The sequence below is a fragment of the Herbidospora sp. RD11066 genome (genome assembly GCF_054661255.1).
Map to the genome: position 1 here is coordinate 1 of NZ_BAAGDO010000002.1, position 54,744 is coordinate 54,744.

At 70.7% G+C, this 54,744-nt stretch carries 55 protein-coding genes (1 of these 55 only partly in view); 32 read left to right on the forward strand and 23 right to left on the reverse strand.

Going from position 1 to position 54,744, the window contains the following annotated elements; translation table 11 throughout:
- Positions 1 to 78 precede the first annotated feature (78 nt).
- Positions 79 to 654: a DUF421 domain-containing protein gene (locus ACYQ78_RS06350; RefSeq protein ID WP_459799763.1), complete on the reverse strand. Its 576-nt coding sequence runs from the start codon at positions 652 to 654 to the stop codon at positions 79 to 81.
- Positions 651 to 1,271, reverse strand: coding sequence for a RibD family protein (locus tag ACYQ78_RS06355; protein WP_459799764.1), 621 nt, complete (start codon positions 1,269 to 1,271; stop codon positions 651 to 653). Before ACYQ78_RS06355 ends, ACYQ78_RS06350 begins: the two co-directional genes overlap by 4 nt.
- Before the next feature lie 64 nt (positions 1,272 to 1,335).
- Between ACYQ78_RS06355 and ACYQ78_RS06360 the strand changes: the two genes are divergently transcribed.
- A complete protein-coding gene (locus ACYQ78_RS06360; protein ID WP_459799765.1) occupies positions 1,336 to 1,830 on the forward strand; it encodes a GNAT family N-acetyltransferase in 495 nt (164 codons plus the stop codon).
- Here ACYQ78_RS06360 and ACYQ78_RS06365 read toward each other — a convergent pair.
- Together ACYQ78_RS06365 and ACYQ78_RS06370 are read right to left on the reverse strand one after the other, a co-directional pair.
- Positions 1,803 to 2,402, reverse strand: a complete 600-nt coding sequence (locus ACYQ78_RS06365) for an FMN reductase (protein WP_459799766.1) — start codon at positions 2,400 to 2,402, stop codon at positions 1,803 to 1,805. The two genes, ACYQ78_RS06360 and ACYQ78_RS06365, sit on opposite strands and share 28 nt — an antisense overlap.
- 9 nt (positions 2,403 to 2,411) lie before the next feature.
- Complete coding sequence (locus ACYQ78_RS06370) at positions 2,412 to 3,494, reverse strand: LLM class flavin-dependent oxidoreductase (protein ID WP_459799767.1); 1,083 nt, start codon at positions 3,492 to 3,494, stop codon at positions 2,412 to 2,414.
- 95 nt (positions 3,495 to 3,589) lie between these two features.
- On the opposite strand from ACYQ78_RS06370, the gene ACYQ78_RS06375 reads away from it, so the two are divergent.
- The 6 genes from ACYQ78_RS06375 (at position 3,590) to ACYQ78_RS06400 (ending at position 11,803) form a co-directional block, all read left to right on the forward strand.
- The gene (locus ACYQ78_RS06375; protein ID WP_459799768.1) at positions 3,590 to 4,282 is read left to right on the forward strand and encodes an HAD family hydrolase; all 693 of its coding nucleotides are present in this window, start codon (positions 3,590 to 3,592) and stop codon (positions 4,280 to 4,282) included.
- 47 nt (positions 4,283 to 4,329) lie between these two features.
- Positions 4,330 to 5,970 carry a phosphoglucomutase (alpha-D-glucose-1,6-bisphosphate-dependent) gene (gene pgm, locus ACYQ78_RS06380; protein WP_459799769.1) on the forward strand — a complete coding sequence of 547 codons (1,641 nt, stop codon included), beginning with the start codon at positions 4,330 to 4,332 and terminating at the stop codon, positions 5,968 to 5,970.
- A 169-nt stretch (positions 5,971 to 6,139) separates the two neighbouring features.
- Positions 6,140 to 8,182, forward strand: coding sequence for a hypothetical protein (locus ACYQ78_RS06385; protein WP_459799770.1), 2,043 nt, complete (start codon positions 6,140 to 6,142; stop codon positions 8,180 to 8,182).
- Positions 8,183 to 8,244: 62 nt separating this feature from the next.
- Positions 8,245 to 10,431, forward strand: coding sequence for a xanthine dehydrogenase family protein molybdopterin-binding subunit (locus ACYQ78_RS06390; RefSeq protein WP_459799771.1), 2,187 nt, complete (start codon positions 8,245 to 8,247; stop codon positions 10,429 to 10,431).
- Complete coding sequence (locus ACYQ78_RS06395; protein WP_459799772.1) at positions 10,428 to 11,309, forward strand: FAD binding domain-containing protein; 882 nt, start codon at positions 10,428 to 10,430, stop codon at positions 11,307 to 11,309. Before ACYQ78_RS06390 ends, ACYQ78_RS06395 begins: the two co-directional genes overlap by 4 nt.
- A complete protein-coding gene (locus tag ACYQ78_RS06400) occupies positions 11,306 to 11,803 on the forward strand; it encodes a (2Fe-2S)-binding protein (protein WP_459799773.1) in 498 nt (165 codons plus the stop codon). Before ACYQ78_RS06395 ends, ACYQ78_RS06400 begins: the two co-directional genes overlap by 4 nt.
- Here ACYQ78_RS06400 and ACYQ78_RS06405 read toward each other — a convergent pair.
- Positions 11,767 to 12,795, reverse strand: coding sequence for a hypothetical protein (locus ACYQ78_RS06405; protein ID WP_459799774.1), 1,029 nt, complete (start codon positions 12,793 to 12,795; stop codon positions 11,767 to 11,769). The genes ACYQ78_RS06400 and ACYQ78_RS06405 overlap by 37 nt on opposite strands.
- Before the next feature lie 139 nt (positions 12,796 to 12,934).
- On the reverse strand, positions 12,935 to 13,660 hold the full coding sequence (locus ACYQ78_RS06410; protein ID WP_459799775.1) for a hypothetical protein: 726 nt from the start codon (positions 13,658 to 13,660) through the stop codon (positions 12,935 to 12,937).
- 320 nt (positions 13,661 to 13,980) lie between these two features.
- On the opposite strand from ACYQ78_RS06410, the gene ACYQ78_RS06415 reads away from it, so the two are divergent.
- The gene (locus tag ACYQ78_RS06415; RefSeq protein ID WP_459799776.1) at positions 13,981 to 14,175 is read left to right on the forward strand and encodes a hypothetical protein; all 195 of its coding nucleotides are present in this window, start codon (positions 13,981 to 13,983) and stop codon (positions 14,173 to 14,175) included.
- A gap of 65 nt (positions 14,176 to 14,240) precedes the next feature.
- On the forward strand, positions 14,241 to 15,206 hold the full coding sequence (locus ACYQ78_RS06420) for an acetylxylan esterase (protein WP_459799777.1): 966 nt from the start codon (positions 14,241 to 14,243) through the stop codon (positions 15,204 to 15,206).
- Here the strand turns inward: ACYQ78_RS06420 and ACYQ78_RS06425 are convergent, their stop codons facing one another.
- Positions 15,207 to 15,827 (reverse strand): TetR/AcrR family transcriptional regulator, encoded by a 621-nt coding sequence (locus tag ACYQ78_RS06425; RefSeq protein WP_459799778.1) that lies wholly within the window; start codon positions 15,825 to 15,827, stop codon positions 15,207 to 15,209. It abuts the gene before it with no gap.
- Positions 15,828 to 15,868: 41 nt separating this feature from the next.
- Between ACYQ78_RS06425 and ACYQ78_RS06430 the strand changes: the two genes are divergently transcribed.
- From ACYQ78_RS06430 to ACYQ78_RS06440, 3 genes are all read left to right on the forward strand, one after another.
- Positions 15,869 to 17,086 (forward strand): acyl-CoA dehydrogenase family protein, encoded by a 1,218-nt coding sequence (locus tag ACYQ78_RS06430; protein WP_459799779.1) that lies wholly within the window; start codon positions 15,869 to 15,871, stop codon positions 17,084 to 17,086.
- Positions 17,083 to 17,784, forward strand: coding sequence for an SDR family NAD(P)-dependent oxidoreductase (locus tag ACYQ78_RS06435; protein ID WP_459799780.1), 702 nt, complete (start codon positions 17,083 to 17,085; stop codon positions 17,782 to 17,784). Before ACYQ78_RS06430 ends, ACYQ78_RS06435 begins: the two co-directional genes overlap by 4 nt.
- A gap of 268 nt (positions 17,785 to 18,052) precedes the next feature.
- Entirely contained in the window at positions 18,053 to 19,153 is a 1,101-nt protein-coding gene (locus ACYQ78_RS06440; protein WP_459799781.1) for an MFS transporter, read from the forward strand.
- Here ACYQ78_RS06440 and ACYQ78_RS06445 read toward each other — a convergent pair.
- Complete coding sequence (locus tag ACYQ78_RS06445) at positions 19,132 to 19,638, reverse strand: GNAT family N-acetyltransferase (protein ID WP_459799782.1); 507 nt, start codon at positions 19,636 to 19,638, stop codon at positions 19,132 to 19,134. The two genes, ACYQ78_RS06440 and ACYQ78_RS06445, sit on opposite strands and share 22 nt — an antisense overlap.
- Before the next feature lie 94 nt (positions 19,639 to 19,732).
- Between ACYQ78_RS06445 and ACYQ78_RS06450 the strand changes: the two genes are divergently transcribed.
- Together ACYQ78_RS06450 and ACYQ78_RS06455 are read left to right on the forward strand one after the other, a co-directional pair.
- Complete coding sequence (locus ACYQ78_RS06450) at positions 19,733 to 20,098, forward strand: VOC family protein (protein WP_459799783.1); 366 nt, start codon at positions 19,733 to 19,735, stop codon at positions 20,096 to 20,098.
- Positions 20,099 to 20,158: 60 nt separating this feature from the next.
- Positions 20,159 to 20,887, forward strand: a complete 729-nt coding sequence (locus ACYQ78_RS06455) for a hypothetical protein (RefSeq protein ID WP_459799784.1) — start codon at positions 20,159 to 20,161, stop codon at positions 20,885 to 20,887.
- A gap of 73 nt (positions 20,888 to 20,960) precedes the next feature.
- On the opposite strand, the gene ACYQ78_RS06460 is transcribed toward ACYQ78_RS06455, so the two are convergent.
- Positions 20,961 to 21,527 (reverse strand): hemerythrin domain-containing protein, encoded by a 567-nt coding sequence (locus ACYQ78_RS06460; protein WP_459799785.1) that lies wholly within the window; start codon positions 21,525 to 21,527, stop codon positions 20,961 to 20,963.
- Between the two features lie 115 nt (positions 21,528 to 21,642).
- Here ACYQ78_RS06460 and ACYQ78_RS06465 point away from each other — a divergent pair, with 115 nt between their 5' ends.
- Entirely contained in the window at positions 21,643 to 21,942 is a 300-nt protein-coding gene (locus ACYQ78_RS06465; protein WP_459799786.1) for an MTH1187 family thiamine-binding protein, read from the forward strand.
- 6 nt (positions 21,943 to 21,948) lie between these two features.
- On the opposite strand, the gene ACYQ78_RS06470 is transcribed toward ACYQ78_RS06465, so the two are convergent.
- On the reverse strand, positions 21,949 to 22,890 hold the full coding sequence (locus tag ACYQ78_RS06470; RefSeq protein ID WP_459799787.1) for an FAD-dependent oxidoreductase: 942 nt from the start codon (positions 22,888 to 22,890) through the stop codon (positions 21,949 to 21,951).
- 303 nt (positions 22,891 to 23,193) lie between these two features.
- Here ACYQ78_RS06470 and ACYQ78_RS06475 point away from each other — a divergent pair, with 303 nt between their 5' ends.
- Entirely contained in the window at positions 23,194 to 23,664 is a 471-nt protein-coding gene (locus ACYQ78_RS06475) for a hypothetical protein (protein ID WP_459799788.1), read from the forward strand.
- Positions 23,665 to 23,690: 26 nt separating this feature from the next.
- On the forward strand, positions 23,691 to 24,413 hold the full coding sequence (locus ACYQ78_RS06480) for a sulfite exporter TauE/SafE family protein (RefSeq protein ID WP_459799789.1): 723 nt from the start codon (positions 23,691 to 23,693) through the stop codon (positions 24,411 to 24,413).
- 31 nt (positions 24,414 to 24,444) lie between these two features.
- On the opposite strand, the gene ACYQ78_RS06485 is transcribed toward ACYQ78_RS06480, so the two are convergent.
- The 3 genes from ACYQ78_RS06485 to ACYQ78_RS06495 all read right to left on the reverse strand — a co-directional run bounded on the left by ACYQ78_RS06485 (position 24,445) and on the right by ACYQ78_RS06495 (position 28,297).
- The gene (locus tag ACYQ78_RS06485; RefSeq protein WP_459799790.1) at positions 24,445 to 25,479 is read right to left on the reverse strand and encodes a family 2 encapsulin nanocompartment cargo protein polyprenyl transferase; all 1,035 of its coding nucleotides are present in this window, start codon (positions 25,477 to 25,479) and stop codon (positions 24,445 to 24,447) included.
- Positions 25,476 to 26,843 carry a family 2B encapsulin nanocompartment shell protein gene (locus ACYQ78_RS06490; protein ID WP_459799791.1) on the reverse strand — a complete coding sequence of 456 codons (1,368 nt, stop codon included), beginning with the start codon at positions 26,841 to 26,843 and terminating at the stop codon, positions 25,476 to 25,478. Before ACYQ78_RS06490 ends, ACYQ78_RS06485 begins: the two co-directional genes overlap by 4 nt.
- A gap of 77 nt (positions 26,844 to 26,920) precedes the next feature.
- Entirely contained in the window at positions 26,921 to 28,297 is a 1,377-nt protein-coding gene (locus ACYQ78_RS06495; protein WP_459799792.1) for a family 2B encapsulin nanocompartment shell protein, read from the reverse strand.
- A 266-nt stretch (positions 28,298 to 28,563) separates the two neighbouring features.
- On the opposite strand from ACYQ78_RS06495, the gene ACYQ78_RS06500 reads away from it, so the two are divergent.
- The 3 genes from ACYQ78_RS06500 (at position 28,564) to ACYQ78_RS06510 (ending at position 31,280) form a co-directional block, all read left to right on the forward strand.
- Complete coding sequence (locus ACYQ78_RS06500) at positions 28,564 to 29,163, forward strand: ScbR family autoregulator-binding transcription factor (RefSeq protein ID WP_459799793.1); 600 nt, start codon at positions 28,564 to 28,566, stop codon at positions 29,161 to 29,163.
- A 104-nt stretch (positions 29,164 to 29,267) separates the two neighbouring features.
- Complete coding sequence (locus tag ACYQ78_RS06505; RefSeq protein ID WP_459799794.1) at positions 29,268 to 30,014, forward strand: IclR family transcriptional regulator; 747 nt, start codon at positions 29,268 to 29,270, stop codon at positions 30,012 to 30,014.
- Positions 30,015 to 30,128: 114 nt separating this feature from the next.
- Entirely contained in the window at positions 30,129 to 31,280 is a 1,152-nt protein-coding gene (locus tag ACYQ78_RS06510) for an acyl-CoA synthetase family protein (RefSeq protein WP_459799795.1), read from the forward strand.
- 73 nt (positions 31,281 to 31,353) lie between these two features.
- Here ACYQ78_RS06510 and ACYQ78_RS06515 read toward each other — a convergent pair whose 3' ends face one another.
- Positions 31,354 to 34,095, reverse strand: coding sequence for a helix-turn-helix transcriptional regulator (locus tag ACYQ78_RS06515; protein ID WP_459799796.1), 2,742 nt, complete (start codon positions 34,093 to 34,095; stop codon positions 31,354 to 31,356).
- 205 nt (positions 34,096 to 34,300) lie between these two features.
- Here ACYQ78_RS06515 and ACYQ78_RS06520 point away from each other — a divergent pair, with 205 nt between their 5' ends.
- The 7 genes from ACYQ78_RS06520 (at position 34,301) to ACYQ78_RS06550 (ending at position 42,123) form a co-directional block, all read left to right on the forward strand.
- Complete coding sequence (locus ACYQ78_RS06520; protein ID WP_459799797.1) at positions 34,301 to 35,044, forward strand: ABC transporter ATP-binding protein; 744 nt, start codon at positions 34,301 to 34,303, stop codon at positions 35,042 to 35,044.
- Between the two features lie 127 nt (positions 35,045 to 35,171).
- Positions 35,172 to 35,810: an ABC transporter ATP-binding protein gene (locus ACYQ78_RS06525; RefSeq protein ID WP_459799798.1), complete on the forward strand. Its 639-nt coding sequence runs from the start codon at positions 35,172 to 35,174 to the stop codon at positions 35,808 to 35,810.
- Positions 35,807 to 36,619 carry a branched-chain amino acid ABC transporter permease gene (locus ACYQ78_RS06530; RefSeq protein ID WP_459799799.1) on the forward strand — a complete coding sequence of 271 codons (813 nt, stop codon included), beginning with the start codon at positions 35,807 to 35,809 and terminating at the stop codon, positions 36,617 to 36,619. Before ACYQ78_RS06525 ends, ACYQ78_RS06530 begins: the two co-directional genes overlap by 4 nt.
- Entirely contained in the window at positions 36,616 to 37,590 is a 975-nt protein-coding gene (locus ACYQ78_RS06535) for a branched-chain amino acid ABC transporter permease (RefSeq protein WP_459799800.1), read from the forward strand. Before ACYQ78_RS06530 ends, ACYQ78_RS06535 begins: the two co-directional genes overlap by 4 nt.
- Entirely contained in the window at positions 37,587 to 38,780 is a 1,194-nt protein-coding gene (locus tag ACYQ78_RS06540) for an ABC transporter substrate-binding protein (RefSeq protein WP_459799801.1), read from the forward strand. The genes ACYQ78_RS06535 and ACYQ78_RS06540 overlap by 4 nt, the downstream gene beginning before the upstream one ends.
- 10 nt (positions 38,781 to 38,790) lie before the next feature.
- Positions 38,791 to 39,114, forward strand: coding sequence for a hypothetical protein (locus ACYQ78_RS06545; RefSeq protein WP_459799802.1), 324 nt, complete (start codon positions 38,791 to 38,793; stop codon positions 39,112 to 39,114).
- A gap of 96 nt (positions 39,115 to 39,210) precedes the next feature.
- The gene (locus tag ACYQ78_RS06550) at positions 39,211 to 42,123 is read left to right on the forward strand and encodes a tetratricopeptide repeat protein (RefSeq protein WP_459799803.1); all 2,913 of its coding nucleotides are present in this window, start codon (positions 39,211 to 39,213) and stop codon (positions 42,121 to 42,123) included.
- A 22-nt stretch (positions 42,124 to 42,145) separates the two neighbouring features.
- Here the strand turns inward: ACYQ78_RS06550 and ACYQ78_RS06555 are convergent, their stop codons facing one another.
- Genes ACYQ78_RS06555 through ACYQ78_RS06575 form a run of 5 tightly spaced genes read right to left on the reverse strand, consistent with a single transcriptional unit; the run spans position 42,146 to position 46,953 of the window.
- Entirely contained in the window at positions 42,146 to 43,417 is a 1,272-nt protein-coding gene (locus ACYQ78_RS06555; protein ID WP_459799804.1) for an ABC transporter substrate-binding protein, read from the reverse strand.
- A complete protein-coding gene (locus tag ACYQ78_RS06560) occupies positions 43,407 to 44,507 on the reverse strand; it encodes a branched-chain amino acid ABC transporter permease (RefSeq protein WP_459799805.1) in 1,101 nt (366 codons plus the stop codon). Before ACYQ78_RS06560 ends, ACYQ78_RS06555 begins: the two co-directional genes overlap by 11 nt.
- The gene (locus ACYQ78_RS06565) at positions 44,500 to 45,390 is read right to left on the reverse strand and encodes a branched-chain amino acid ABC transporter permease (RefSeq protein ID WP_459799806.1); all 891 of its coding nucleotides are present in this window, start codon (positions 45,388 to 45,390) and stop codon (positions 44,500 to 44,502) included. The genes ACYQ78_RS06560 and ACYQ78_RS06565 overlap by 8 nt, the downstream gene beginning before the upstream one ends.
- On the reverse strand, positions 45,387 to 46,154 hold the full coding sequence (locus ACYQ78_RS06570; protein WP_459799807.1) for an ABC transporter ATP-binding protein: 768 nt from the start codon (positions 46,152 to 46,154) through the stop codon (positions 45,387 to 45,389). The genes ACYQ78_RS06565 and ACYQ78_RS06570 overlap by 4 nt, the downstream gene beginning before the upstream one ends.
- A 28-nt stretch (positions 46,155 to 46,182) precedes the next feature.
- Entirely contained in the window at positions 46,183 to 46,953 is a 771-nt protein-coding gene (locus tag ACYQ78_RS06575) for an ABC transporter ATP-binding protein (protein WP_459799808.1), read from the reverse strand.
- A 187-nt stretch (positions 46,954 to 47,140) separates the two neighbouring features.
- Between ACYQ78_RS06575 and ACYQ78_RS06580 the strand changes: the two genes are divergently transcribed.
- Complete coding sequence (locus ACYQ78_RS06580) at positions 47,141 to 48,340, forward strand: PucR family transcriptional regulator (RefSeq protein ID WP_459799809.1); 1,200 nt, start codon at positions 47,141 to 47,143, stop codon at positions 48,338 to 48,340.
- Positions 48,341 to 48,370: 30 nt separating this feature from the next.
- On the forward strand, positions 48,371 to 49,396 hold the full coding sequence (locus ACYQ78_RS06585) for a LacI family DNA-binding transcriptional regulator (protein ID WP_459799810.1): 1,026 nt from the start codon (positions 48,371 to 48,373) through the stop codon (positions 49,394 to 49,396).
- Here ACYQ78_RS06585 and ACYQ78_RS06590 read toward each other — a convergent pair.
- The gene (locus tag ACYQ78_RS06590; RefSeq protein ID WP_459799811.1) at positions 49,393 to 50,628 is read right to left on the reverse strand and encodes an SGNH/GDSL hydrolase family protein; all 1,236 of its coding nucleotides are present in this window, start codon (positions 50,626 to 50,628) and stop codon (positions 49,393 to 49,395) included. The two genes, ACYQ78_RS06585 and ACYQ78_RS06590, sit on opposite strands and share 4 nt — an antisense overlap.
- A 137-nt stretch (positions 50,629 to 50,765) precedes the next feature.
- Positions 50,766 to 51,476: a DUF3152 domain-containing protein gene (locus ACYQ78_RS06595; RefSeq protein WP_459799812.1), complete on the reverse strand. Its 711-nt coding sequence runs from the start codon at positions 51,474 to 51,476 to the stop codon at positions 50,766 to 50,768.
- A gap of 158 nt (positions 51,477 to 51,634) precedes the next feature.
- Between ACYQ78_RS06595 and ACYQ78_RS06600 the strand changes: the two genes are divergently transcribed.
- Positions 51,635 to 52,408 carry a CHAP domain-containing protein gene (locus ACYQ78_RS06600; protein ID WP_459799813.1) on the forward strand — a complete coding sequence of 258 codons (774 nt, stop codon included), beginning with the start codon at positions 51,635 to 51,637 and terminating at the stop codon, positions 52,406 to 52,408.
- Between the two features lie 94 nt (positions 52,409 to 52,502).
- On the opposite strand, the gene ACYQ78_RS06605 is transcribed toward ACYQ78_RS06600, so the two are convergent.
- Together ACYQ78_RS06605 and ACYQ78_RS06610 are read right to left on the reverse strand one after the other, a co-directional pair.
- Positions 52,503 to 52,943: a type II toxin-antitoxin system PemK/MazF family toxin gene (locus tag ACYQ78_RS06605; protein WP_459799814.1), complete on the reverse strand. Its 441-nt coding sequence runs from the start codon at positions 52,941 to 52,943 to the stop codon at positions 52,503 to 52,505.
- Between the two features lie 10 nt (positions 52,944 to 52,953).
- Positions 52,954 to 53,451 (reverse strand): hypothetical protein, encoded by a 498-nt coding sequence (locus ACYQ78_RS06610; protein ID WP_459799815.1) that lies wholly within the window; start codon positions 53,449 to 53,451, stop codon positions 52,954 to 52,956.
- Between the two features lie 80 nt (positions 53,452 to 53,531).
- Between ACYQ78_RS06610 and ACYQ78_RS06615 the strand changes: the two genes are divergently transcribed.
- Both ACYQ78_RS06615 and ACYQ78_RS06620 read left to right on the forward strand, forming a co-directional pair.
- Positions 53,532 to 54,623 (forward strand): MBL fold metallo-hydrolase, encoded by a 1,092-nt coding sequence (locus tag ACYQ78_RS06615; RefSeq protein ID WP_459799816.1) that lies wholly within the window; start codon positions 53,532 to 53,534, stop codon positions 54,621 to 54,623.
- 43 nt (positions 54,624 to 54,666) lie between these two features.
- Positions 54,667 to 54,744: the start of an Lsr2 dimerization domain-containing protein gene (locus tag ACYQ78_RS06620; protein WP_459799817.1), read on the forward strand. The gene runs 279 nt beyond the window's last position; 78 of the gene's 357 nt are visible here — the first part of the coding sequence; it begins with the start codon at positions 54,667 to 54,669; its stop codon lies off the right edge, out of view.

Genomic DNA, 54,744 nt, shown 5'->3' on the forward strand with positions numbered 1-54,744 from the left:
ATCTCCACCACATCCGGAGGTCTTCCATTTGATCAAGCATCAGCTACGGCGAGTCACCAACCTGATGGCCGAGTACATCTAGGGGCCGAAGGCGCCCTTGCGGCGCTCCATCAGCAGCGCCTCGATCCGCACGAGCCGTTCCTCCAGCCGGGCGATGTCGGCCAGGGTCGCGTTCTCCTCCTCGGGCCGGAGCCGGACCACCACCGTCCCGCCCGGTTCGAGGGTCGCCTCCGACACGTCCTCCACACGGCTGCCGCCCTGCCGTTTGATCGCCACGTCGAGGTCGGCGTGCCGCAGGCCCAGGCGCTTCAGGTTGTGGTCGTCGTAGGCGCCGTCACGGGCGAGGACGGTCGGTTTGCTCTCGAACAGCTTGGCGAGCCAGCTCCACTCGGCCGCCGCCCTTGTCAGCATCGCGTTCCCGGCGACCAGTACGACCGCCCCGATGATCCCGCCGAGCACCGAGTTGTCCGGGCCGATGATGGCGTTCTGCACGACGTTCGACAGCAGCAGCATGACGACCAGGTCGAACGTGTTGAGCTGGGCCATGTCCCGCTTGCCGACGAGCCGGAGCAGGATCACCACGCAGAGGTAGACGGCGACGGTCCGGATGACCTTGTCCAGAACCGGCACCCCGAGGGTCAGTAGGTCGCTCATGCGACACGGTAACGCAGCCAGACCAGGCCCCCGCCGAACGTGTCGGTGTCGATGAGCTGAAGGGTGTGCGACGGCGGCGGGCCCTCGCCCCACCACTGCCGGCTTCCGACGCCCATCACGGGATGGACCAGCAGGCTGATCTCGTCGACCAGGCCCTCGGCGAGCAGCCGTCCGACCAGCCTGCCGCCGCTCGCGACCCGCACCACCTCGACGCCGGGACGCCGCCCGATCGAGCGCAGCGCGGCCCGCAGGTCGACCTGGTCGGTGCCGACGACGAGCTCCGGCACGTAGCGGCCGATGGGGCGGGGCGGGGTGGTGCGGCAGTGCAGGGCGAGCACCTCGGACCAGTGCCCGGCGTCGCGGAGCTCCTGCCAGTGGGTCACCCGGGCGCGGCCGTCGACCACGGCCAGCAGCGGGCCGGGGTCCTTCGGCCCGGGACCGGCGACCAGCGTCGGTTCGAGGGACAGGACGGTCTCCGACCCGGCCAGCGTGACGTCCTCATGCCAGGTGGTGCTGACCAGCTGGTGGAAGCGGCTGGTGTCGAGAGGGAACCCGTCGGTGTTGCCGTCGAGCGAAACGGCCAGGTGGGCGACCACATAGGGCGTGTCCGGCGGCATGTCACCGAGCGTAGTCGAGCGAAAACCGCTTGCCGGGGTCGGCGCGCGTGATGAGACTGGCGCGATGCTGATCCGACGCGAGCTCCCGGGCGACGTGGCCGCCATTCGTGACGTGGTCCTGCGGGCCTTCCCCACGCCGATGGAGGCCGACCTGGTCGACGAGCTGCGGGTCGATCCCGGCTGGATCCCGGCCCTGTCGATGGTCGCCGAGATCGACGGCGAGGTGGTCGGCCACGTCGTCTGCACCCGCGCCCACATCGACGACACCCCGGCGCTCGGCCTCGGCCCGCTGAGCGTGCGGCCCGACCGGCAGCGCCAGGGGGTGGGCCTGGCGCTGGTGCACGCGATGCTCGGGGCCGCCGACGCGCTGGGGGAGCCGGTCGTGGTCCTGCTCGGCAACCCCGCCTACTACTGCCGCTACGGCTTCCGCACCGCCTCCGACCTGGGGATCATCTCTCCCGATCCCCAGTGGGGCGAGCACTTCCAGGTGCGCGTGCTGACCTCGTACACAGGGCAGAAGGGGCAGTTCGCCTACGCCGAGCCCTTCAACCGGCTGTAGAGCTGCTCGAACGGGACGACCGCCTCGTCGGCGTGGACCTTCGCCGGGGCTCGGGAGACCAGCGCGGCCAGTTCGCCCGCCGCCCGGTCGACCCGGGAGGCCAGGCCGTCGCCCGACGTGGCGCCCCAGTCCTCCGACGCCGCGTAGACGGCGGTCGGCACGACGATCGCGCGCAGGTAGGTGAACATCGGCCGCAGCGCGTGCTCCAGGGCGAGCGAGTGGCGCGCGGTCCCGCCGGTCGCGGCGATCAGCACCGGCGTCCCCTGCAGCGCCGTGTTGTCGAGCACGTCGAAGAACGACTTGAACAGGCCGCTGTACGACGCGGTGAAGATCGGGGTGACCGCGATCACGCCGTCGGCGCCCTCGACGGTGTCGAGGGCCTTCTTCAGCGTGGGGGAGGGGAAGCCGGTCACCAGGTTGTTGGCGATGTCCACGGCCAGGCCGCGCAGCTCGACGACGCGGATCTCCGCATCGTCGAGGTGACGGCCGACGGCCTCGGCCAGGCGGTCGGCCAGCAGCCTCGTGGAGGAGGGCTGGCTGAGCCCGGCCGAGACGACGGCGATGACGGTCATGTCGGGTCCTTAGACGAGAGCGGCGTTCCTGGCGACCAGGGCGGCGTGGGTGGGGGCCTCGGCGACGCCCTGCTTGCGGCGGGCGGCGAACTCCTTGCGCAGCACCGGGACCACCTCTTCGCCGAGGAGGTCGAGCTGCTCCAGCACGGTCTTCAGCGGCAGGCCGGCGTGGTCCATCAGGAACAGCTGGCGCTGGTAGTCGCCGAACGACTCACGGAAGGTCAGCGTCTTGTCGATGACCTCCTGCGGGCTGCCCACGGTCAGCGGCGTCTGCTCGGTGAAGTCCTCCAGCGAGGGGCCGTTGCCGTAGACGGGGGCCTTGTCGAAGTAGGGGCGGAACTCGCGCACGGCGTCCTGGGAGTTCTTCCTGATGAACGCCTGGCCGCCGAGGCCGACGATCGCCTGGTCGGGGGTGCCGTGGCCGTAGTAGGTGAAGCGGGTGCGGTAGAGCTCGATCAGGCGGGCGAAGTGCTCCTTCGGCCAGAAGATGTTGTTGGCGAAGAAGCCGTCACCGTAGTAGGCGGCCTGCTCGGCGATCTCCGGGCTGCGGATCGACCCGTGCCAGACGAACGGGGGAACCCCGTCGAGCGGGCGGGGCGTCGAGGTGAACCCCTGGAGCGGGGTGCGGAAGTTGCCCTCCCAGTCGACGACGTCCTCGCGCCACAGGCGGTGCAGCAGCGCGTAGTTCTCGATCGCCAGGTTGATGCCGTTGCGGATGTCCTGCCCGAACCAGGGGTAGACCGGGCCGGTGTTGCCGCGGCCCATCATCAGGTCGACCCGGCCGTCGGCCAGGTGCTGGAGCATCGCGTAGTCCTCGGCGATCTTCACCGGGTCGTTGGTGGTGATCAGCGTGGTGGACGTCGACAGGATGAGCCTGTCCGTCTTGGCGGCGATGTAGCCGAGCATCGTGGTGGGCGACGAGGGGACGAAGGGCGGGTTGTGGTGCTCGCCCATCGCGAAGACGTCGAGCCCGACCTCCTCGGCCTTGCGGGCGATGGTCACCATGGCCTTGATCCGCTCGGCCTCGGTGGGGGTGGTGCCGTTCGTCGGGTCCATGGTCACGTCACCGACGGTGAAGATCCCGAACTGCATCTCAGCTCCTTTTCCGGTGTGTACGGGCCCTCTAGCGCACCGAGGTTCGTAGTTATTCCGCGCCGCAAGTATCTCTGTCATGGGAGGCTGTGCCAATGCGACGTACAGGACAAACTCTGATTTTTGACGCTGACGACACCCTGTGGGAGAACAACGTCTTCTTCGAGCGGGTGATCGACGACTTCCTCGACTGGGCGGCCCACCCCACCCTCGACCGCGTCGAGATCAGGGGCATCCTGAACGACATCGAGCGCGCCAACGCCGTGACCCACGGCTACGGCAGCGCGGTCTTCCTGCGCAACCTGCACGAGACCTTCGAGAAGCTCCAGGAACGCCCGGCCACCGCCGCCGAACGGGCTTTCGTAGACGATCTCGCGGGCCGGTTGATCCGGGGCGAGGTCGATCTGATCCCCGGCGTCGCCGACACGCTGGCCGACCTGAGCGCGCGCCATGAGCTGTTCCTTTTGACCAAGGGGAACGTCGAGGAGCAGCAGCGCAAGATCGACGCGTCGGGGCTGTCGTCGTGGTTCCGCAAGACGCACATCGTGCGGGAGAAGGACGCCGAGGTCTACCGGCGCCTGGCCACCGACTCGGGCTTCGCCGTCGAGAGCACGTGGATGATCGGCAACTCGCCCAAGTCGGATATCTCGCCCGCCCGTGCCGCCGGGATGAACGCCGTCTTCATCCCCCACGAGCACACGTGGGTCCTGGAGCACGCCGAACTCGACCCCTCGGACACGGGAGTGCTGACCCTGGGGCGTTTCACCGAACTCGTGGACCATTTCTGAGCCCCCGGTGATCCGTTAGTGGGGCATAGTGCGGCAAACTTAGGCCTATGGTGCATCAGCGAGCTGGGCAGCCCGCCCTGCCGACCGATCTGGTCGACGTCCCCCGCCTCCTGACCAGCTACTACGCGTTGCGCCCCGACGTGGAGCAGCCGTCGCAGCGGGTCGCCTTCGGCACCTCGGGACACCGGGGTTCGTCGCTGAACACGGCCTTCAACGAAGACCACATCCTGGCCACCACCCAGGCCATCTGCGAATACCGCCATGCCCAGCGCATCGACGGCCCGCTGTTCCTCGGCATCGACACCCACGCGCTCTCGGAGCCCGCGCGGGTGTCGGCGCTGGAGGTGCTGGCCGCCAACGAGGTGCGGGTGCTGATCGACGTCCACGACGGCTTCACCCCGACCCCGTCGGTCTCGCACGCGATCCTCACCTACAACCGGGGCCGCGACTCCGGCCTGGCCGACGGCATCGTCGTCACCCCGTCGCACAACCCCCCGCAGGACGGCGGCTTCAAGTACAACCCGCCCAACGGCGGTCCCGCCGACACCGACGCGACCGGCTGGATCCAGAACCGCGCCAACGAGCTCATCGCCGGCGGCATGAAAGAGGTCCGCCGCATCCCGTTCGAGCGCGCCCTGAAGGCCGAGACCACCGGCCGCTACGACTTCATGGGCTCCTACGTGGCCGACCTCCCGTCGGTCGTCGACCTCGACGCGATCCGGGCCGCGGGTGTACGCATCGGCGCCGACCCCCTCGGCGGCGCGAGCGTGGCCTACTGGGGCGAGATCGCCGAGCGCCACCACCTCGACCTGACGGTCGTCAACCCGCTGACCGACCCGACGTGGCGCTTCATGACGCTCGACTGGGACGGCAAGATCCGCATGGACTGCTCGTCGCCGTACGCGATGGCCTCGCTGATCGCCTCCAAGGACAAGTACGACATCTCCACCGGAAACGACGCCGACAGCGACCGCCACGGCATCGTCACCCCGGACGGCGGCCTCCTGAACCCCAACCACTACCTGGCCGTCGCCATCTCCTACCTGTACGCCCACCGCGACGGCTGGCGCCCCGACGCCGGAGTCGGCAAGACCCTGGTCAGCAGCAGCATGATCGACCGCGTCGTGGCCGGTCTCGGCCGCCGCCTGGTCGAGGTCCCGGTCGGCTTCAAGTGGTTCGTCCCCGGCCTGCTCGACGGCTCGCTCGGCTTCGGCGGCGAGGAGAGCGCCGGAGCGTCGTTCCTCCGCCGCGACGGCCACGTCTGGACCACCGACAAGGACGGCCTGATCCTGGCCCTGCTCGCCTCCGAGATCACGGCGGTCACCGGCAGGTCGCCCAGCGCCCACTACGACGAACTGACCGAACGGTACGGCGCCCCCGCCTACGCCCGCGTCGACGCCCCCGCCTCCCGCGAGGAGAAGGCGATCCTGTCGAAGCTCTCGGCGGGCCAGGTCACGGCCGACAGCCTGGCCGGCGAGCCGATCACCAACGTGCTGACCCACGCCCCGGGCAACGGCGCGGTGTTGGGCGGCCTGAAGGTGGAGACGGCCAACGCCTGGTTCGCCGCGAGGCCGTCGGGCACCGAGGACGTCTACAAGATCTACGCCGAGTCGTTCCTGGGCGCCGACCACCTGGCCGAGGTCCAGCAGGAGGCCCGCTCGGTGGTTTCCACTGCCTTGACGTCATAGCAGACGTAGAGCCTCAGGCTTTGCCGGGCTCAGGGCAGGGCATTGGCGTCGTATGCGCGTCAGGGCCGTCGTCGCCGTCGTAGCGGAAGTCGTTCGCATCGTTAAGGCCAACGGGACCACGAAAGGGCTCCCGCCTGCTGACTTCGTCTCCGAACGGGAGATTCGCAGGATGGTGCGTAAAGTCCTGCGTGAATCCGAGACGGAGAAGCTGAACTCAGACGTTGGGGGTGATTTCGCGCTACTTCGGGCCGTTGCGATGGACGACCTCAAACCGATTTTCGGCAATTGTCCAGAAGAGAGTGAGGCGTATTCAAAAAGTCGCCAACGAATAGATGCGGTAGCTGCAGGCCTCGCTGGCCTCGCACCTCTAAGTCCTTTGGCGGCTGCTGTTGGTGTGGCGCTCTTGGCTGCCACGTTTGCGCTGCCTTTCTGGCTCAAGATCTTCCCGGTTATCGTGCTGGTCTGTGTTCCGGCAATATTCGTATTAGCGATCTGGTATCGATCTTCCGTGGGCCTCGGAGTAGGATTTCGGTGGCTACCGGAGATGCGTCACGTGATCCTGGACGAATTCCAGGAGTTCGCTGTCGCCCGCCATGCGTTGGTCGGTGCGATTCGGGAGCGGGACCTGGCCACCCTTCATGTCAGATACCTCATCAACGAAGCAAGAAAAGGCCGCCTCACTCAAGAGTTCGCGGTCACCGGCGTCAGTGGTCTGGCGGAGATCTACGACCTGGCTCATCACGTCCCCACTGCGGCGGAGACGGAGCTCCTCGATGTGCTGCGCCATCTCAAGGGTGGCAGCGTCGGGGTCGCTGGGCCTCGTGGCGTCGGGAAATCGAGCCTGGTCCGGGCGAGATGCCGGGCGGGAGTGCGGGGCTCCGACATCGCCTGCCTGGTAGCCGCGCCCGTGGACTACGTGGCCCGGGAGTTCGTGCTGCACTTGTTCGCTTCGCTGTGCCGGAGTGTGCTCTCCTATACGCGGCGGCCGCGGTATCTCTGGAGGCTTGTCCGGTATGTCTTCGGCATTTCGGCGATAAGTGCGATATTTGCCAGTCCAATTTTGTTTTTTTGGAACAGTGATATTCCGACTGGGGTCAGGATTGCGGTTTGGGCGTTCTTTGGGACAGCCGTGGTCGGAATCAATGTGGCACTGATCCACGATGTTGCAGTCAGGTTGAAGCCGGAAAGGCTTCGGCGTCGCCTCCGGAAGGCCGCCCGGCGGAATCTCTTGCGGGTCCGTTATCTCCAGACGCTCTCGTGGACCACGTCGGAGACGTACAAGCCCGCGTCAAGCGGGCCGGTCGGCCTGGGTATCGACCTCATGACCTCCCGAGGCCTCTCGCGGGCGGAGCAACCCTTCACCTATCCGGAACTGGTCGGCGAATTTCGTTTCTTCGCCCGGCGTGCGGCGGTCCTCGCCGACTACTGGGACGGCCGTCTGATCATCGGCGTCGATGAACTCGACAAGATCGGCACAGCGGCGCAGGCGGAGAAGTTCATCAACGAGATCAAGACCGTGTTCGGCATCCCGAACGCCTATTTCTTCGTAACGGTCTCGGACGATGCGCTCACCGCATTCGATCGCCGCGGCCTTCAGTTGCGCGACGCCTTCGACAGCGCCTTCGACGAGATCGTCAGGGTGCCCCCGCTTACCTACGAGGAGTCCCGTCGGCTGCTCTACCAGCGCGTGATCGGACTGAGTGAGCCATATGTCGCCTTATGTCACGTCCTCTCCGGAGGCCTGCCACGAGAACTCATCCGGGCCGCTCGCCACCTGGTCACCGTTGCGGAGGAGACGAATCGCATGGCACCTGTGGTCCGCCGCTGCGTCCGCGATGACCTTCGCCGGAAGGCTGAGGCCTTGGCGCAACTGCCTCAGGTTCGGGAGGACGCGAGCTTTCTGCGAGTGTTGCGCACTCTCAAGGATGATTCGCTGCTCGCCGACCTCATCCACGCGATCGGCGCGGAATGCGCTCCGACGTCGGAGCTGCGTAGGGAGTTCATGACCTGCGTCTACTTCGCGCACACCTTGGAAGAGGTCTTCGGCGACGATCTCGACGAGAACTCCGTCGGCGCCGGTGGTCCGAGATTCGACGGCCTCGCCCAGGCGCGGGCGGCGCTCGCGGTGAACACGGAGTACACCTGGCAGCTGATCTCTGACTGCCGAACCTCCTGGGGTCGATCGCCGTTCCTCCTGCCGCCTGCGGTTTGAAAGTCACCTAAAACCTCACCCAAGCCCTTCGAGATCCCACCGGGCGGACGGATAGTGTCCAAATGGTGGAGCCTTGGCTGAGACGCGAGGACGAACGGCTGCTCGGCGGCACCGGCCGCTACGTCGCCGACCTCCGGGTGCCCGGCTGCCTGGAGGCCGCGTTCGTCCGCAGCCCGGTGGCCCACGGAATCCTGCGCGAGGTCGACTGCACCGCCGCCCGCGAGGTCCCGGGGGTGGCGGGCGCGTGGTCGGCCGCCGACCTGCCCGACCTCCCGCCGCTCCCGCACGCCGCCTCGATGGGCGCCGACGGCTGGGAGTGGCCGGCCTTGGTGAAGCGCGAGGTCCGCTACCCGGGAGAGGCCCTGGCGGTGGTCCTGGGAGAGGACCGCTACCGCGCCGAAGACGGGGTGGCCCAGGTCGTGTTCTGGGTCGACGAACTGCCCGCCGTCGTGTCGGTGGCGTCGAACGACGTCGCCTTCCACGGTGAGGCGGGGGAGCCGATCGACGACACCGTGTGGGAGCGGGCGGCGGTCGTGGTCGAGGGCCACTATCGGCAGCAGTTGCTGATGCCCTCGCCGATGGAGTGCCGCACCTTCCTCTGCGTGCCCAAGGGCGACGGCCTGATCATCTGGTCGGGCCACCAGGCCCCCCACCGGCTCCGCCGCGAACTGGCCGCGCTCCTCGGCTGGGAGCTCGACCGCATCCGCGTCGTGGTGCCGGACACCGGCGGCGCCTTCGGCTCCAAGAGCGCCCTGTTCCCCGAGTACATCGCCGTCGCCGCGCTGGCTCTCGAGCTCGGCCGCCCGGTCAGATGGGTGGAGGACCGCCGCGAGTCGATGCTGGTCGCCACCCGTGGCCGGGGTCAGGACCAGAAGGTCAGGCTCGCCGCCGACTCCGAGGGCAGACTGCTCGCGTACGAACTGGAGATCGACGCCGACGTCGGCGCCTATCCCCACTTGGGGGCCGCGCTCCCGATGCAGACCGCGTGGATGGCGACCGGCCCCTACCTGACGCCCCACGTCCACGCCACCGTGCGCTCCGTCCTCACGAACACGATGGTCACCTACCCCTACCGGGGCGCCGGCCGCCCCGAGGCGGCGAGCGCGCTGGAACGCACGATGGACACCCTGGCCCGCCGCCTGCACCTCGACCCGGCCGAGCTGCGCCGCCGCAACTTCATCCCACCTGAGCGCTTCCCCTACCTGACCCCCACCGGCCGCGACTACGACAGTGCCGATTACGCCGCCGCCCTCGACCTGGCCCTGCGCACCCTCGGCTACGACGCCTGGCGCGCCGAACAGGCCCGCCGCCGGTCCGATCCGGCCGCCCTCCCGCTCGGCATCGGCCTGTCCTGCTACGTCGAACGCTCCGGCGGCGAAGCCGGCGGCCTGTACGAATACGTCGGTGTCGAGGCCGGAGACGACGGCACCTTCACCGCCCGCTGCGGTGCGGCCGCCAGCGGCCAGAGCCATGAGACCGTCTTCCCGGCCCTGGTCGCCGCGACCCTCGGCGTCGACGCGGTCCGCGTGCACCTGATCGAGGGCGACACCACCGCGACCCCCGACGGCGTCGGCTCCTTCGCCAGCCGCTCGGCCCAGGTCGACGGCGCGGGCCTCCAGCACGCCGCCGGACTCCTCATCGACCGCGCCCGCGAACGCGCCGCGACCCTGTGGGAGGTTCCCGTGGACACCACTGAGTGGTCAGAAGGCGTCATCCACGGACCGTCCACCATCGACCTGGCCGAACTGGTCAAACTGACCGGCCCGCTGCGGGTGGACGAACGCTACGAGGCGGGCATGGCCTTCCCGTACGGCGCCCACGCGGCCGTCGTGGAGGTCGACCCCGACCTCGGCACCGTGCACGTCCTGCGCCTGGTCGCCGTCGACGACTGCGGTCACGCGATCGACCCCGACGTGGTGCGGGGCCAGGCGTTCGGCTCGGCCGTCCAGGGACTGGGCCAGGCCCTCTACGAGGGCATCCCGTTCGGCGCGGACGGCGTGCCCGAGCTGGCGGGCGGCCTCCTCGACTACCTGCTGCCGACGTACACGGAGATCCCGCCGATCACCCTCCGCGAGACCAGCACCCCCAGCCCCCGCACCCCGCTCGGCGCGAAGGGCGCGGGGGAGTCGGGCTGCATCGGCACCCCGCCCGCGATCGTCAACGCCGTCGCCGACGCCCTGCGCCTGACCGACGCCGACGTCCTCCAGATGCCCCTGACCCCCGACGTCGTCTGGCGCGCCGCCTCATGAAGCCCGCCGCCTTCGACTACCTCGCACCCCGTACGCTGCCGGAGGCGCTGGCCGCGCTCGGCGAGGGCGCCCAGGTCCTCGCCGGAGGCCAGAGCCTCCTCCTGGAGATGCACCTGAACCGTCTCACCGCCGACCTGGTCGTGGACGTCAACCGCATCCCCGCCCTCGACCACCTCGACGTGGCCGACGGCACGGTCGAGGTCGGCGCGCTGGTCCGCCACAAGGTCTTCGAGTCGCGGGAGGCGGTGCCCGGCCCGCTCGGCGACCTGTTCAGCCGGGCCGTGGTGAACATCGCCCATCCGCCGATCCGCACCCGGGGCACCATGGTCGGCAGCCTCGCCTGGGCCCACCCCGCCTCTGAATGGTGCGCCCTCGCCATGGCCCTGAGCGCCGAGATCCACCTGGCCTCCGCCCACGGCACCCGCACGATCGCGGCCGGCGACTACTTCCTCGGCCCCTTCCAGACGGCCCGCCGCCCCGACGAGCTCATCACCGCCGTCACCTTCCCGCTCCTCGGCCCCGACACCGGGGTCGGCTTCCTCGAACACCGCCGCACCGGCTTCTCCTTCGCCCAGGTCGCCGTGGGCGCCGTCCTCACGATTCGCGACGGCGTGATCGCCGAGGCCAGGATCGGCCTGGCCAACTGCGCCGACCGCCCGGTGAGAGCCCACGCGGCCGAACGGGCGTTGATCGGCGCCGAGATCGCCTGCCCCGGCGGCCACCGCGTCCCCGCCGACCACCCCTTCACCCGCGCCGGACGCCTCGCCGCAGACCAGGACGCCGCCCCCGTGCCCGAACCACACGCCGACGTGGAGTACCGCCGCCACGTCATCGCCGTCCTGGTCACCCGCACCCTGAGAGAGGCCGCGATCCGATGAAGATCACCCTGACCGTGAACGGCGACGCCTACCCGCTCGACGTCGAACCCCGCCGCGTCCTGGCCGACGTCCTCCGCGACGACTGCGCCCTGACCGGCACCCACCTGGGCTGCGAACAGGGCGTCTGCGGCGCCTGCACGGTGCTGGTCGACGGCGAGGCGGTCCGCTCGTGCCTGATGCTGGCCGTCCAGTGCGACGGCCACCCCGTGTTGACCGTCGAGGGCCTGTCCGGCCACGACGGGGAGCCCCATCCGCTGCAACGGGCCTTCTCCGCCGAACGCGCCCTGCAATGCGGCTTCTGCACGCCGGGCTTCCTGATGATGGCCGCCGGAGCCCTGGAGAACGACCCCGCCCTCGGGGACCACCCGGAGCGCGTGGCGGAGCTGGTCCGCTCGAACCTGTGCCGCTGCACGGGCTATGAACCCATCCAGCGTGCCATCACCCGAGCCGCCCAAGATCACCAGAACGGCCAGTTCCAGGCCCGTCTGCAGTAGCGGTCGTAGATCGCGCGCAGCCACGGCTGCCGGACCTCGGGCAGACGGACCAGAGTCTCAATGAAGGTGTCATTGTCGGGCGTGATCCTGAACCAGGTCATCGGGGTCGGATCGTCACGGAGCGCGGCGCGGGGCATCGACGTCGCGGCGATGGCCATCCGCCGGGCGTCGTCGGGGAAGGCCATGTGCCGCCACATGACGTAGGGCACCGGGACCGCAGTGGCCACCTCACCCCGCCACACCTCATCGGTCTGCGGATGCTCCGGCACCAGCGCGATGTCGGCGTCCGGGCCCGGCAGCCCCGGCCCCGCCATGACGACCGGCCTCTCCGGCGGCCCCGGCGGCAGCAGGACGTCGAGCACGTCCCGGAACAGCGAGGCCCCGTCGGGCACGGTCAGCCGCACGCCTCCGGATGCCGCCAGCAGCCGGGCCGTCACCGCTCCCGCCATCTTCATCCACGCGGGCCGGGGGATCTCGGAACGGTCCCGGGCGAAGACGTCGCCGAGATCGTCCCAAGGAAGCACCGGGTCGTCGGTCCCGGTGCCGCGCACCCGGCCGGGTTGCAACCAGACCACTTGCCAGAGCCCGCAGTCGTCGATCAGTAACGCCACCTCTGAGCCGCACGACGCGCAGGCCAGGTCGGCGATGAGCCCACAGCAGGAGCCGTCGAGCCGATCGGGGATGAAGGCGGTGCCCCGGAGATCGCCCAGGCACAGCGCGATCGCCCCAGAGGGGCCGAGGGAGAGTTCGCCGCTGCCCTCGCGCAGGGGAGCGTAGAAGCCGAGCGACTCGAGCTCCGCCGAAGTGAGCTCCTCCCAGGGCCGCCACGGCGGTCCGGAGCGCTCGGGATTCACGGCGTAGGTGCCCGGCTCCAGCAGTTGTTCGTGCAGACGGTCGTTGCCCCATCGTCCCGACGCGTGGGCGGGCAGGGCGACCCGGCTGAGGGGGACGGTCAACGGCTGGTCGCACGTGGCGCAGACAAATTCCCGCATATGCGGCAGGAGACTAACGAAACCCGGTGCGTGACGTCCCGGCTGTTCGATCAGAGCGAATCCGCCGGGCAGGCAGTGGTCCTCGGCGAGGTGCGGCCAGGTGCCTCGTAGGCGACTTGGGCACGTGGGCGGGGGCCGTTCAGATGGCCAGGCCGATCGCCAGGATCAGGGCGAACAGCCGGACCGCCTGTTCGTCGAGTTCGGTGAGGCCGCCCGGGTCGGGGGAGTCGAGGGCCAGCACGCCGAACACCTGGTCGCCCAGCGCCACCGTCGCGCACGTGAAGGTCTTGTAGCTGCGCTCCCCGTTCCAGCCCTTCATGTCCCACCCGGGCGGCCGCGCGCCGGGCGAGTCGACGTCCTTCACCAGGACGAAGGCGCGTTCGTCGACCAGCTGGAGCATGTAGGAACCCCTGTCGGTGCCCTCGCTGAATATCGTGCGGGGCGGCCGGTCGCGGCCGTGCCACAGGTTGTCGACGCAGGCGAGCCGCCGGCCCGCCGGACCCTCCGAATAGGTCAGGAACGAGGCGCGGACATTCTGTTTGTCGATGCGATTGCAGAGCAGGTCGACGGCGAGCCGTTTGAGCTGGCCCTTCTTTATTTCGCGACGAGTTCTATCGGGCTCTTCCAGTATTACGGCCACTTGTGTGGAAAGGACGAATACCCGATCCTGCAGTCCGCTGCGCACCTTCGCCGCCTCGATCGTGGCCAGTTGGGTCGCCTCGTGGGTCAGGATCTCCTGTTTCTTCTGCTCGCGCAGCGGCAGAACAATGGCGACCGCGGCGCTCAGCGCGCCACCCGCGAGGATGCTGATATGCCCCCAAAAGGGAAGTTCCTGGCCAAGTTCGACCTGGGCGATGTAACCCACCCCAGAAAGGGTGGCCGCGCCATAAGTAATCCATCTCCAGCGCGGCCATTGCGTAGCCGGGACCTTCTCCTCTGTCACGAGCCGCAGATTACACCCAACATTAGGGCTAAGTGGTCCTCATGGTCATATGTCGTTCAATCCTGGAATACGCCGGTTTCGGGCCGGGCGCAATGGGGATTTCGGGTCCGACATCCGGGTTTCCACGGTGCGGCGTGGGTCGTCAATCTACTATCGGGCGGTCAGGATGACGCCGGGTGCCAATAGTGTCACTTGACGTTATTCCCGCAATAATGTTGTATTCGAATTCGAGGAGGTGGCCGATGGGGAATGAGGAATTGATCGGTGAAGTGCTCGCCGATTCCGACGCCTACCTGACCCGAGCCAACGACCAGCGCAGACGCGAGGCCAGAGAGTTCGTCCAAGAACGAATGGAGCAGGCCACCGAGAAAATCAGGGAACGCAGTTTCGGGCAGAAAGTGCTGCGGGCCCTGAGGGGCCTGAAACCGTCGACGTGAAAGTTTCCTGAGGTTCGCTGCGGGCTGATCGTCAGTTGCCCGCGTCGTCGCAGATGATGGGCTGCATGCCCTACTCCGATCTTGCGCTGCCCGAGGTCCGCTCCTACGTCTCCACCGTCCCGGAGCCCGACGACTTCGATGACTTCTGGGCCGCGACGCTCGCCGAGACCCGTTCCCACGAGCTGGCACCGGTCTTCTCTCCCGTCGCCACCGGCCTGACCACGGTCGACGTCTTCGACGTGGTGTTCCAGGGCTGGGCCGGGCAGCCGGTCCGCGCGTGGTTCCTCGTGCCGGCCAACGCCGAGGGGCCGCTTCCCTGCGTGGTGCAATACCAGGGCTACGGCGGTGGCCGGGGGCTCCCGCACCAGTGGCTCTACTGGCCGTCCACCGGCCATGCCCTTCTCGTCATGGACACCCGCGGCCAGGGCAGCGGCTGGTCGGTCGGTGAGACGCCCGACCCCGAGGGTGCGGGGCCCGCCCATCCCGGCTACATGACCCGGGGCATCGCCGACCCGGAGACCTACTACTACCGGCGCGTCTTCAGCGACGCCGTCCGCGCGGTCGAGACGGTCCGGCAGCATCCGCTCGTCGACCCGGCCAAGGTCGCGGTGACCGGCGGCAGCCAGGGCGGCGGCATCACCCTCGCGGTGTCGGGGCTGCTCCCCGACGTGGCGGCGGCGATGCCCGACGTGCCGTTCCTGTGCGACTTCCCGCGGTCGATCCGGCGGACCCCGAAGGATCCGTACACGGAGATCGCCCGTTATCTGAAGGTGCACCGGTCGCAGGTCGCGACGGTCGAGCGCACCCTGTCCTATTTCGACGGTGTCACCTTCGCGAAGCGGGCCGCCGCCCCGGCGCTGTTCTCGGTCGGCCTGATGGACGAGATCTGCCTGCCCTCCACCGTCTTCGGCGCCTACAACGCCTATGCGGGCGCGGCCAAGCACATGGAGGAATACGAGTTCAACAACCACGAGGGCGGCGACGCGGCCCACCTGCCGGTGCAGCGCGCCTGGCTCAACTCGTGGACGTAGTCACCCCAGCAGCCCGGCCGTCTCGTCGGAGACGGGGGTGGCCAGCACCGAGGCGACGACGTCGATCAGGTGGCTGGTGAACAGCCGCTCGTCGCGTCCCTCTCCTGTCTCGGCCCGCCGGGCCAGTTCGGTGTACGTCACCCGGATCGCCGTGAACCGCCGGTGCAGGCGCGTCACGGCGATCTCGGGCAGCAGCGGCCCGACGATCTCCCGCCACCGGTTCACACTCGTCGGCTCGGAGGTGGAAGCGCGCAACGCCCCGGGTGAGGCTCGCCGCACCACCTGATCGAGCAGCCGCAGATACCGCCGCCCCTCCGCGTCGGCGAGCCGGGCGGCCAGCGGCCGGACGAACGCCCCGGCCAGCGGCCGCAACGGCTCCGCGGGCGGCGCCGCCTCGAACGCGTCGAGCAAGAGATGCCGGGCGGTCTCCACCGACGGAAGATGCCGCGCCATGACGGCCTTCAGCAGCCCTTCCCGGTCGCCGAAGTGATACTGCAGCGCCGACGCGTTCCGCTGCCCGGCGGCGGCGTTGATCTCCCGGAGTGACACCGCGTCGATGCCCCGGTCGGCGAACAGTTCCTCGGCGGCCAGCACCAGCCGCAGCCGTCCATCGGCGGTCATGAGAATTCCATTCTTAAGGCGTTCGCATTAATATTATGCGTATGGCCATCGACTTCACGCTCGATCCCGAGCACGAGGAGATTCGCCGGCGGGTCCGCGCGTTCGTCCAGGACGTCATCGTCCCGGCGAAGACCGAGGGCCTGTCCCGCGACGACTACCTCCGCACGATCTTCGCCCTCCGCGAGAAGGCCAAGGCCGAGGGCCTCTGGCTGCCCCACATGCCGAAAGAGGTGGGCGGCATGGGGCTCGGGCACGTCGCGCTGGCGATGGTCCAGTCGGAGGCGGCCAAGACCCGGCTCGGCCCGTGGGTGCTCAACTGCCAGGCGCCCGACGAGGGCAACATGCACACGCTGCACCACTGGGCCACCGAGGAGCAGAAGGAGAAATACCTCAAGCCGCTGCTCCAGGGCCGCGCCATGTCGTGCTTCGCGATGACCGAACCCGAGGTGGCCGGTTCCGATCCCACGCTGATCCGGACGACCGCCGTACAAGATGGCGACGAATGGGTCGTCAACGGTCACAAGTGGTTCATATCCAACGCCCGCCGGGCGAGCTTCGCGATCCTCATCGCGCGCACCGAGATGGACGTACCGGAAGGACAGCGCGGCGCCACCACGGCGTTCCTGGTCGACATCCCGAGCCCGGGCTGGACCGACGTCCGCGAGGTCGAGACGATGCACGGCTCGACCGGCCACAGCGAGATCCTCATCGAAGACCTGCGACTGCCCGAAAGCCAGATCCTGGGCGGAAGGGGCAACGGCCATCGCCTGGGACAGTATCGGCTCGGCCCCGCCCGCCTGGCCCACTGCATGCGGTGGATCTCGCAGGCGGAGACGGCGCTCGACATGATGGTCGACCGGGCGCTCAACCGCTACAGCCACGGCTCGCTGCTGGCCGACAAACAGGGCGTGCAATGGCTGATCGCCGACTCGGCGATGGAGCTCTACCAGTGCAAACTCATGGTTCTGCACGCCGCCTCGAAGATCGACAAAGGCGACGACTTCCGCACGGAGGTGTCGATGGCCAAGCACTTCGTGGCCAACAGCCTGAACCGGATCGTCGACCGGGCGATCCAGGTGCACGGCGCGCTCGGATATTCGACCGACACCCCGCTGGCGAGCATGTTCCAGCACGCCCGCTGGGCCAGATTCGCCGACGGCGCCGACGAGATCCACCAGATGCGCATCGCCGAACGCACCATCGCCGCCTATCGTGACACCGGCTCGACGCGGGCCGCGACGGGAGGACTCCCACTGTGAAAGTCGCCCTGGTGACCGGAGGAAGCAGCGGCATCGGCGCCGGTGTGGCGCAACGGCTCAGAGAATCCGGCACGACGGTCGTCGTCGCCGACATCGCCGAGCCCGCCGACGTGCGGTGCGACGTCTCCGTCCTGGAGGACAACCTCAGGGCCGTCGACCACGTGATGACCACCCATGGCCGCCTCGACCTGGTGTTCCTCAACGCGGGCGTGGCCTCCGGCTGCGGCGTCGGCGACGACTTCGACCCGGCCCTCTACCGCCGCGCGATGGGTGTCAACCTCGACGGCGTCGTCTTCGGCGCCCACGCCGCCCTCCCCGCACTGAAGGCATCCGGCGGCGGCACCATCGTCGCGACGGCGTCCATGGCGGGCATCGTCGGCATTCCGCAGGACCCGATCTACGCCGCGAACAAACACGCCGTCGTGGGACTGATCAGGTCATTGGGCGTCGCGCTCGAACCCGAGGGCATCAGGGTCCAGGCCCTCTGCCCGTCGTTCGCCAACACCGCGATCATCGGCGACAGCCGCGTCCTGCTCGAAGCCGAGGGCTTCCCGATCATGGAGGTCGCCGACGTGGTCGACGCCTTCGAGAAACTCCTGGCCGGCGAGGGCACGGGCGAGTGCTGGTTCGTCGTCTCCGGCCGCGAAAGCGAACCCTTCACCTTCCGCCGAGCCCCGGGCCCCCGACAAAAGCCATGATGTCGGAGGGCTTGCGTCCGTTCCCGCCCTCCGCGCCGCCGGTGGATTTCTTCTCTCCGTTACGGCTCCGCCCACCCCGGCACCGCCCGCCGCCCCCGGTCCTCGCCGTATCCGGCGCCGGGCACCCGCTCCCGCCTCCCGCCGCAACGGGTCGTCCATGGCCGGAAAAACCCGCGTGCGGCGGTCCGGGGTGGTCGGTTAGGGTGCGCCCATGAGACGACGACATTGATCCTCACCTGAGTCCCGATTCACGTGGCGTCTCTACGCCATGGTGTTCTTCGAGGAGTTCGTTCTCCTCTATCCCGTGTACGCGCTGCTGTTCGCCGACCACGGGCTCTCCGCGGGCCAGATCTCGACGCTCTTCGTCGTCTGGTCGCTGACGTCGTTCCTGCTGGAGATCCCCTCCGGCGCCTGGGCCGACGCCTTCTCGCGCCGACGCCTGCTGGTGCTGTCTCCGCTGCTCACCGCCACGGGTTTCGCCCTGTGGACGTTCCTGCCGGGCTACTGGTCGTTCGTGGCCGGGTTCGTGCTCTGGGGCGTCGCGACCGCGATCAGTTCGGGCACGTCCGAGGCCCTCGTCTACGAGGAACTCGCCCGTCTCGGCGCCTCCGAGTCCTACCCCCGCGTCACGGGCCGCGCGGAGGCGATCGGCACCACCGCCATGATGATCGCCAGCGCCCTGGCCGGCCCGGCGATGGCGTGGGGCGGCTACCAGGCCGTCGGCGTCGCCTCCATCGCCACCCTCGTGGTCGCCTCCCTGATCGCCCGCACCCTGCCGGAGACCAGAGAAGACCCCGACGAGGACGACGACGGCTACCTCGAAGTCCTGAAAGCCGGATTCCGCGAGGTCAGAGGCTCAAAGACCCTGGTCAAACGACTGCTCCTCGTCTCCGCCGTGACCGGGCTGTCGGCGTTCGACGAGTATCTGCCGCTGCTCGCCCAGGGGACCGGCGTCGGCGACGAGGTCGTGCCGCCGCTGATGGTGCTGGTGTCGGCCGGGTTCGCCGTCGGCGGGTTCCTCGCCGGGCGCGGCCTCAGGTGGACCGGGCCGATCACCGCCGCCGGTGGGCTGCTGCTGATCGCCGGGGCGGCCGTCCGCAGCCCGTGGGGGTTCGTGTTCGTCGCCGCCGCGTTCGGGGTGATCCAGTGGGCGATCGCGGCGGCCGACGCCCGGTTGCAGGACGGGCTGTCGGACCGGTCGCGGGCGACCGTGACCTCGATGTCGGGGTTGGGCACCGAGGTCATGGCGGTGCTGACCTTCGTCTTCTACGGTTTCGGGTCAGAGGTGGCGCCGTCGTGGATCCTGTTCGTCGTGCTCGCGGTGCCGTACACGATCATCGGAGCCTTTCAGGGCCGCAGAGCCGAGTAGAGCACCTGGTCGTGCCAGGCCCCCTCCCGCCACTGCGCCCGGCGGAGCACCCCTTCGCGGACGAACCCGGCCTTCTCCAGCGCCCGCTGCTCAGCGAAGTTCTCGGCGTCGGTGAACGACTGGATCCGCTCGGCGCGGGTGTGCGCGAACAGGTAGTCGGCGAGGAGGACCTGCGCCCGCGTGCCGATGCCCTTGCCCCGGTAGCCGGAGAACACGCAGATCCCCGTCGACCAGCACCACGAGGTCAGATCGGGCCCCCACGAGTTCATCCACCACGTCACCCAACCGACCGCGACCCCGTCGCCCTCGATGGTGAACCGGCCGGAGTCGGGCCCGAGGAACCCGTTCTCGGCGTATTCGCGGTGGAACGGCTGCGGCGAGCGGTGCCCGAACCACTGGTACTGTCCGGTGCCCTCCCGGTCGGCGCGTTCCCGCTCGAAGAGATCGAGATCCTTGGCCCGAACCGGGCGAAGTGTGACCTCCATGAGAACTCCTTTCATGCGGGTATGGCGCAATCTTCCTCTTTCCGCGCCGGGGTTAGGGTGGAAACCTCCCCGTCACCGAGTTGGAGGGGGCCACATGTTCGAGAACACCCGGGCGTTCAGCGGATTCTCCGTCGTGGACGTCGACGCCGCCAGGAAGTTCTACGAGGAGATCCTCGGCCTGCGCGTCTCGGAGAACCACGGAATGCTGCGCCTGCACATCGCCGGCGTCCACGACATCCTGGTCTACCCGAAACCCAACCACGTACCGGCCGAATTCACGGTCCTGAACTTCCCCGTCGACGACATCGAGGCGGCCGTCGACGAACTCCGCGGCCGGGGCGTGGAGTTCATCGTGTACGGCGGCACCGACGAGAAGGGGATCTTCCGCAAGGGCGGCCCGCTGATCGCCTGGTTCAAGGACCCCGCCGGGAACATCATGTCGGTGCTCCAGGACGGCTGAGCCCGGAAAGATTCGTACGGAAACGGAAACCCCCGGTCAACCGGGGTCACCCTGGCAGGGATGGAACGATCCCCGCGCGAGCGCGCGTTCACCGCGATCTACGACCGGCAGGTCCGGGGGATAGCGGCATGCCGCTGCGGCCAGGTGGACATCGAGGCCCTCCACGAGAACCTGATCACCGCCTTCTTCGACCACGCCCCCTGGGCCCCGTGGCCCGACCACACGGGCTGCACGCCCTTACGCGGCCCGTCGGACGAACAGGTCCGCCGCCTCCTCGACCAGGTGGCCGCGGGCCTGCCCGCACGCGATAGGCGCCTCTACGACCTGGTCTTCCGCCGGGGCGCCGACGCCCGGGAGATCGCCGAGACCTTCTGCGTCGACCTGCCCCGCGCCGGAACGCTCCTCCGCGCCCTCCGGTCGTCCCTGACGGCAGGCTTCCGCCTCCTGCTCCTGGCCCGGGAGACCCCCGAATGCGCCGGTCCGGTGCCGCAGGGGATCCTCACCCGATCGGCACGCCTCACTCTCGATCGGCATGTCCGCGTGTGCGATGAATGCGAGAAAACGGCAGAGGCGGCCATCCGGCCGTACCTCCCGGCGCTGGTGCCGGTCCTGCTGCCGGGGATGCGTGAGGAGATGCTGGCGAGAATCGCCCGCCCCTCACCGGGGCTCGGGCGGCTGCGGCAGCGGGCGAGCGCGGTCGTACTGGTGGTCGCGGCACTGGCCCTCCTGGCGGCCTGGGCCTCCGGCTCCGTCGCGGACGACGGGTGGGCGAGCGTCTACTTCCGGTAAGCGCCGAGTTCAGGCATTGGGTGAGCGCCGGGCTCAGACGTCAGTGAGCGCCTGGCTTAGCGGGCGCCCGAGCTCAGACGTCGAGTTCCAGCCGGGACAGCGGCTCGACCAGCTCCTCTTCCTCGTACGCCAAATGAGAGAGCAACGCCTCAGAGAGTGTCGCCACCTGGCGGCGGACCGTGTCGAGCCCCGACGGATCCGTCACCATCTCCACCAGCGCGGCGTCGAGCCCGGTCAGAACGTCGGCGATGATCTCGTGCTCGGCCTCCAGCCGCTCGATCACCGGCGCCAGCGACTCCTGGGCCGCCACCAGCCCCGGGAACATGTGGGCGTCCTCGATCGAGTGATGAACGGTCAGCACCCGGCAGTACGACGCGCAGAAACTCCCCAGCGTCCAGTAGTTCTGCCGCATGGTCAGCTCGTTGATCATCGACCGCACGGCCCCGGCTTCGGCCCGCCCGTCGGCGACCTGCTCCACGGCCTCCCCGATCCGGGCGAGCTCCTGCCGCAGATGGTTGTGGATGAGGACCAGCCGGTTGCCGATCTCCCGCTGCCGGGGAGACAGCGCGTGGAGGTCCCGCTTGGGCAACCGGGGCCGGGACGCGTCGTCGATGACGGAGGCCGTCGTGGGGGGCTTCATCGGCTCAGGATTCCCTCGTGCGCATAATGATGATCGTGCGGGGCGACGTCGAACCACACCTGATGCCCAAGATCGCCCATATTGGTTCAACGCTACCAAGAGAGCAGGTCAGGTCATGTCAGTGCTCGTCGCGTTCAGCGTCACCCCCATCGGCAAGGGCGAGGAGGTCGGCGAATACGTCGCCGAGGCCATCCGCGTCGTCCGCGCCTCGGGCCTGCCGAACCAGACGGACTCGATGTTCACCACGATCGAGGGCGAGACCTGGGACCAGGTCATGGCCGTCGTCCAGGCGGCGGTCGCGGCCGTGGAGGCGAGGTGCGACCGGGTCAGCCTGGTCCTGAAGGCCGACATCCGCACGGGAGAGCCGGGCCGCATGGCGGAGAAGGTGGCCTCCATCGAACGCCACCTGTCCTGACCGAAGTCAGGCGGACACCAGTTTCACCACGTCCAGGGCGCAGCCCCAACTCATGCTGACCCCCACGCCTCCGTGCCCGTAGTTGTGGATCAGCCGCCCCTCGTCGACCTGCTGCTCCTCCAGCCGGATCGACGGGCGCCCCGGCCGGAGCCCGACGTCCACCTTGATCACTCGGGCGTCGGCCAGCCGGGGCTCGACCTCGGCGCACCGCTTGATGATGTCGGCCGTCTGCCGATCATCCGGCTCCAGGCTCCAGTCACCCGATCGGGCGTTCCCGCCCAGCACCACGTGGTCCCCGTGCGGGAAGAAGCCCGTCCAGTCGTCGTCGGCGCCGCCCTCGTAGAAGAACTCGGTCAGTCCGGGGTTCTCGACGACCACGTGCTGACCGCGCACGGGGGTCACCGAGTCGTCGCAGGCCAGGGTTCCTCCGGCCACGCCCGCGCAGTTGATCACGATCGGTGCCACCGAGGTCGGCTGTTCCAGGGACGCCACCGTGCACACCTCGATGTCGCCGCCCGACTGGCACAGCCGGTCGACCAGGTAGTCGAGATAACAGGGCATGTCGGCGACGGGGCTGGTGATCCAGAAACCCGTCGGGAAACCCGCCAGTTCCTCGGGGGAGCACTCGGCGAAGCCGGGCAGGTCGCTCGCCCACGGAGGGGTCCCGGGGCCGAGCCGGGAGACCAGGCGCCCGCGCGCGGAGGTGACGCCGGTGTGCGGCCGGGCGGCGAGCTCGTTGAAGATCTCCAAGCCGGTCGTCTGCCACCGCACCGCGTCTTCGCGGGGTTCGGTCATCACGGGGCCGCCCAGCAGCGCTCCGGCGACGGCGGAGGTGGTCCGCCTGGGCAGTTCGGCCGTCCAGACGATCGTGCGGAGACCGGCCTCGTTCAAAGCGATCGCCGTTGTGAGGCCGACGACGCCTCCACCCACCACCACGACATCGGTCATCAGAAGAACTCCCTTTCGACAGCGGATCGATCGGGAACTTCCCGCAAAAAAGCTTCGCATGCGCAAAGTCCCGCCCCTCACGTCAAGGGGCGGGACAGTCGTGCCTTTCAGCGATCGGCCGGGGCGGCCAGCCGATCGGCTTCCCATTGGAGGGCCTCCACGAGGACGAGCTCCAAACGAAGATCCCCGTCCAGGAGGTTGTCCAGGACGTCCATTCGGGCCTCCCTTGCCAGAAGGACGCCCCAGGGGTCACTTCGGTTCACCTGATTGAACCGCCGTTCTCGATCGCGCGTATCCCCGAGCGTGCTGACTGTTTCGCGCCATGCCGCCCTTGCCGTCGCCGCCCTGGCCGTCGTGTCGCTGTCCGCCTGTTCGGGCGGCGACCCGGTCGCGGGAACGGCCTATCAGGAATCCGACCCGGCTCCGGTCGCGGCCGCCAAGGTGGACTCCGGGCCCGCCCCGACCGTCGAAGAACTCGCGGAGAAGGTCGGGTGCAAGGTGAAGATCCAGGTCGACGCCGAGGAGCTCCGTACCGGCGCCTGCTCGACCGCGGCCGGCGACTTCTTCGTGAACACCTTCGCCACCGAGAAGGGGAAGGACGCCTGGATGGACCAGGCGCCCGAGTACAACCCCCATCTCGTGGGCCGCTTGTGGACCGTGCTCGGGACCCGCGAGACCCTCGACAAGCTGCGGCCCGACCTCGGTGGTGACCTGCACCTCAGCGACCACCGGGTGACCCCGAAGGCGGTGGCGTCCTCCCCGGCCGCGTACTGAGATGATCTTGTGATTGAGTTCGGTGCGTGGAAATCCTCGTCCTTGCCCTGGTGGGGGTGGCGACGGGGATCGTGAGCACGGTCGTCTCCCTCGCGTCGATCGTCTCCTATCCCGCCCTGCTCGCCTTCGGGCTGCCGCCGCTGGCGGCCAACGTCACCAACACCGTCTCGCTCACGTTCACCGGGGTCGGGTCGGCGGTGGCGTCGCGGCCGGAGCTCAAGGGGCAGGCGCCGCTGGTGCTGCGCCTGCTGACGGCGACGGCGCTCGGCGGGGCCACCGGCGCCGCGCTGCTGCTGCTCACGCCGCCGAGGGCGTTCGAGCTGGTCGCGCCCGTGCTGGTCGCGGGCGCGTCGCTGGTGCTGCTGCGGGCGCCGAAATCGGCGGCGCTGTACGGGCGCAATCTCTGGATCGGGGTGTACGCCGTCTCGATCTACACCGGCTATTTCGGAGCCGCGGGCGGCGTGATCATGTTCGCCATCCTGGCGGCGGCGCTCGACCAGAGCCCGGCCCACGTGAACGCGGTCAAGAACGTCATCGCCATGGGCTCCAACGGGGTCGCGGCCCTCGGCTTCATCCTGTTCGGACCGGTGCGCTGGGACGTCGTCGTGCCGCTCGCGATCGGGATGATCATCGGCGGCTGGATCGGGCCCTTCATCGCCCGGCGGCTGCCCGGCCAGTCGCTGCGGATCCTGACCGCCGTGGCGGGGCTGGTCGTGGCGGTCAAGCTCGCGTTCGACACCTACACCTGACCGCCACCTGACCGCCACGCACCATCATTTCCTAGAGCGTCCGCCGGGCCATCAGCGTCGACATCGCCGTCAGCTCGGCCGCCGCGCGGGGTTCCAGGTCCGCCTCGGCCAGGTGACCTGCGGCCCGCGCGAGCAGGCCGTCGGCGCTCTCGCGGCACCAGTCGCGGCCACCGGCCCGCTCCACCAGCTCGGCAGCCCTGGCCAGCTCGGCCTCCGACAGGACGGCCTCCGACCGGTAGATCTCGGCCAGTTCCACGCCCTCCCCGGTCGCGGACGTGAGCGCGGCCACCACCGGAAGCGACTTCTTGCGGTTGGCCAGATCGGAGAACACCGGCTTGCCGGTCACCGCCGGGTCGCCCCAGATGCCGAGCAGGTCGTCGGCGAGCTGGAACGCCAGCCCCAGCTCGGCGCCGAAGGCCCGCAGGTGCTCGATCGCCCTCGCGTCGGCGCCCCCGTAGAGGGCACCCAGCGCGCAGGCGCACGAGATCAGCGCACCGGTCTTCGACCCGGCCATCCGCATGCACTCGGACAGGGTGACGTCGGCCCGCTCCTCGAACCCGACGTCGGCGCTCTGGCCGTCGAGCAGGTCGAGGACCGTGGCGTTGAGCAGCCGGGCGCCCTCGTGGGCCAGCGGATGCCCGCTCTCGGCCAGCCGGGCGAACGCCAGCGACACCAGGGCGTCGCCGGCCAGGATCGCCTGGCTCACCCCGAACACCCGCCACGCCGTCGGCCGGTGACGCCGGGTCGCGTCGCCGTCCATCACGTCGTCGTGCAGGAGCGAGAAGTCGTGGACGAGCTCGACCGCCACCGCGGCCGGAAGCGCCCCCTCGGCCGTGCCGCCCGCCGCCTCGGCGGCCAGCAGGGCCAGCGCCGGCCGCACCGACTTGCCGGAACCGTTGGTGATCGGACGGCCCCGCTCGTCCCACCAGCCCATGTGGTAGCCGGAGATGTGCCGCATCGAGGCGGGCAGTGAGTCGACCGCCTCCCGGATCGCGGGCTGGGCCAGTTCGCGGCTCCAGGTCAGTAGTTCGGCGACGTCGCGAGCCCCCGTCTCGGTCGTCGTCATCGGTGTCCTAGCTCCACGTTCTCCAGGACGCCGAGCGCGTCGGGGATCAGGATCGCGGCCGAGTAGTAGGCGCTGACCAGGTAGTTGATCACCGCCTTGTCGTCGATGCCCATGAACCGCACGTTCAGGCCGGGCTGGTATTCGTCGGGGATGCCGGTCTGGTGCAGGCCCACCACACCCTGGTTGTCCTCGCCCAGGCGCATCGCCATGATCGAGGTGGTGCGGGACTCGCTGATCGGCAGCTTGTTGCACGGCAGGATCGGCACCCCGCGCCAGGCCGTCAGGCGAGCGCCCTCGACCTCCACATTGGTCGGGTAGATGCCGCGCTTGGTGCACTCGCGACCGAAGGCGGCGATGGCCTGGGGGTGGGCCACGAAATACTGGGTCTTGCGGCGGCGGCAGAGCAGGTCGTCCATGTCGTCGGGGGTGGGCGGGCCCGACCGCGACTGGAGCCGCTGCTTCAGGTCGGCGTTGGCGAGCAGGCCGAACTCGCGGTTGTTGACGATCTCGTGTTCCTGGCGTTCGCGCAGCGCCTCGATCGTGAGCCGGAGCTGCTGCTCGACCTGGTCCATCGGGTCGTTGTAGAGGTCGGCCACCCGGGAGTGCACCCGGAGCACGGTCTGGGCGACGCTCAGTTCGTATTCGCGGGGCGAGGTCTCGTAGTCGACGAAGGTGCCGGGAAGCGCGGCCTCGCCGTGGTGGCCGGCCGCGAGGGCGATCTCCGCCTGTCCGTGCCGGTCCTGTGGTTTCTCCGGGCTGCTCCGGTACGCCTCCACATGCGCCCGCAGCGTCTCGAAGCGGTCGGCCATCTCCTCGAACGCGCGCCGGTCGAGCGTCAGCACCGTGCCCGCCGTCGTGGCCTTCACGGTGAAGTCCCACGTGCCGGGGGCGAGCAGGGCGTGGTCGCCGACGTGGTCGCCGTCGCCGAGGAGGCCGAGCGCGGTCTCGCCGCCGTAGGCGCCGGTGCCGACCTTGGTGAGCTTGCCGTGGGCGACCAGGATCACCTCGTCGGCCTGGGCGCCCTCTCCGGCGATGACGTCACCGGCGGCGAAGTCGCGCTGGACGAAACGGCCCGCGAGGGCGTCGAGCGCCTCGGGGTCGTCGAAGCCGCGCAGGAGGGGGAGTTCGGTGAGCTCGGCCGGGATGACCCTGACCTGGCCCGACTGGACGGTGAAGGTGACCCGGCCGTCGCCGACGGCGTAGGACAGGCGGCGGTTGACGCGGTAGGCGCCGCCGGAGACCTGGACCCAGGGGAGGACCTTGAGCAGCCAGCGGCTGCTGATGCCCTGCATCTGGGGGACGGTCTTGGTGGTGGTGGCCAGTTTTCTGGCCGCCGCCGTGCCCAGGCTCAGTTGATCGTTCACGCCACTCCCTTGCTGAAGGTAAACAAAAAGGGCGGCCCGAGGAATTCACGCACGGGCCGCCCTGGGGGAACCATTTGTTAATGACCGACTTCGACGTTCTCCAGAATTCCGAGGGCGTCGGGGACGAGGATCGCGGCCGAATAGTAGGCGCTCACCAGATATTTGATGATGGCCTTCTCATCGATGCCCATGAATCGCACGGACAGGGACGGCTGGTATTCGTCGGGGATGCCGACCTGGTGGAGGCCGACGATCCCCTGCTTCTCCTCGCCGAGCCGCACGACCATCATCGAAGAGGTGCGGGTCTCGGTCACCGGGATCTTGTTGCAGGGCAGGATCGGCACCCCGCGCCACGACGGGAAGTGGTGGCCCCCGACGTCGACGCTGGTGGGGTAGACGCCCCGAGCGCTGCACTCGCGCCCGAAGGCCGCGATGGCGAGGGGGTGCGCCAGGATGTACGACGGCTCCCGCCACACCAGCGACAGCAGTTCGTCGACGTCGTCGGGGGTCGGGGGGCCCGACCGGGTGTGGGTGCGCTGCTTGAGGTCGGCGTTGGCGAGCAGGCCGAACTCGCGGTTGTTGACGATCTCGTGCTCTTGGCGTTCGCGCAGCGCCTCGATGGTCAGGCGGAGCTGCTGCTCGATCTGGTCCATCGGGTCGTTGTAGAGGTCGGCCACCCGGGAGTGCACCCGGAGGACCGTCTGGGCGACGCTGAGTTCGTATTCGCGGGGTGAGGTCTCGTAGTCGACGAAGGTGCCCGGCAGGGCGGTCTCGCCGTGGTGGCCGGAGGACAGCTCGATGGCGTGCTCGCCGTATTCGTCCTGCGGGCGGCCGGAACCGGCCTGGTAGGACTCGACGTGGGCGCGCAGCGCGTCGGACTGGTCGACGAGCCGCTCGAACTCGCCGCGGGGGAGGGTCAGCACGGTCCCGGCCGTGGTGGCCTTGACCGTGAAGTCCCAGGTGCCGGGGGCCAGCAGCGTGTGGTCGCCGATGTGGTCGCCGTCGGCCAGCAGGCCCAGGGCGACCTGGTCGCCGTAGGGGCCGGTGCCGATCTTGGTCAGCTTGCCGTGGGCCACGAGGATCACGTGGTCGGCCGGCTGCCCCGCCTCCACGAGGACGTCGCCCGCCGAGAACTCGCGCTGGGTGAAGCGCTCGGAGAGCGCGGTCAGGGTGTCGGGGTCGTCGAAACCCCGGAGCAGGGGGAGTTCGGTGAGCTCGGCCGGGATGACCCTGACCTGGCCCGACTGGACGGTGAAGGTCACGCGGCCGTCGCCGACGGCGTAGGACAGGCGGCGGTTGACGCGGTAGGCGCCGCCCGAGACCTGGACCCAGGGGAGGACCTTGAGCAGCCAGCGGCTGCTGATGCCCTGCATCTGGGGGACGGTCTTGGTGGTGGTGGCCAGTTTTCTGGCCGCCGCCGTGCCCAGGCTCAATTGCTCGTTCTCAACGGTCAACTCGACTCCTGTTCCTGCGGCGAAGCAAAACAATTCAGGGGGCCCGCGCGAGAAACCTCATTGGGCTGGCCGAACGGATCAATAATGCAGGGGCGATCTTTGAAGTGTCAATTACGAGTTTGCATTCGGATGACTCGACCACAAAATAGGGAAATGGTCGGTGATTATCCGTAGTGGGTCCGTTACCCGATTTGGTAGATTCTTCCCGTGTTAACCTCTGAAAGGGCCGCGTCTGTGGGGTCGGGGCCCGGTAGGAGGCGAGGGCCGTGCAGCAGCGTGCACTGGCGACCCGTGAACGGCTGCTCCGCGCGGCCGCCGAGATCTTCGCGGCCAACGGGTACGCCGGGACCAGCCTGACCGAGATCCACGAGCGGGCCGGGGTGACCAAGGGAGCGATCTACTTCCACTACCCGAACAAAGAGTCGGTGGCCGAGGCGATCGTCGAGCGGCAGCTCGAACGGTGGCCCGCCCTCGTCAGGCGCTTCTGCAACGAGGAGTCCGACCCGGTCGTGATCGTGGTCGCGCTGACCTTCGCGATCACCAGGGCGTTCCGCGACGAGCCCGTCATGCGCGCGGGGGCGCGGCTGGCCCTCGACCGCAACGTCGGCGCCTGGGAGATCGCGTTCACCGAGGTGCTGGAGGCGGCCGGCCGGGCCGGTGAGCTCGCCGAGGGCGTCTCGCCCGAGGAGGCCGCGCGCGTCGTGGTGAGCTCGTTCTTCGGCGTCTTCCAGGTCAGCGACACGATGGGCCGCGCCGACACCGAGGAGCGGCTGCGCGAGATGTGGCGCGTCGTGCTGTTCGGCATCCAGGCCGAACCCTCGCCCCGGGCCACCGTGCGCCGGGCCGAGGCCCTCGCCCTCACCTGACGGACAGGTTCTCCTGTCCCCCCTTCAGTTCGCCCCGAGTCGGCCCTATAAAAATACATTCCGGTCGGTTTTTTTCGGGGACGTCAACCGCTGAAGGGGCCGTCATGGAACGGATCGGCACGCTGGCGAAAGCCATGGTCGTCCTGCGCACTCTCGCGACGTCACCAGACCCGGTCAGTCTGACCAGCCTGGCACGCCAGGTCCAGATGCCCAAGTCGACGGTGCACCGATTACTCGCCGCCCTGGAGGCGGACGACCTCGTCGGGCGTACCGGAGCCGACTACCGCGTGGCCGCCACGCTGCGGACCTACGCCCAGCCCGAGCGGGTCAGGCAGTTCCAGTGGCTGCGCCGGATGGCCACCCCCCACCTGCTGGAGCTGTACGAGACCACCCGCCAGATCGTCTCGATCGCGGTCCTGACCGACCGCCAGGCCGAGTACGTGATGACCCTCTACCCGCGCACCCACTCCAAGGCCCTGTGGCGCACGGCCGAGCTCGCGCCCCTCCACTGCACGGCGGCCGGGAAGGTCCTGCTGGCCTACCAGGGCGCCCCGGCCGACCCCCGGATGCCGCTGCGCCGCCACACCGACCGCACCATCACCGACCCCGGCGTGCTCGAACGCCAGCTCGCGGTGATCCGCCGGCAGGGGGTGGCGTGGTGCGTCGAGGAGTACGTCCAGGGCCTGAGCGCGATCGCCGTCCCGGTGCTGGGGGTGCCGAACTTCGGCGTGGTGGCTGTGGGCGTCTCGGGACCGATCACGCTGCTCCAGACCGGGCCGCCGGAGACGGCGGTCCGCCGCGCGGGTCACGAACTCGCGGTGACGCTGAGAACGGCCCGGCTCGCGGGCTGAACCGGCATAGATGCCATTTGTTCCAATATTTGGAACCAGTCGTGGCATCGCGGGAATCGACCGTCCTACGCTCACGGTCCCAGAGCACGCACCCCCTCAGTCCGAGGAGCGCCCATGCCTCCGCAGCGGATCTGCGCCGCGATTCCGCACCCCCGGCTCCTGTCCGGGCTCGCCCCGAACCCCCCGCGCGGCCGGGCATCCGCGCGGCCGGGCGGGCCCGGCCAGGACGGTCCCGCGCCCGACCCGCGGGACACCCGGGTGATCGACGCGGGCACCGACGAGATCTACTACGGGCCCGTGCTGCGGCGGGCCATCCAGCGGGCCACGCTGCGGCTGGCCCGGCTGCCCGAGGGGCTGCTGATGCTGGCCGCGCCCTCGACGGCCGAGGTGATCATCACCTACCTGGCCGCGCTGCGCTCGGGGCGTCCGGTGGCGCCGGTGGATCCACGGCTCGTCCGCTCCCGCGCGGGCGAACTCGTGGCCCGGTTCGCGCCGGCCGTCCTGCTCGGGGCGCCGGGGGCACCACCGCCCGGATATCGGGCCGACGGGCGCGCCTGGGTGCGCACGGACCCCGGCGCCCCGGTCCACCCGGACCTGGCGGTGGTGCTCCTGGACGGGCCCGGCGGGATGCGGCTGTCCCGCCGGGCCGTACAGGCCGAGGGGGCGGCGGTGGCGCGGGCGCTGCGCATCCGCTCCGGCGACGCGACGCTGACCAGCCCGCCGCTGTTCACCGGCGCCGGTCTCGCGCTGCTCAACGCCAACCTCGCGGCCGGGGCGGCCGTCGTCGCCGCCGAGGGCTCGGTGGCCGACGCGGAGTTCTGGGACGCCGCGGAACGCTGGGCGTGCGGGTCGTTCGCCGCCTCGCCGCGCGTCTTCGCGCTGCTGCACCGCCTCGGCTGGGCGCCGGTCCGGCACCGTTCGCTGCGCACCCTCACCATGATCGGCGGCGCCCCGCCCGAGGGATTCGCCTCCCTCCTGTACGGCATCGCCGCCACCCCGCCCGGCCACGCGCGCCCCGGCTCGGTCGGCCCTGCGCTGCCCGGCGGGGCGCTGTCCATCGTGGGCGGCGAGGTCGTCTACGAGGGCGACACCGTCGGCATGGGCTCGGTCCGCTCGGCGGCCGACCTGGCGAGGGGCGACGACTTACGCGGCGTCCTGCGCACCGGCGAACGCGGCCGCCTCGACGCCGACGGCTACCTCCATCTCGCCCGCGACCACGACTACGGCACCCTGTTCGACGCCGTCGTCCTGGACCCGGGCGCCTGACCGGACGGTCCGTGCGCGCAGGGGGAGCATCCCACCCACTCCTCTGACTGGTCGCGCGCGCGGGCCGTCCCGTTCACGTCAGCAGGCGGACCAGATCGACCCGCGACCGGATGTCGAGTTTCGCGAAGATGTTCCGCAGGTGGTGTTCCACGGTGCGCGGGCTCAAATACAACTGGGCCGCGACCTCCCGATTGGTGGCGCCGTCGGCGACCATTCTGGCGATCTGGAACTGCTGGGCCGTCAATTCTTCGGCCGCCTTCGGCCGGGTCGTCCGTACCGCTTCTCCGGCCGCGCGCAATTCACTGCGCGCCTGGTCGACCCACAGCCTCGCCCCGTATCGCTCGAACGTGTCGAGCGCGCTGTACAGGTGCTCCCTCGCGGCGCCCGGACGGCGGTCCCTGCGCAGAGCGGAGCCGTACAACAACTCGGTTCTGGCCGTTTCGAACTCGGAGAAGCCCTGATGGTGCAGGTCGAGCGCGGTGCGGAACAACTCGTCGGCCTCGCCGGGCGCGGCGAGGAGGGCGCGGCAGCGTACGGCGAGCGCGCGGCGGTCGGGGCTGCCGGTGCTGTCGGCCCAGCGTTCGAAGACGCGCAGGGCGCGGGTGGCCTGGTTCCGCTCGCCGGTGCGGGCCGCCGCCTCGACGAAATGCGGGGTCGCGGTGACCTGGACGACCAGATGGGTGTTGCGCACGTCGGCCCGCGCGGTCGGCCGCAACCGCTGCACCGCCGCCGCCGGGCGGCCCGACGCCAGGTCGATCTGGGCCAGCGCCCAGTTGCCCAGCGCGCCCGCGACGCTCACCCCGTGGGCCCCGGCGAGTTCGATCGCGGCGCGGGCCCGCGTCTGGACGGTCTCCTCGTCGCCCTGCACGGCGGCCATCAGCGACAGCCAGCCGAGGTGCTGCCCGGCGCTGCCGCGCTGGCCGGTCTCCTGCGCCAAGCGCAGGCCCTCCGAGGCGTTGGCGGCGGCCGAGGCGAACCGGCCGAGCCAGTACTCGCTGTTGATCGCGAACTCCAGCACCTGCGGCACGGTCGCCACCGCGCCCAGCGCGCGGGCCGTCTCGACCGCCCGGGTGGACAGGCGGAACGCCTGCGCGTCGTCGCCCAGCATGAGGCTCGACACCGCCGCCCAGACCAGCACCGAAGGGCTGTGCACCAGCGGCGCCAGCTCGACGACCCGGCGCAGCGGGCCCTGCGCCTCGGCGTGGCGGCCACGGAACGACTCGGCCATGCCGGTCAGATATTCGAACATCAGCCGGATCGCGGGCGGGTCGTCGTCGCGCCGCAGGGTCAGCGCGTCGCGGGCGATGACGACGAAGCGCTGGTGGTCTCCGGCGAGATAGCTGGCCTCCGCGGCGCGCACCAGCGCCCTGACCGCCATCGCGCGGTCGCGTTCGAGCAGGGAGGCGGCGACCGCGAGGAGCTCGTCGCGGGCGAAGCTGGTCTCGCCGCCGCGTAACTCCAGCCTGGCCCTGATGCTCTCGGCCTGCTGGCGCAGCTCGGCCGAGATGGTGCCGCTGCGCAGCCGGTCGAGCAGGGCGTGCGCGCGGTGCGGGCGGCCTTCGAGCCGGGCATATTGCGCGGCGGCGGCCAGCCGGGTCGCCTTCGTGTCGCTCCGGGTGCTCAGTTCGGCGGCACGCTCGTAGGCGAGCGACAGCTCCGGGAACGGGCACGGCGCGCCGGTCGCGGTGGCGGCGGCCTCCAGCTCGTCGGCCAGTTCCTCGGGCGGGCCGTCGAGGGCGGCGGCCCGGTGCCAGGCTCGCCGGAGCCGGTGGTGGGCCAGTGCCCCGGCGAGCGATCGGTGGGCGGCGCGGCGGGCCAGCAGCGACGCGTTGTGGTAGACGACCGGACCGGCCGCCGGGTCGCGGAACCGGAACCGCTCGCCGGTGACCTCGACGACCCCCGCCCGCTCGGCCGCCTCCAGCGCCGTGAACGGGTCGCCGTCGAACGCTTTCACCAGCGCGGCGGTGTCGACGCGGGGATCGGCGGCCAGCAGCAGGAGCAGGTCCCGCGTCGGGCCGGGCAGGTCCTCGATCTGGTCGGTGTACGCCCGCCACAACCGCCCCTCGCGCGGCAGCGTCGCCGGAGGGGCGGCCGTCCCGGCGAGCTGCTCGGGCGTGAGGGCGAGGGCGAGTTCGGTGAGGGCCAGCGGGTTGCCCCGGGCGATCTGGTCGAGCGCGGCCCGCAGCTCGTCGGGGACGCCGCCGCTGACCAGGTCGTCGGTGAGCTCGTGGGCGGCCTTCTCGTCGAGGCATTCGAGCGCCCTGACGGGCACCGCGCCGGCCCAGACGTCGGCCCGCGCGCCGAGCAGCAGCGCCACCGGTTCGCCGGCCAGGCGCCGGGCGGCGAACAGCAGCGCCTCGCGGCTGGGCGCGTCGAGGTGGTGCAGGTCGTCGACGACCGCGACCACCGGCCGGTCGGCCGCCGCCAGCGACAGCAGCGTGAGCACGGCGGCCGGGACGACCAGCCGCCCCGTCGGCGCCCCCAGGTCGAGCGCCTCGGTCAGCGCCTCGCCCTGGGCCTTCGGCAGCGCGGCCAGCCGGTCCTGGATCGGGCGCAGCAGGCCGTGCAGCCCGGCGTACGGAAGGTCGCTCTCGCAGGCCACCCCACGCGCCCGCAGGATCAGCAGGTCGGCGGCCTCGGCGGCGCAGAGGTCGAGCAGCGCCGACTTGCCCGTCCCGGCCGCGCCGGTGAGCAGCAGGGCGCCCCCCGACCCGGCCCTCGCCCCGGCGAGCAACCCCCGCAGGGCGGTCAGCTCGGCGTCGCGGCCCCGCAGGTGCGGGAGCCCGGAGGCGGGTGAGGCGGGGAGGGCTGACATCACCCCAGTGTTACGGCCACGTGAAGCGGCTGAAAGGGGGATATGAAAGGAATGTGTTGACTTGTTCTGACACCCGTCTCCACCTGCGGTGAGACTTTCCATGACGGGCGAAGACTGGTGATTCCACCGATGCGCGACAGGGCCGCCGCTGCCAAGACTCTGCACCGTTCCGTCGGCATGCAGTGAGCGAGGCGGTGGTGCGTACATGCTGGAGATCGGGCGCCTGACCGTGCGATTCGGCGGCGTCACCGCGCTCGACGCCGTCGGGCTCATGGCCGGGCCGGGCGAGCTGGTCGGCCTGATCGGCCCCAACGGCGCGGGCAAGAGCACCCTGTTCGACTGCGTGACCCGCCGCCGCGACCCGGACGACGGGAGCATCCGGGTCGGCGGCCAGGACATCCTCGGGCTCCCGCCCCACCTGGTGGCCGGGTGCGGCATCGCCCGGACCTTCCAGCAGCCGACGGTCTTCCCGCGCTTGTCGGTCCGGGAGAACGTGATGACCGGCGCCCACCGGTTCGGCGCGGCCGGGTTCTGGCGGGCCGCGTTCGCGTGGGACGGGGAACGGCGCCTGCGCAGCCACGCCGACGCCGTCCTCGACCGGTTCGGCCTGCTCGACGTGGCCGACCACCCGGCGGCCGGGCTGCCCTTCGGCGTGCTGAAACGGGTGGAGATCGCCCGCGCGATCGCCGCTCAGCCGAGGCTGCTCCTGCTCGACGAGCCGGCCGGAGGGCTGAGCCCGGAGGAGGCGCTCTCGCTGGCGGGCCTCATCCGCCACCTGCACCGGGAGACGGGGATGACGGTCATCGTGGTCGAACACCACATGGAGTTCGTCCTGGGCCTGTGCGAACGCATCGTCTGCCTGGACCTCGGCCACAAGATCGCCGACGGTCCCACCTACGTCGTACGCCGGGACCCCGCCGTGATCGCGGCCTGCCTGGGGGCGCGGTGATGGCAGTGCATGTCGGCGTACCACTCGGCCTCTCGTTCGTCGTCGCGGGTTCGGCCATGGCGAAGCTGCGGGTGGGCGGCCCGCTGATCCTCCGCGAAATGACCGTGATGCGGTGAACGGGCTTGAGGTGAGGGCCTTGCGAGCCGGATATGGGGCCGCGCGGGTGCTGCACGGGGTCGATCTCGTGGCGGGGGAGCGGGAGATCGTTCTGGTTCTCGGGCCCAACGGGGCCGGGAAGACGACTCTGCTCCGGGCGCTGTCCGGGCTGGTCGCGGCGCGGGGAGCGGTGAAGGTCGGCGGGGTATCGGTGCTGGGGCTGGCGCCCGAGGAGATCGTGCGGCGGGGGCTCGGGCACGTGACCGAGGAGCGTGGCGTGTTCGGGCCGCTGACCGTGGAGGAGAACCTGCGGGTCGGGGCGTTCGCGCGGCCGTGGCCGCGACGCGGCGTCGATGACGACCTCGCGCGCGTCTTCACCTACTTCCCGGTGCTCCAGGCCCACCTCCGGCAGCCCGCCGGGACCCTCAGCGGCGGCGAGCAGGGGATGCTCGCCATCGGCCGCGCGCTCATGGGGCGGCCCCGGGTGCTGCTGCTCGACGAACCCTCGCGGGGGCTGTCACCGGGGCTGACGGCGCGGCTGTTCCAGACGCTCGCGGCCATCGCCGGGCGTGAGGGCGGCACGATCGTCGTCGCCGAGCAGAACGCCCGCGCCGCCGCGCAGGTCGCCCACCGGGTGCGGACCCTCGACGCCGGGCGGCTGGTCGCGTGATCGGCCAGGTCGTCCACGGTCTGGGGACCGGCGCCGTCTACGCCGCGCTGGCGCTCGCGCTCGTGCTGGTCTACCGGTTCACCGGGGTCGTCAACTTCGCGCAGGGCGAGCTCGCCATGGTGTCGGCCTACGTGGCGTGGCAGTTCGTCGACGCCGGGCTGTCCTACTGGGTGGCGCTCCCGCTGACCGTCGCGGCCGCGTTCGCCGCGGGTGCGCTCGCGCAGCGGCTCGTGATGCGGCGGGCCGGAGACGCGGCGCTCATCATGACCATCGGCCTGTACGTCTTCGTCCACGCCCTGGCCGCGCAGATCTGGACCTCGGCGCTGCGCACCTTCCCCAACCCCTTCCCCGGCGGTCCTCTCGGGGTGGTCGGCCCGCTGGGCGTGGTGGCCGGGGTGCTCGCGCTGCTGTACGTCGTCATCCGCCACAGCGGCGCCGGGCTGACCCTCCGGGCGGTCGCCGCCGACCCGAGGGCCGCGCGGCTGTCGGGGATCCGCGTCGGGCGGGTGCACGCCCTCGGCTGGGGGCTGGCCGCCGGGGCCGGTGCGGTGTCGGGCGTGCTGGTCGCGCCCGTCGTCTTCCTGGAGCCGGGGATGATGGGCGGCGTCCTCGTCTCGGCGCTGGCCGCCGCCGCGATCGGCGGTTTCACGCACCCCGTGGGGGCGGTCACCGGCGGCCTGCTCATCGGGGTGGCCGAGACGCTGACCGGCACCTACCTGTGGGCGGACCTGCGGGTCGTGGTGCCGCTCGCGATCATGCTGGTGCTCCCGGCGATCAGGGTGCGCGGCCTGGCGCGGGTGCGCGCGTGAGCGCCGTCACCGGGCACCGCCGCCCGGCCGTCGGGCAGTACGCCGGAGACCGCCGCCGGGCCTGGCCCTACCCGCGCACCTCGCTGGGCGTGGCCGCGTTCGCGGCGGTGGCGGTGCCGTTCGTGGTGCCGCCCTACCCGCTCCACCAGGTCACGCTCGTGCTGGTCTACGTCGTGGCGCTGCTCGGGCTCGACCTCGTCACCGGGCACGGCGGGCAGATCTCGCTCGGCCACGGGGCGTTCTTCGGGATCGGGGCCTACGCGGCGGCGGTCCTACTCTGGCTCGGCGTGCCCCATCCGGTGACGCTGCCGGTGGCCGGGCTGGTCGCCTACGCGCTCGGGCACGCCTTCGGCCGCCCGGCGGTCCGGCTGAGCGGGGTCTACCTGGCGGTCGTGACGTTCGCGGTGGCGGTGGCCGTACCGCCGCTGATCAGGAGGTTCGCCCCCGGCGGCGCGATGGGGCTGCCGGTGCGAACCCCGGGCGCGCCCTCCTTCACCGGGCTGGCCGACGATCAGTGGGTCTACCTGCTCGTCCTCGCCGTCGCGGCGGTGGCGTTCGCGGTGATGCGGTCGGTGGTCCGGTCGGGGGCCGGACGGTCGCTGGCGGCGCTGCGGGCCGATCCCGGCGCCGCCGAGACGCTCGGCATCCGGCCCGACGTGACGCGGGCGCGGGCGTTCGCCTGGTCGGCCATGTACGCGGGCCTGGCGGGCTGCCTGTTCACCTGGACGACCGGGTTCGTGGCCCCCGAGTCGTTCACCGTCACCCTGTCGATCGCGCTGCTGGCCGGGATCGTCATCGGCGGACTCGGCACCGTGCCGGGCGCGGTGATCGGCGCCGTCGTGGTGACCTTCCTGCCCGCGCCGGGGCTGGTCCCCGGGCTGGCGCTCATCCTCGTGCTCGCCGTCGCGCCCAACGGGGTGACCGGCCTCGTGCGCCGGGCGCCGGCCTTCTTCCGGAAGGACGTGCCGTGAGACGGCTCGCGCTCGTGGCCCTGCTCCTGGTGTCGGCGTGCCGCCTGACCTCGGCCGAGGTGGTGGTGAACAGCCCCGCCGAGTGCGCCGGTCAGCGCGCCGACGGCCTCTACCCCGAGAAGGTGGTCGTGGGCGGGATCTACCCGCTGTCGGGGCCCGCGTCGGCCTACGCGGCGGTCGCCCAGGGCGTGTCGGCCTATTTCGCCCACGCGAACGAGCACGGCGGCGTGGCCGGGCGGCAGGTCGAGTTCCTGGTGCGCGACGACGGCTACCAGCCCGCCCGCGCCGTCGAGGAGGCCCGGCGGCTCGTCGACTCCGACCGGGTCTTCGCGCTGTTCCAGACGCTCGGCACCCCGTCCACCGCCGCCGTGCGCTCCTACGCCGACCAGCGCGGCGTGCCGCAGCTCTTCGTCGCCTCCGGCGCCTCCGAATGGGCCGACCCCGCCTATCCGTGGACGATCGGCTTCCAGCCCACCTACGCCGCCGAGGCCCGCGTCCTCGCCCACTACCTGCTGGACGAACGGCCGCACGCCACCGTGGCCGTGCTCTACCAGAACGACGACTTCGGCCGTGAACTCCTGACCGCCTTCGAACGGGCCGTCGCCGGAACGGGCGTCCGGGTGGTCGCGCGCCGGAGCTACGAGGTCATGGACGCCGACGTCCAGGCCCAGATGGCGAGCCTGGCCGAGTCGGAGGCGGGCGTCTTCCTCAACGTCGGCACGCCCAAGTTCGCCGCGCAGGCGCTGGCCGCCGACGCCGCGATGACCGGCTGGAACCCGCTCCACCTGCTCAACGGCGTCGCCAACACGCCCTCCCTGATCGCCGCCGTCGGCCCCGAGGTCCTGCGCGGCGTGCTGACCACGAACTTCTACAAGGACCCGGCCGCCTGGCCGGACGACCCCGACGTGCGGACCTACCTCGACGCCGTGGCCCGGCACGCCCCCGACGCCGACCCGTCGAGCTCCCAGGTCATGTTCGGCTGGACGTCCGCGCAGGCGTTCGCGGCGACGATGGAGCGCATGGACTGCCCGTCGCGGGAGGGCCTGATGGCGGCGGCCAGGAACCTGCGCGAGGTGAGGATCGGCACCCTGCTCCCCGGCATCACCCTCTCCACCGGGCCCGGTGATCCTCATCCCGTGGAGGAGCTGCGGGTGTTCCGGTTCGGCGACTCGCGGTGGGAAGCGGTTTAATACGGTACTGATGAGTCACATTCATGTTGACCGGAAGATCCTCCAGGCGGGCGCGGCCTACCGCAACCTGCTGGTGTCGTCGACCGGTCTGGTGCCCGACGAGCCGACCGTCGTGGAGACCGGGTGCGGAACCCGGGTCCCCGCCGCGATGACGTCGATCCGCCCCGAGAGCGTGACCTGTCTGCCCTGCCGGGAACACGCGGCCAAGGAGCACCTCGGCTACGCCGACCAGGTGCACCGCCTCAGCCGGATGACGGGCTCCGTCGTCAGCGCCGCCGACGCCGACGCGGCCGCCCGCTGGGCACGTGACATGGCCCGGAAGTTCGCGAACTGACATCGTTTGCCGACTGTTCCATGACTCTCAACCTGCCGCCCTGACACCTGATGATCATGGGATGATCAGCGGGAATTCGGGGGAGACGACGCGGTGGTGGATCGATTGCTGCTCGACATCGACGAGGTCGGGCGGACGACTCTTCGGGTGTGGCCGGCGGAGAAGGAGACCGGTGAACCCGCGGGGTTCGCCTGCCCGCCCGACCCGCCCGACCTCCGGTGGTATCTGGAGGACTACCTGCGCGCCCCCTACGGCGTCGACTCCAGCCGGGGCCTCACCGAGGCCGCCCGCCTGGCCACCTGGGGCGAGGCGCTCTTCGAGGCCGTCTTCGGCTCCGGCGACCGCAGGGCCGTCTACGAGGCGGCGCGCGCCGGGGAGGAGCCCGTCGAGCTGGTGATCCGCGCGGTGTCGCCGGACCACCTAGCCCTGCCGTGGGAGCTGCTCCGCGATCCCGCCCGTGCGCGGTTCCTCGCCCTCGACGGCGTCGCGGTGGTCCGCGGCAGGCCCGGCACCGACCCGGCGGAGCCGCTGTCACACGTCGGCGACCGGCTGCGGGTGCTCACCGTGCCCGTCAGGGGAGACCATCCGATGATCTCCCGGCCACTCCTCGACCGGCTGGGCGAGGCCGTCGACCTCGTCGTGCTGCGGCCGCCCACCGTGGCGCGGCTCCGCGAGGTCCTCGACGAGGGCGAGCCGTTCCAGGTCGTCCACTTCGACGGCGGCGGCCTGGCCGAACCGGCCGACGACGTCGCCGGGGCGCTGAAGGACGTGCCGGTGGTGATCGTCAACGCCTGCCCGCCCGAGGCCGCCGCCACCCTGGCCGGCGCCGCGACGTCGGTGGTCGCGCTGTCCCACCGCATCGACGCCATCGCGGCGGCCGACTTCCTGACCCGCCTCTACACGCGTCTCCTCTCCGGCGACACCGTCACCGCCGCCGTCACCGCCGCCCGCGCCCTGCTGGCCGAACACCCCGACCGGACGAGCCCCCGCGGCCCGCTGCCGCTGGGCGACTGGGCGCTCCCTGTCCACCACCTGCGGCGTGACATGCGCTTCCCCGGCCTGGCCGGCGCTCCGGGCGCGCCCCGCCGTGCGAAGGACACGTTCGTGGGGCGCGACGACCTCTTCTACGACCTGGAGGAGGTCGTCCACGACCGGCGGGGTGTGCTGCTGCACGGGCCGCCCGGCATCGGGAAGACCGAGCTGGCCAGGGCGTTCGCCCAGTGGTGGCGGGCGACCGGCGGCACCGACGCCGACGGCGTGGTCTGGCACACCGTGCGGCCTGGATCGGGCCCCGACGACGCCGTCGCCGCCGTCGGCTCGCGCCTCCTCGGCGCCGAGTTCACCCGCGCCGACCGCACCCGGCGCCGCGAGATGGTGCGCGCCCTCCTCGCCGAACGGCGGCTGCTCCTGATCCTGGACGACGTCACGAGCCCCGATCTGGCCGGTTTCGCCACCGAGGTGGCCACATCCGGGCGCAGTGCGGTCGTGCTCACCGCCCGGAGCGCCGAGGTGGCCGGTGACCTGCCCCGGATCGAGGTCGGCGGCCTGACCCCCGAGGCGGCGAACCGCTACGCCGACCACGTGCTCGGGTCACGCCCGGCGGCCCTGTCCCGGCGGCAGCGGTGGCTGTTCTCCGACCTGATGACGGCCCTGGCGGGCCACCCGCTCGGCATGCGGCTGATCCTGCCGCGCCTGGAGACCACCGAGCTCGAAGACCTGCTGGCCGCCCTCCGCGACGACGGGAAGAACCCGCTGGAGGCCGGGGCCCGCCACGCCCTGCTCCACCTGTCGGCCGACGACCGCCGCCGCCTGGGCGCCGCGTCGCTGTTCCCCGGCGTGGTGATCGCCGACGTCCTCGGCATGATGTCCCACTTCTGGTCGGCCCCCGACGCCTTCCTCGGGCTCGGCCCCGGCGCCTGGCGCGCGGTCCTCGACCGCGCCGCCTCGACGGGCCTGCTCACCCGCGTCCACGTCGACACCGACACCGGCCAGGGCCTCAGCACCGGCTCGGCGCTGGCCATGGCCATGGGCATGTACGACGTCCACCCCGCCCTGCGCACCCACCTGACCGACGAGTGGCGGGCCCTGAGCCCCCGCGACTTCAACCAGCAGTACGCCGCGACCCGCTTCGCCCTCCTGGAGGCCACGGCCGGGTTCGCCCTCCGGCTGCACCACCAGCTCACCCACGGCGACGCCGAGATCGCCTCCCGCGTCCTGCACGTCCAGTACGACAGCCTCGCCGGCATGTTCGGCGCCGCGCTGGAGACCCGCCAGTGGCGCAGCGCCCAGCAGATCGCGACTGTCCTCACCGAACGCTGGTCCCGCGACCTCGACGAAGAGGGCCGCGAATGGACCGCGCGGGCCCGCCGCACACTGGAGTTCGCGGGCGGCATCGCCCCGTCCCTCGACGGCGCCGCCGGTGAACTGTGGTTCTCCCTGGTCGCCGGCGACGCCGAACGCCACCTGACCGCAGGCCGCTTCGCCGAGGCCGGAAGCGCCTACGAAGACCTGCTCCGCGCGCTTCCGCAACGCCCCGTGACCGAGTCGCTGGTCGCCGTCCAGCACCAGCTCGGCCGCGTCGCCGAGGAGCGGAAAAAGTGGGACGACGCCGAGACGTGGTACCGCACCGCGCTGACCGGCAGCGAGGCGCTCGACTACCGGCCGGTGATGGCGAGCAGCCGCCACGGCCTGGGCCGGGTCGCCCACGAGCAGGGCCGGCTGACCGACGCCGAGACCTGGTACCGCACCTCGATCGAGGTCAACGGCGCCCTGGGCGACCGGCGCGTCATGGCGGCGACCTACCGCCAGCTGGTCAGGTTGGCCGAGGAGCAGAACGCGCTCGACCGCGCCGTCGACTGGGTCATGCGCTGTGTGGGGCTCCCCGGGCAGGATCCGGTGGAGATCGGGGTCGACCGGCTCGACGACCTGTGGCGGACGATCACGGGGGCGTCGTTGCCGGTCTCCGTCCACGACTACGTGGTCGACCGGGCGGGATGGCTCGACGAATGACCCACCCCACCCGGCCACTCCGCTAGGCGGGCGGCGGGACCTGGTAGGTCTTGGCCAGATCCGAGATCGAGTGCTCCTTGAAGATCACCGCGCCGCCGATCGCGTCCTTGTCCGGCTTGGCGATGTACGACGACAGCGACGCCGGCTTGTCGTACACGGTGAAGTCCATCGGCGTCCCGCCGAAGCCGCCCTCCCAGGCGCTCTGCGACCGGTGGGCCTTGATGATGCCCTCCCGCGAGAGGTCCTTGGCCGCGCAGGCGGCCTTGAGGGCGTCGCCGACGATGACGGCCTGCACATAGCCGGAGGCCACCCCGCTGTCGAGCAGCTCACCGGGGAACTTCGCCTGGTAGTCCTTGATCAGCTTCTCGTACGCCGGCAGCGGCGCCGAGATCGGGGCCCCGGCCGTCACCACGTAGTAGTCCTTGAGCAGCGCGGGCGCGGCGGGCGTGTCGAGGAGCAGCGGGCTGTAGGCGGAGTTGCTCCCCATGAACGGCACGTCGAGCCCGGAGGCCAGCGCCACGCCCACGAGCGAGGCGGCCTGGCGTGGCCCGACCGACACCAGGATCGCGTTCACCCCGGCCTTCTTGAAGGCGGTGGCCTGCGCGGTCATGTCCTGGTCGGTGGCCTTGATCTTCTGCTCGACCAGGGTCAGCCCGAACTTCTCCGAGGCGAACTTCGACCCGGCGAGGGCGCTCTCGCCGTAGTCGCCCTCGAAGTACAGGTGACCGATCTTGTCGCCCGACTTGAGGCCCTTCTCCTTCATCAGGAAGTCGACGCCGTTGATCATGTCGACGTCGTAGGTCGTCCCCGTCACCTGGATCGCGTCGCTGCCGAGCAGGCCGGTGGCCCACGCGTTCGGGATCGTCAGGATCTTGTCGGCGGTGATCTTCTCCTTGAGCGCCTTCACCATCGGCGACCCGATGAACTGCGGGATCGCCGCCGTGCGCGGCGCGACCTCCGCGTAGGCGGTCATCGCCTTCTGCACGTCGTAGCCGTGGTCGCGGACCACCGTCTCGATGGTCCGGCCGCAGATGCCCCCGGCCGCGTTGAGCTGCTCGAAGTAGAGCTGCTGGGCCTGCGTGACGCTCTTGCCGAGCGGGGCGTAGGGGCCGGTCAGGTCGGTGAGGAGGGACAGGGTGATGGTCGTTGCGGTCACCCCGGCGCCGGTCTTGACGCCGTCGCCGCCCGTCGCGGTGGCCGGGGCCGCCCCGCCGGTGGCCTTGTCGCTGGCGCAGGCCGACGCGGCGAGCGCCAGGACCGCGATGGCGATCGCGGCCTTCCTGTTAGGGGACATGCGGACTCCTGGTTTCTGGTGAGGGGGAGGGAGAGGAGAGGGGCAGCCGCAGGCGCGGCGGTCTCAGGCGGATCTTGCGGAAGAGCCCGAGAAGGCCGCCCGGCAGGAAGAGCACGACCGTGACGACGGCCGCGCCGTAGAGGATGCGGGCGGCCTCGGCGGGCGAGACGCCCCCCGGCGTCCCCGGGGTGGCCACCAGCGGGATCGCGTCGCTGTATTTGGTGAGCAGTTGCGGGAGCAGGGAGACGAAGAGGGCGCCCAGGACGGCGCCGCCGACCGAGCCCAGGCCGCCGATGACGATCATGGCCAGGTAGTCGAGGGAGAGCAGCACGCCGAAGTACTCCGGGACGGTCCGCTGGAAGACCAGAGCGAGCAGGACGCCCGCGAGGCCCCCGTACATGCTGGAGAGAACGAAGACCCCGGCCCGGTAGCGCGCGACCGGCACCCCCATGACGCCCGCCGCGATCTCGTGGTCGCGGATGGTGTTCATGGCCCGGCCGGGACGGCCCTTCAGCACGCCCTGCGCGAAGACCATCGACAGCGCGACCAGGACCAGGCCGAGGAACCACAGCCGTTCCAGCGTCCCGAACGGGACCTGAAGGACGACCAGCGCGGGGGCGTCGCCGAAGGAGAACCCGAACAGGTTCAGCTCCGGCACCGCCCGGCCGTTGAAGCCGCCCGTCAGGTGCTCGGCGTTGAACAGGACGTGCTGACCCCCGAAGATCAGCGCGAACGTGGCGATGCCCAGGTAGGCGCCCTTGAGCCGCCCGGCGATCGGGCTGAACAGCCCGCCCGCCACCCCGGCGACGACGACCGCCAGCACCGCCGCCAGTCCCGTCGGCAGGCCCAGCCCGCTCAGCTTCGCGGTCGGCTCGGCGGAGAAGAACACGTACGCATACGCCCCGACCGCCAGGAAGAACGCGTGGCCCATCGAGAGCTGGCCCGTCGCGCCGGTGAGCAGGTTGATGCCGATGGCGCCGATCGCGGCCGACATCGCGAACAGCCCGGTCTGGAGCCAGAAACCGTCGAGGTAGAACGGCACCAGGCACAGCACGACGACGGCGCCGGTCCAGGCGAGGTACCTATACACGCGCCAGCTCCTTCGTCCCGAACAGCCCGGCGGGCCGGATGAGCAGGATCACGAGCATCACCAGGAACGGCGCCACGTCGCCGATGCCGCGGCCGAGGAACGCCATGTCGTTCTGGTAGCCGCTCATCATCGACTCGGTCACGCCGATGATCAGGCCGCCGACCAGCGCGCCCGTGGTCGAGTCGAGCCCGCCGAGGATCGCCGCCGGGAACGCCTTCAGCGCCACCAGCGACGTGCTCCGGTCGAGGCCCGGCGTCGGGAAGACGCACAGGAACAGCGCGGCCACCGCCGCGAGCGCGCCCGCGACCGCCCACGCGCTCATCGACACCCGCCCGAGCCGGATGCCCATGAGCGAGGCCGTCTCGGCGTCCTCGGCGGCGGCCCGCATCGCCACGCCCCAGCCGGTGTACTTGAACGCCAGCAGGAACGCCGTGATCAGCAGCGCCGCCGTCACCAGGGCGACGATGCGGGTCTCCGCGAGGGTCACGCCGCCGAACCGCACGACCTGGCTGCCCCACGGGTCGCCCATGGCCAGCACGTCGGTGCCGATCTGCCGGGTCAGCTCGGTCGTCAGCACGATGTCCACGCCGATCGTGACGATCGCGAGCACACTGTGCGAGGCCACATTGGCCCGCCGGATCACCAGGAACTCGATGAGGGCGGCGACCAGGGCGGCGGCGGCGATGCCGATCAGCAGCGCCGCCCAGAACCCGACAATGGGCCACAGCCGGGCCACCAGATAGCCGCCCGCCAGCAGCAGCGACGCGTGCGCGAAGTTCACGACCTCGGTCGCCTTGAAGATGATCACGAAGCCGAGCGCGATGAGCGCGTACACGGCTCCGATGGAGAGTCCGTTGACGAGCAGCTCCACGAACGTGGTCACGTGCCCTCCGTCCCGAGGTAGGCGCCGATGACGGCGGGGTCGGCCTGCACCTCGGCAGGGGTTCCGTCGGCGATGCGCCGGCCGAAGTCGAGCACCGTGACCCGGTCGGCGAGCCGCATGACCATGCCCATGTCGTGTTCGACCAGCACGATCGAGATGCCGAGGCTGGTGCGGACCGACAGGATCAGCTCGGCCATCTCCTGCCGTTCGCCGCTGTTCATCCCGGCCACCGGCTCGTCGAGGAGCAGCAGCTTCGGCTCCATGCACAGCGCGCGGGCCAGTTCCACCCGCTTCTGTACGCCGTAGGGCAGCAGCCCCACCGGGAACGCGAGCCTGCCGGTCAGCCCGACGAAGTCGGCGATCTCGGCGACCCGTTGAAGATGGCGCCGCTGTTCACGCCGGGCGTTCGGCAACCGCAGGCCCGCCGACACGAACCCCGTCGACGTCAGCCGGTGGCGCCCCAGCAGCAGGTTCTCCAGCACCGGCGCCCGGGGCGACAGCGCGATGTTCTGGAACGTCCGGGCCACTCCCAGCGCCGCGATCCGATGCGGCTTCAGTGTCGTGAGCTCGGCCCCGCCGAACCGCACGCTCCCGGACGTCGCCCTGTAGACCCCCGACAGCACGTTGAAGCAGGTCGACTTCCCGGCGCCGTTGGGCCCGATGACGGCGTGGACGGTCCCCGGCGCCACGGTGAAACTCACGTTGTCGAGCGCGGTGAGCCCGGCGAATCGGACGGTCACGTCACGCACTTCGAGGGGTTCCATACCGTCCGGTTGGTATGCCGTAGTCATATTACGACCACCTCGACAGCGTGCGCGTCTCGAGCGCGCCCTCCACGGCGTCGGCGATGCCGAGGTAGCGCCGGCGCACCTCGTCGCTCTCCTTGAGTTCGGCGGCGGTCCCTTCGAGCACCACCTCGCCGACCTCCAGGACGTACGCGTGCGATGCCAGCGACAGGGCCATCGCCACGTTCTGCTCCACGAGCAGGACCGAGGTGCCCAAACTGTTGATCTCCTTGATCGTTTCGGTGATGCGGGCCGCCATCAGCGGCGCCAGCCCCAGAGTGGGTTCGTCGAGCAGCAGCGTCGTCGGCCCGGCCATCAGCGCCCGCCCGATCGCGAGCATCTGCTGCTCACCGCCGGACAGCAGCCCGGCCCGCTGCCTCGCCCGTTCGGCGAGGACGGGAAAGAGCTCGACGACCTGTGCGTGTGCCGCTGCATAGGCTTTACGAGGCCGGCCGAGACCGCCCGCGCGGAGGTTCTCCTCGACCGTCATCCGGGCGAACACCCGCCGCCCCTCCGGCACCTGGACGACCCCCTGCGCCACCACGGCGGCGGCCGGCAGCCCGGTCAGCCTCCGGTCGCCCAAGGCAACGGTGCCCCCGCAGCTTCCCCGGTGGAACCGGAGCGTGCCCGAGATCGCCCGGAGCAGGGTCGACTTGCCCGCGCCGTTCGCGCCGAGCACGGCGACGATCGACCCGGACGGCACCCGCATGGACACCCCGCGCAGCGCCCGCACCGGCCCGTAGCCCACCACCAGATCGCTGACAGCGAGATCGGCCATACGTGATTCCTCCAAGAGCGTCGGTGGTGCACACCAAACCCCGCGCGTGCACCGTCGTCCAGATGCCCCGGTGAAGTCGCGACCCCTGCCCACTCATGACCGACCCCCGTTGTGCAACCGCACAACGGCGTGTCACGAAACGAAACCGAACCTTGTTCCGGAACGGGGCGGATGGCAGGTTGGGGAGATGCGCTCCCTGACGCAGAACCAGCACGACGCTGAAGTCCGTGAGCTGCTGCGCGACGCGGCCGGAGCCCTGCTGGCGCGGCTCCCTGAGCTGACCGACGAACTGGTGACCCGGGTGCGCGGCGGCGACGAGGCCTACTGCACGTTCGTCTCCGCCGACGACCACTGGCAGAGCACCAGGGAAGGGCTCCGCATCGGCATCACCACGATGATGCAGGACCGGCGCGACCGCCGCGACCTGCCGTTCACCGAGGCGATGGCCCGCCGCCGGGCCGAACAGGGGCTGCCGGTCGACTCCCTCATGCGCATGTACCGGCTGGCCGCGCAGGTGATGTGGTCGGCCCTGGTCGACTACGTCGAGCGGGAGCGGCCCGAACGCATCGGCGTGCTGGTCAGGGTGGCCACCATCGTCTGGCACGCCATCGACCGGCAGGCGCTGGTGGCCGGCAACACCTACCGGAGAAGGGAGCAGGAACTGCTCGGGCGCAACCACGAACGCGTCAACGCCCTCCTCGACGCCCTCCTCGACGGCACCGCCGACGCCGGTGTGGTGCACGGCGCCGCGGCCGCGCTCGACCTCCCCGAGCGGGCCCGCTTCGCGGTGGTGACGGTACGTTTCCCGATCCGCCACGACCACGAGAGCACCCGCCTGCCCGAGAAGATCGGCCAGATGCGCCTGATGTGGCGCATGCGCACCGGCCACGAGGTCGGCGTGGTCGCCCTCGGCGATGCTTCTCTGGACGACCTGACCGAGGGCCTGCGCCTGGTGGTCAGCGGGGTGGCCGGGGTCAGCCCGGTGGTGGAGAGCCTGGTCGACCTGGGCGACGCCCACCGCCTGGCCGAACTCGCGATGCGCACCTGCGTGGACAGCGGCCCCGAGATCGCCCGGCTCGACCAGCGGCTCCCTGCGGTGCTCGTCATCTGCCAGCCCGAGATCTCGGGCCATCTTGTCGGCGGCGTGCTCGGGCCGCTGCTCGCCCTGGACGGCGCCGACAAGGAGGTCCTGCTGATGACGCTGGAGACCTGGCTCCAGTGCGAGGGCTCGGCGGCCCGCGCGGCCGGGCGCCTCTACTGCCACCGCAACACGATCATCAACCGGATCCGCCGCATCGAGCAGCTCACCGGCCGCTCCCTGTCCCGTCCCCGGGACATCGTCGACCTCACTTTGGCCTTGGACGCGGTCCGGTTACTCCCTCTCTGAAGGAGAGCGCTCTCCGCTAAAGTGGCGGTCATGAGGGAAGATCGGGTGGCCTCACCCACGCTGGAGGACGTGGCACGGGCCGCCGGGGTCTCCCGGGCGACGGTATCCCGCGTGATCAACGGCATCCGCAACGTCGATCCGTCGATCCAGGAGGCGGTCCGCCGGGCCATCGCCGAGGTCGGGTACGTCCCCAACCGGGCCGCCCGGCAACTGGTCACCGGCAAGACCGGTTCCATTGCTTTGGTGGTCTCCGGCGCGGGCCAGTTCTTCGCCCGCGTCTTCACCGACCCCTTCTTCGGCCGGGTCGTCGAGGGCATCAGCGGCCACCTGCGCCCGCTCGGCGTCCATCTGGTGCTGATGCTGGCCGAGGCCGCCGACGCGCGGGCCCAAGTGGTCGACTACGTGCGCGAGGGCCACGTCGACGGCGCGATCCTGGTCACCACCCACGCCGACGACCCCCTCCCGGCCATGCTGGCCGAGTCGGGCACCCCCGTCGTGCTGTTCGCCCGCCCCGACCAGCCGATCCCCATCTCTTACGTCGACCTCGCCCACGGCGCCGGTGCGCGCATGGCCGCCGACCACCTGGTGGAGCGCGGCTGTGAACGGGTCGCCACCATCTCCGGCCCGCTCGACGTGCTGGCGTCGATGGAACGCCAGTCGGGTTTCCGTGAGGCGATGGCCCGCCACGGCCACGCCTACATCCCGACCGTGGCGGGCAACTTCACCAAAGAGAGCGGCGAGGCCGCCATGACCCGGCTGCTCGACGAGCACCCCGAGATCGACGGCCTGTTCGTCGCCAACGACCTGATGGCCCAGGGCGCGTTGGAGGTCGCCGCCGCGCGGGGCCTGAACATCCCGGCCGACCTCAAGGTCGTCGGCTTCGACGACAGCACGGCGGCTCTGGCCTGCCGACCGCCGCTGACGACAATAAGGCACCCCGTCGAGGACATGTCGGCCGAGATGTCCCGGCTCCTGCTGGCCCAGATCGAAGACCCGGCCCGGCGCCCGAAGTCGATCATCTTCGAGCCCGAGCTGGTCCTCCGCGAGTCGACCTAGCGGAACAGGCGGGCCGGCACCGAGTCGGCGATGGCCTGATAGCCGGCCGGGTTGAAGTGCAGGTGGTCGCCGGTGTCGTAGGCGGGCAGCATCTGGCGCGGGTTGGCCGGGTCGCGGGTCACCCTGTCGAAGTCGAGCACGGTGTCGAACCTCCCGCTGGTCCTGATCCAGTGGTTGACCTTCTGCCGGGTCGCCTCGCGCAGGCCCGCCGGGTCGTCGTAGGGGGTGTTCGCGCCGAACGGGGTGATCGTGGCGCCGTACACCCTGATGTCCTGGGCCTGGGCCCGGACGATGATCTGCTCATAGGCGGCGACGAGGTCGGCGGCGACCTGGTTCTGCGCCGTCTCGGTCGCCTCGGCGGTGCCGATGTCGTTGACGCCCTCGAAGACCAGCAGCCACTCGACGCCGGTCGTCGAGAGCACGTCGCGGTCGAGCCGGGCCAGCACGTTGGGCCCGAGGCCGTCGTTGAGCACCCGGTTGCCCCCGGCGGCCTGGTTCAGCACCGGGACGTTCTTCAGCCGGTTGAACAGCAGGTCGGGCCAGCGGTTGTTCCCGTTGGTGGTCGAGCCCCGGCCGTCGGTCAGCGAGTCGCCGACGATGACGAGCGCCTTGGCCTCGGTGGTGGTCTCGATGCCGCTGAGCAGATACCAGTGGTCGGTCGGCGTGGCTCCGGGCAGGTCGGTGTCGGCGACGTGGTCATCGGCGAGGAGATGCGAGGTCGTACGGGAGCCCGGATGCGAGGTCACGTTGTTCGAGGCCTGGCCCGAGGCGAGGTACAGGGTCACCGTGAGGTTGGTCCCGGCGGCGACCGGGAAGCTCAGCGGGTCGGAGATCGCCTGCGCGCCGACCGGCACGGTGGTGGCGGCCCGCCCCTGGAACGTGACCGGCCGCGACGAGCCGGGCTTGATGGCGGCGACGCCCGCCTGACCGTTCGCGGGCAGCGCGACCGCGACCTTCGTGAGGGGCAGCGCCGCCCCGCCGAACGCGTTGGAGAAGCGCAGCCGCAGCTGCCGCCCGCCCGCCGTGACCCGCACGGTCTGGCGCAGGGTCGTGTCGTTCATGACCAGGTCGTCCTGCGTGAACGGCGCCGGTGGCAGGTTGTGCGGCTCGGTGAGCTGCGGCATCGACGTCCACGCGTGCACCCAGTCGGCCTTCCCCGTTCCGAAGGCCGGTGACATCCCCAGCAGGGCGACGGCGAGCGCCGCCACCACCAGTAATCTGACACGTTTCATCCGAGGTCCTCCCGCTCGTCTGGTGTGCGCAGACCGCCGGGAGCGTGGTGATCGGCCCGCAAGGGGCCTCAGTGTCAGGGGGATGGTGATCTCGGGTCAATCAGCCCTGTCAACGCCGCAGGTCGCCGTGGAAACGTTCAGGGCTTGGGCCACGGGTTGGGCTTGCAGCCGCGCAGCGAGATCGTCTGCTGGACCATCACCGGCGCCGGTTTCCCCCTCGACGGGCAGTCGCGGTGGCCGTGGCCGAGGCCGTGGCCGACCTCATGGCTGATGACGTACTGCCGGTAGAGGTCCAGGTCCTTGTACGTGTCGGCGCCGAACGCCCAGCGCTTCGCGTTGATCACCGCGCGGCGGCCGTTCCAGCAGGAGAGCTGGCCGAAGGTGCGCAGCGGGAGGCATTCGCGGTTGGTCGTCGCGGGGCTCGACAGCGTCACGCGGAGCCGGACCGACCCCTTCGGCACCCGCTCGAACCGCCCCCAGCCCCGGGGGTCGTTGAGGATGTCGTGGACGGCGGTCGCGAAGTCGTCCACATCGAAGGGAAGGCCCTTCTCGACCTCCACCATGTACTTGATCACCGGGCCCTTGCCCTCGCGGGGTTCGGCCTCGCCACCCGCGGTGCGGAACTTGCCCGAGCCCTTCTCCGGCACCTTGATCTTCTTCGGCTTCGGCGCGGGGGGCGGGATGTAGGGGAGCGTCGGCCTCGGGGACGCCCGGACGGGCGGAGGCGCTGGCACGGTCCCGACCTGGGCCACCGTTTCCGGGATCTCCTCGGACGGCAGCGCGAAGCCCCAGGTCACCGCTCCCACTACGGCGATCCCGGCCGCCGCGAGCAGGACACGGTGGTTCACGACCCTCCCAAAACGAACTGAAAGGTGATCATACGGGAGGAGATCATCCACACAGTTACGGTTGGGGGGTATTGCTGGCGCTTTCCGGTGAATCGCAGGCGTAGTCCGATTTTGCGAACTAGAGTCCCCACTATCGGGCGGCATGGAGGACAGAACGGGTGGAACGTTCCCCTGAGACGATCACCAATGACCTTTTAGCCGTCGTCACCCGAGAGCTCGGATACCGGGAGAAGCCCGGACAGCACACCAAATACGGCGCGTGGTACGCCGAGACCGTCAAGGACCCGCAGTACCGCAACGCCGCCTGGTGTGACATGTTCATCGCCTGGGCCGCGGACAAGGCCGGAGTCACCGACTACGTCGGCGCCTTCGCCTGGACGCCGTCGCACGCGCGCTGGTTCGAACAGCGCCAGGCGTGGACCGACACCCCCGAGCCGGGAGCCCTGGTCTTCTTCGACTGGGCGGGCGGCGACGACATCAAGGGCATCGACCACGTGGGCATCGTCGAGAAGGTCGAAGGCGGCAAGATCCACACGATCGAGGCGAACGTCGACAAGGTATGGCTCAAGCGGAAGATCCGCGACGAGAGCAAGGTCGTCGGCTACGGCGTGCCACGGATGGTCAAACCCGACCTGACCGTGGAACCGGCCGACGTGACACTGGCGTTACGGCCCGACGCGGTCAGCTCCACCACGAGCCAGGCGGCGGGCGTCGACCCGGTCGCGGCGATGGCGACGGGCGTCCTCGTCGTGGCGGTGGGAGTAAGCCTCATCTTCGGCGGCTTCCACGTGAAGAAGATCGCCTTCTCCGAGGGCCGCCACCGCCGCAAGGCGGCACGCGTGGAGCCTTCACCCGAGCCGCCGGAGGAACCGGCCATGGCCGCCGTGGCGGTCAGGATCTCGTCGGGCCGCCGGTCTAGGCCGTACGAGTAGGCCGGTATCCACAGGACCGGCCGCCGCGGCCGAGATCGTCGGTCGGGCGGGGGAAGATGGCCCGGCCCCCGGGTGGGTGGGGGCCGTCGCGCGATCAGCCGTCGGCGGCCCAGCTCCAGGTCTTCTTGAGCACCGCCGCCACGCGGGCGAACGATCGGGGGTCGAGCACGGCGCCCTCGCGGCGGATGTCGTCCTCGTCCATCTCGAAGACGCGGTCGAGGCGCAGGTATGACGGGCGGTTCTCGCCGTCCCACGCCCCCGCGCCCAGCGACAGCCACTCGCGGGGGTCGTCGCCGCCCTTGCTGGAGAGCATCATGCCGAGCAGGCGGCGGCCGTGGCGGCCGACGACCAGCAGCGGGCGGTCCTTGCCCCGGGACGGGTCCTCCTCGTAGGGGACCCACGTCCAGATGACCTCGCCGGGGTCGGCCAGGCCGTCGAGGTCGGGCGAGTACTCCATGAACGCGGCCCGGTCGATCCGGTGGACCTCGCGGACGGCACCCCGCGCCGGGCGCGGGTCCTCTCCATGATCACGCACGTTAAGCACCTTATCGGACGGTACGTACCCAGTAAGGGTCGTCGTAGAGGACGGCGCCCGAATCGTCCATGAGCTGGTCGGGCGCCGAGATCAGGGCGACCTCGCCCTCCTGCTGGAGCTGCAGGAGGACGTCACGGACGCGGGGGCCCACCGGGAGCTGGCCCGGTGCGAGGCCGAGGCGTTCGCGCACCAGGTCGGCGAGTTCGGACAGGCGGAAGGGGCCACCCGGCAACAGCGCCAGGACGACCCGGACGGGGATGACGCTCTCGGCCTCGGCGTGCGCGAGTTCCCAGACGAGCTGCGGGCCCCGGCGGCCGGTTCCCGCGCAGGCCAGGCAGCGGCGGTGCCATCCGGGGAACGGCTCCTCGTCGGTGGTGCCGAAGCAGACCGTGCACAGATTGGCCTCGGAGGCGTGCAGCTCGGCCGACACCTTGTCGGGGAGCGCGGCCCCGCAGGAACAGGTGTACGGCGCGACCGACATGGTGTGCTGCGCTTTTTCCTGATTCATCCCTTGGCACTGTAGTCACTCCTGAGGCGACACGGCGCCTCCTGACCAGCACGTGAACGTCTTGTGACACCATTCCTCGTATGCGAAAAACCGGATGGCTTGTCGCGGGGGCACTCGCCGCTGGTGTCGCGTGGAAACTGCGCGACATCCCCGATTCGATGGGCGCGGTCCCGACCGGCGTGCGCGCCGATCGGGTCCGCCGTTCCCCGCAGTTCAACGGCGTCGCCTTCGCCAACTCGGCGCCCGCCGTCGTCACCCCGCGCGAGGAGAGCACCAAGATCCTCCGCGACCTCCTGTTCGGCCGCGAGCAGCGCCGCCCGCGCGGCGCCGTCCCCGTGGTCCATCCCGCGCCCGACCCCATCAGCGACCTCGACATCGTCTGGTACGGCCACGCGTCCGTGCTGGTCGAGATCGAGGGCCGCAGGGTCATGTTCGACCCGGTCTGGAGCGACCGGTGCTCACCGGTGCCGTTCGCCGGACCCCGGCGCAACCACAAGCCGCCGACGCCGCTCGACATGCTCCCCAAGCTCGACGCGATCGTGATCTCCCACGACCACTACGACCACCTCGACATGCGGACCGTCCAGGCCCTCACCGGCTTCCAGGACGCGCCCTTCGTGGTGCCGCTCGGGGTCGGCGCCCATCTTGAGCGGTGGGGCGTGCCCGAGTCGCGCATCGTCGAGCTCGACTGGAACGAGAGCGTCACCATCCGCGGCCTGGAGCTGACGGTCACCGAGGCCCGCCACTTCTCCGGCCGGGCGTTCACCCGCAACACCACGCTGTGGGGTTCGTGGGTGGTGGCCGGGGAGCGCCGCAAGGTGTTCTACACCGGCGACTCCGGCTACTTCGAGGGCTACGCCGAGATCGGCCGCCGCCACGGCCCGTTCGACGTGGCGCTCGTCCAGATCGGCGCCTACAGCGAGAACTGGCCCGACATCCACATGACGCCGGAAGAGGCGGTGCGGGCCCACATCGATCTGAACGCCGGGCTGCTCGTGCCGGTCCACTGGTGCACCTTCACGCTGGCCTTCCACTCCTGGGGTGAGCCGGTCGACCGCCTGTGGCGGGAGGCGAAGGGGCGGGGCGTCCACCTGGCCGTACCGAAACCCGGAGAGCGGTTCGCGGTGTCCGAGCCTCCGCTTGTGGACGGCTGGTGGCAGCAGATCGAATAGGCTGTCGGCTTCCGTAAACGCGTTAGACCGGGGGAGTAGCCACGTGGCCGAGAAGGTCGTCCTGATCGATGATCTCGACGCGTCCGAAGGGGAAGACGTCTCGCGGCGGGAGTTCCGCCTG

Coding starts and splice junctions, on each gene's coding strand:
- ACYQ78_RS06515 (WP_459799796.1), bottom strand. CDS start 34,095: ATGTCAGCCCTCCCCGCCTCACCCGCCTCCGGGCTCCCGCACCTGCGG.
- ACYQ78_RS06590 (WP_459799811.1), bottom strand. CDS start 50,628: ATGAAACGTGTCAGATTACTGGTGGTGGCGGCGCTCGCCGTCGCCCTG.
- ACYQ78_RS06455 (WP_459799784.1), top strand. CDS start 20,159: ATGGAACGATCCCCGCGCGAGCGCGCGTTCACCGCGATCTACGACCGG.
- ACYQ78_RS06585 (WP_459799810.1), top strand. CDS start 48,371: ATGAGGGAAGATCGGGTGGCCTCACCCACGCTGGAGGACGTGGCACGG.
- ACYQ78_RS06390 (WP_459799771.1), top strand. CDS start 8,245: ATGGTGGAGCCTTGGCTGAGACGCGAGGACGAACGGCTGCTCGGCGGC.
- ACYQ78_RS06430 (WP_459799779.1), top strand. CDS start 15,869: ATGGCCATCGACTTCACGCTCGATCCCGAGCACGAGGAGATTCGCCGG.
- ACYQ78_RS06580 (WP_459799809.1), top strand. CDS start 47,141: ATGCGCTCCCTGACGCAGAACCAGCACGACGCTGAAGTCCGTGAGCTG.
- ACYQ78_RS06425 (WP_459799778.1), bottom strand. CDS start 15,827: ATGACCGCCGATGGACGGCTGCGGCTGGTGCTGGCCGCCGAGGAACTG.
- ACYQ78_RS06420 (WP_459799777.1), top strand. CDS start 14,241: ATGCCCTACTCCGATCTTGCGCTGCCCGAGGTCCGCTCCTACGTCTCC.
- ACYQ78_RS06405 (WP_459799774.1), bottom strand. CDS start 12,795: ATGCGGGAATTTGTCTGCGCCACGTGCGACCAGCCGTTGACCGTCCCC.
- ACYQ78_RS06375 (WP_459799768.1), top strand. CDS start 3,590: ATGCGACGTACAGGACAAACTCTGATTTTTGACGCTGACGACACCCTG.
- ACYQ78_RS06360 (WP_459799765.1), top strand. CDS start 1,336: ATGCTGATCCGACGCGAGCTCCCGGGCGACGTGGCCGCCATTCGTGAC.
- ACYQ78_RS06520 (WP_459799797.1), top strand. CDS start 34,301: ATGCTGGAGATCGGGCGCCTGACCGTGCGATTCGGCGGCGTCACCGCG.
- ACYQ78_RS06465 (WP_459799786.1), top strand. CDS start 21,643: ATGTCAGTGCTCGTCGCGTTCAGCGTCACCCCCATCGGCAAGGGCGAG.
- ACYQ78_RS06575 (WP_459799808.1), bottom strand. CDS start 46,953: ATGGCCGATCTCGCTGTCAGCGATCTGGTGGTGGGCTACGGGCCGGTG.
- pgm (WP_459799769.1), top strand. CDS start 4,330: ATGGTGCATCAGCGAGCTGGGCAGCCCGCCCTGCCGACCGATCTGGTC.
- ACYQ78_RS06555 (WP_459799804.1), bottom strand. CDS start 43,417: ATGTCCCCTAACAGGAAGGCCGCGATCGCCATCGCGGTCCTGGCGCTC.
- ACYQ78_RS06460 (WP_459799785.1), bottom strand. CDS start 21,527: ATGAAGCCCCCCACGACGGCCTCCGTCATCGACGACGCGTCCCGGCCC.
- ACYQ78_RS06355 (WP_459799764.1), bottom strand. CDS start 1,271: ATGCCGCCGGACACGCCCTATGTGGTCGCCCACCTGGCCGTTTCGCTC.
- ACYQ78_RS06385 (WP_459799770.1), top strand. CDS start 6,140: ATGGTGCGTAAAGTCCTGCGTGAATCCGAGACGGAGAAGCTGAACTCA.
- ACYQ78_RS06370 (WP_459799767.1), bottom strand. CDS start 3,494: ATGCAGTTCGGGATCTTCACCGTCGGTGACGTGACCATGGACCCGACG.
- ACYQ78_RS06400 (WP_459799773.1), top strand. CDS start 11,306: ATGAAGATCACCCTGACCGTGAACGGCGACGCCTACCCGCTCGACGTC.
- ACYQ78_RS06395 (WP_459799772.1), top strand. CDS start 10,428: ATGAAGCCCGCCGCCTTCGACTACCTCGCACCCCGTACGCTGCCGGAG.
- ACYQ78_RS06440 (WP_459799781.1), top strand. CDS start 18,053: ATGGTGTTCTTCGAGGAGTTCGTTCTCCTCTATCCCGTGTACGCGCTG.
- ACYQ78_RS06470 (WP_459799787.1), bottom strand. CDS start 22,890: ATGACCGATGTCGTGGTGGTGGGTGGAGGCGTCGTCGGCCTCACAACG.
- ACYQ78_RS06485 (WP_459799790.1), bottom strand. CDS start 25,479: ATGACGACGACCGAGACGGGGGCTCGCGACGTCGCCGAACTACTGACC.
- ACYQ78_RS06445 (WP_459799782.1), bottom strand. CDS start 19,638: ATGGAGGTCACACTTCGCCCGGTTCGGGCCAAGGATCTCGATCTCTTC.
- ACYQ78_RS06415 (WP_459799776.1), top strand. CDS start 13,981: ATGGGGAATGAGGAATTGATCGGTGAAGTGCTCGCCGATTCCGACGCC.
- ACYQ78_RS06450 (WP_459799783.1), top strand. CDS start 19,733: ATGTTCGAGAACACCCGGGCGTTCAGCGGATTCTCCGTCGTGGACGTC.
- ACYQ78_RS06350 (WP_459799763.1), bottom strand. CDS start 654: ATGAGCGACCTACTGACCCTCGGGGTGCCGGTTCTGGACAAGGTCATC.
- ACYQ78_RS06610 (WP_459799815.1), bottom strand. CDS start 53,451: ATGAATCAGGAAAAAGCGCAGCACACCATGTCGGTCGCGCCGTACACC.
- ACYQ78_RS06505 (WP_459799794.1), top strand. CDS start 29,268: ATGGAACGGATCGGCACGCTGGCGAAAGCCATGGTCGTCCTGCGCACT.
- ACYQ78_RS06510 (WP_459799795.1), top strand. CDS start 30,129: ATGCCTCCGCAGCGGATCTGCGCCGCGATTCCGCACCCCCGGCTCCTG.
- ACYQ78_RS06545 (WP_459799802.1), top strand. CDS start 38,791: ATGAGTCACATTCATGTTGACCGGAAGATCCTCCAGGCGGGCGCGGCC.
- ACYQ78_RS06570 (WP_459799807.1), bottom strand. CDS start 46,154: ATGGAACCCCTCGAAGTGCGTGACGTGACCGTCCGATTCGCCGGGCTC.
- ACYQ78_RS06365 (WP_459799766.1), bottom strand. CDS start 2,402: ATGACCGTCATCGCCGTCGTCTCGGCCGGGCTCAGCCAGCCCTCCTCC.
- ACYQ78_RS06615 (WP_459799816.1), top strand. CDS start 53,532: ATGCGAAAAACCGGATGGCTTGTCGCGGGGGCACTCGCCGCTGGTGTC.